Origin of the sequence: Acinetobacter sp. 243_ASPC (assembly GCF_001054715.1) — a bacterium.
GTDB lineage: Bacteria > Pseudomonadota > Gammaproteobacteria > Pseudomonadales > Moraxellaceae > Acinetobacter > Acinetobacter soli.
The window spans coordinates 1-53,529 of the sequence record NZ_JVOR01000111.1 but is presented as its reverse complement, the minus strand read 5'-3'; the positions used below and the strand labels follow the sequence as shown (position 1 = coordinate 53,529).

The 53,529-nt window shown below is 42.3% G+C and carries 53 protein-coding genes and 1 pseudogene; 32 read left to right on the top strand and 22 right to left on the bottom strand.

Annotated elements, in window-relative coordinates; translation table 11 throughout:
* Positions 1 to 106: 106 nt before the first annotated feature.
* Positions 107 to 1,528 (bottom strand): cysteine--tRNA ligase, encoded by a 1,422-nt coding sequence (cysS, locus tag ADA42_RS15405; RefSeq protein ID WP_048766082.1) that lies wholly within the window; start codon positions 1,526 to 1,528, stop codon positions 107 to 109.
* A 210-nt stretch (positions 1,529 to 1,738) separates the two neighbouring features.
* Here cysS and ADA42_RS15400 point away from each other — a divergent pair, with 210 nt between their 5' ends.
* The 10 genes from ADA42_RS15400 to ADA42_RS15355 all read left to right on the top strand — a co-directional run bounded on the left by ADA42_RS15400 (position 1,739) and on the right by ADA42_RS15355 (position 11,506).
* Positions 1,739 to 2,716, top strand: a complete 978-nt coding sequence (locus ADA42_RS15400) for a KpsF/GutQ family sugar-phosphate isomerase (RefSeq protein WP_048766080.1) — start codon at positions 1,739 to 1,741, stop codon at positions 2,714 to 2,716.
* 2 nt (positions 2,717 to 2,718) lie between these two features.
* Complete coding sequence (locus ADA42_RS15395) at positions 2,719 to 3,258, top strand: KdsC family phosphatase (protein ID WP_004938117.1); 540 nt, start codon at positions 2,719 to 2,721, stop codon at positions 3,256 to 3,258.
* 37 nt (positions 3,259 to 3,295) lie between these two features.
* On the top strand, positions 3,296 to 3,844 hold the full coding sequence (lptC, locus tag ADA42_RS15390; RefSeq protein WP_004947779.1) for an LPS export ABC transporter periplasmic protein LptC: 549 nt from the start codon (positions 3,296 to 3,298) through the stop codon (positions 3,842 to 3,844).
* A complete protein-coding gene (lptA, locus tag ADA42_RS15385; protein ID WP_048766078.1) occupies positions 3,828 to 4,376 on the top strand; it encodes a lipopolysaccharide transport periplasmic protein LptA in 549 nt (182 codons plus the stop codon). Before lptC ends, lptA begins: the two co-directional genes overlap by 17 nt.
* A complete protein-coding gene (lptB, locus tag ADA42_RS15380) occupies positions 4,376 to 5,122 on the top strand; it encodes an LPS export ABC transporter ATP-binding protein (protein WP_004938103.1) in 747 nt (248 codons plus the stop codon). The genes lptA and lptB overlap by 1 nt, the downstream gene beginning before the upstream one ends.
* Before the next feature lie 228 nt (positions 5,123 to 5,350).
* Entirely contained in the window at positions 5,351 to 6,877 is a 1,527-nt protein-coding gene (locus ADA42_RS15375) for a TolC family outer membrane protein (RefSeq protein WP_048766077.1), read from the top strand.
* Positions 6,874 to 9,018, top strand: a complete 2,145-nt coding sequence (locus ADA42_RS15370) for a type I secretion system permease/ATPase (RefSeq protein ID WP_025094711.1) — start codon at positions 6,874 to 6,876, stop codon at positions 9,016 to 9,018. Before ADA42_RS15375 ends, ADA42_RS15370 begins: the two co-directional genes overlap by 4 nt.
* Positions 9,015 to 10,205: an HlyD family efflux transporter periplasmic adaptor subunit gene (locus tag ADA42_RS15365; RefSeq protein WP_004938097.1), complete on the top strand. Its 1,191-nt coding sequence runs from the start codon at positions 9,015 to 9,017 to the stop codon at positions 10,203 to 10,205. The genes ADA42_RS15370 and ADA42_RS15365 overlap by 4 nt, the downstream gene beginning before the upstream one ends.
* Positions 10,206 to 10,302: 97 nt before the next feature.
* Positions 10,303 to 10,902 (top strand): IMPACT family protein, encoded by a 600-nt coding sequence (locus ADA42_RS15360; RefSeq protein ID WP_048766086.1) that lies wholly within the window; start codon positions 10,303 to 10,305, stop codon positions 10,900 to 10,902.
* Complete coding sequence (locus ADA42_RS15355; protein ID WP_048766075.1) at positions 10,892 to 11,506, top strand: acyltransferase; 615 nt, start codon at positions 10,892 to 10,894, stop codon at positions 11,504 to 11,506. Before ADA42_RS15360 ends, ADA42_RS15355 begins: the two co-directional genes overlap by 11 nt.
* Positions 11,507 to 11,556: 50 nt before the next feature.
* On the opposite strand, the gene ADA42_RS15350 is transcribed toward ADA42_RS15355, so the two are convergent.
* Complete coding sequence (locus ADA42_RS15350) at positions 11,557 to 12,564, bottom strand: hypothetical protein (RefSeq protein WP_004938084.1); 1,008 nt, start codon at positions 12,562 to 12,564, stop codon at positions 11,557 to 11,559.
* Positions 12,565 to 12,901: 337 nt separating this feature from the next.
* On the opposite strand from ADA42_RS15350, the gene ADA42_RS15345 reads away from it, so the two are divergent.
* Positions 12,902 to 13,744 carry a universal stress protein gene (locus ADA42_RS15345; protein WP_048766073.1) on the top strand — a complete coding sequence of 281 codons (843 nt, stop codon included), beginning with the start codon at positions 12,902 to 12,904 and terminating at the stop codon, positions 13,742 to 13,744.
* Positions 13,745 to 13,855: 111 nt separating this feature from the next.
* Here ADA42_RS15345 and ADA42_RS15340 read toward each other — a convergent pair whose 3' ends face one another.
* From ADA42_RS15340 to ADA42_RS15315, 6 genes are all read right to left on the bottom strand, one after another.
* Positions 13,856 to 14,524, bottom strand: a complete 669-nt coding sequence (locus ADA42_RS15340) for an O-methyltransferase (protein WP_048766072.1) — start codon at positions 14,522 to 14,524, stop codon at positions 13,856 to 13,858.
* A 140-nt stretch (positions 14,525 to 14,664) separates the two neighbouring features.
* Positions 14,665 to 15,387 carry a D-Ala-D-Ala carboxypeptidase family metallohydrolase gene (locus tag ADA42_RS15335; protein WP_025094707.1) on the bottom strand — a complete coding sequence of 241 codons (723 nt, stop codon included), beginning with the start codon at positions 15,385 to 15,387 and terminating at the stop codon, positions 14,665 to 14,667.
* Between the two features lie 128 nt (positions 15,388 to 15,515).
* Complete coding sequence (gene fdxA / locus ADA42_RS15330; protein WP_004938070.1) at positions 15,516 to 15,839, bottom strand: ferredoxin FdxA; 324 nt, start codon at positions 15,837 to 15,839, stop codon at positions 15,516 to 15,518.
* 298 nt (positions 15,840 to 16,137) lie between these two features.
* Positions 16,138 to 16,596, bottom strand: coding sequence for a BLUF domain-containing protein (locus ADA42_RS15325; RefSeq protein ID WP_004938066.1), 459 nt, complete (start codon positions 16,594 to 16,596; stop codon positions 16,138 to 16,140).
* Between the two features lie 189 nt (positions 16,597 to 16,785).
* Positions 16,786 to 19,380 carry a DNA mismatch repair protein MutS gene (mutS, locus tag ADA42_RS15320; protein ID WP_048766070.1) on the bottom strand — a complete coding sequence of 865 codons (2,595 nt, stop codon included), beginning with the start codon at positions 19,378 to 19,380 and terminating at the stop codon, positions 16,786 to 16,788.
* 414 nt (positions 19,381 to 19,794) lie between these two features.
* Positions 19,795 to 20,535 carry an NADPH-dependent oxidoreductase gene (locus tag ADA42_RS15315; protein ID WP_004938058.1) on the bottom strand — a complete coding sequence of 247 codons (741 nt, stop codon included), beginning with the start codon at positions 20,533 to 20,535 and terminating at the stop codon, positions 19,795 to 19,797.
* A 324-nt stretch (positions 20,536 to 20,859) separates the two neighbouring features.
* On the opposite strand from ADA42_RS15315, the gene ADA42_RS15310 reads away from it, so the two are divergent.
* On the top strand, positions 20,860 to 21,435 hold the full coding sequence (locus ADA42_RS15310; RefSeq protein ID WP_004947762.1) for a TetR/AcrR family transcriptional regulator: 576 nt from the start codon (positions 20,860 to 20,862) through the stop codon (positions 21,433 to 21,435).
* Positions 21,436 to 21,485: 50 nt separating this feature from the next.
* Positions 21,486 to 21,962, top strand: a complete 477-nt coding sequence (locus ADA42_RS15305; RefSeq protein ID WP_004947761.1) for a DUF1348 family protein — start codon at positions 21,486 to 21,488, stop codon at positions 21,960 to 21,962.
* Between the two features lie 53 nt (positions 21,963 to 22,015).
* Here ADA42_RS15305 and ADA42_RS15300 read toward each other — a convergent pair whose 3' ends face one another.
* A complete protein-coding gene (locus ADA42_RS15300) occupies positions 22,016 to 22,669 on the bottom strand; it encodes a cupin domain-containing protein (RefSeq protein ID WP_004947758.1) in 654 nt (217 codons plus the stop codon).
* A 376-nt stretch (positions 22,670 to 23,045) separates the two neighbouring features.
* Here ADA42_RS15300 and mdcA point away from each other — a divergent pair, with 376 nt between their 5' ends.
* Genes mdcA through madM form a run of 9 tightly spaced genes read left to right on the top strand, consistent with a single transcriptional unit; the run spans position 23,046 to position 30,366 of the window.
* Entirely contained in the window at positions 23,046 to 24,725 is a 1,680-nt protein-coding gene (gene mdcA / locus ADA42_RS15295) for a malonate decarboxylase subunit alpha (protein ID WP_004947755.1), read from the top strand.
* Positions 24,725 to 25,630, top strand: a complete 906-nt coding sequence (locus tag ADA42_RS15290) for a triphosphoribosyl-dephospho-CoA synthase (protein ID WP_025094701.1) — start codon at positions 24,725 to 24,727, stop codon at positions 25,628 to 25,630. Before mdcA ends, ADA42_RS15290 begins: the two co-directional genes overlap by 1 nt.
* The gene (locus ADA42_RS15285; RefSeq protein ID WP_004938041.1) at positions 25,618 to 25,917 is read left to right on the top strand and encodes a malonate decarboxylase subunit delta; all 300 of its coding nucleotides are present in this window, start codon (positions 25,618 to 25,620) and stop codon (positions 25,915 to 25,917) included. Before ADA42_RS15290 ends, ADA42_RS15285 begins: the two co-directional genes overlap by 13 nt.
* The gene (locus ADA42_RS15280; RefSeq protein WP_004947746.1) at positions 25,910 to 26,761 is read left to right on the top strand and encodes a biotin-independent malonate decarboxylase subunit beta; all 852 of its coding nucleotides are present in this window, start codon (positions 25,910 to 25,912) and stop codon (positions 26,759 to 26,761) included. Before ADA42_RS15285 ends, ADA42_RS15280 begins: the two co-directional genes overlap by 8 nt.
* Positions 26,758 to 27,585 (top strand): biotin-independent malonate decarboxylase subunit gamma, encoded by an 828-nt coding sequence (gene mdcE, locus ADA42_RS15275; RefSeq protein WP_004947743.1) that lies wholly within the window; start codon positions 26,758 to 26,760, stop codon positions 27,583 to 27,585. The genes ADA42_RS15280 and mdcE overlap by 4 nt, the downstream gene beginning before the upstream one ends.
* Positions 27,582 to 28,184, top strand: coding sequence for a malonate decarboxylase holo-ACP synthase (locus tag ADA42_RS15270; protein WP_004947740.1), 603 nt, complete (start codon positions 27,582 to 27,584; stop codon positions 28,182 to 28,184). Before mdcE ends, ADA42_RS15270 begins: the two co-directional genes overlap by 4 nt.
* A gap of 12 nt (positions 28,185 to 28,196) precedes the next feature.
* Positions 28,197 to 29,126: a malonate decarboxylase subunit epsilon gene (mdcH, locus tag ADA42_RS15265; RefSeq protein ID WP_048766066.1), complete on the top strand. Its 930-nt coding sequence runs from the start codon at positions 28,197 to 28,199 to the stop codon at positions 29,124 to 29,126.
* 45 nt (positions 29,127 to 29,171) lie between these two features.
* Positions 29,172 to 29,573 (top strand): malonate transporter subunit MadL, encoded by a 402-nt coding sequence (gene madL, locus ADA42_RS15260; protein ID WP_004947733.1) that lies wholly within the window; start codon positions 29,172 to 29,174, stop codon positions 29,571 to 29,573.
* Positions 29,574 to 29,604: 31 nt separating this feature from the next.
* Complete coding sequence (gene madM / locus ADA42_RS15255; protein ID WP_004947730.1) at positions 29,605 to 30,366, top strand: malonate transporter subunit MadM; 762 nt, start codon at positions 29,605 to 29,607, stop codon at positions 30,364 to 30,366.
* Positions 30,367 to 30,420: 54 nt separating this feature from the next.
* On the opposite strand, the gene ADA42_RS15250 is transcribed toward madM, so the two are convergent.
* Entirely contained in the window at positions 30,421 to 31,341 is a 921-nt protein-coding gene (locus tag ADA42_RS15250; protein WP_048766065.1) for a LysR family transcriptional regulator, read from the bottom strand.
* 315 nt (positions 31,342 to 31,656) lie between these two features.
* Between ADA42_RS15250 and ADA42_RS15245 the strand changes: the two genes are divergently transcribed.
* From ADA42_RS15245 to ADA42_RS15210, 8 genes and pseudogenes are all read left to right on the top strand, one after another.
* Complete coding sequence (locus ADA42_RS15245; RefSeq protein ID WP_048766063.1) at positions 31,657 to 32,211, top strand: lipocalin family protein; 555 nt, start codon at positions 31,657 to 31,659, stop codon at positions 32,209 to 32,211.
* A 130-nt stretch (positions 32,212 to 32,341) separates the two neighbouring features.
* Positions 32,342 to 33,331: an acyl-CoA desaturase gene (locus ADA42_RS15240; protein ID WP_048766062.1), complete on the top strand. Its 990-nt coding sequence runs from the start codon at positions 32,342 to 32,344 to the stop codon at positions 33,329 to 33,331.
* Complete coding sequence (locus ADA42_RS15235; RefSeq protein WP_048766060.1) at positions 33,328 to 34,590, top strand: NAD(P)/FAD-dependent oxidoreductase; 1,263 nt, start codon at positions 33,328 to 33,330, stop codon at positions 34,588 to 34,590. The genes ADA42_RS15240 and ADA42_RS15235 overlap by 4 nt, the downstream gene beginning before the upstream one ends.
* A gap of 18 nt (positions 34,591 to 34,608) precedes the next feature.
* On the top strand, positions 34,609 to 35,394 hold the full coding sequence (locus ADA42_RS15230) for a DUF1365 domain-containing protein (RefSeq protein ID WP_048766058.1): 786 nt from the start codon (positions 34,609 to 34,611) through the stop codon (positions 35,392 to 35,394).
* A gap of 3 nt (positions 35,395 to 35,397) precedes the next feature.
* A pseudogene (locus tag ADA42_RS15225) lies at positions 35,398 to 36,598 on the top strand (class I SAM-dependent methyltransferase).
* A gap of 29 nt (positions 36,599 to 36,627) precedes the next feature.
* Positions 36,628 to 37,407 carry a DUF1295 domain-containing protein gene (locus ADA42_RS15220; RefSeq protein ID WP_048766057.1) on the top strand — a complete coding sequence of 260 codons (780 nt, stop codon included), beginning with the start codon at positions 36,628 to 36,630 and terminating at the stop codon, positions 37,405 to 37,407.
* Between the two features lie 8 nt (positions 37,408 to 37,415).
* Positions 37,416 to 38,465 carry an SAM-dependent methyltransferase gene (locus ADA42_RS15215; protein WP_048766055.1) on the top strand — a complete coding sequence of 350 codons (1,050 nt, stop codon included), beginning with the start codon at positions 37,416 to 37,418 and terminating at the stop codon, positions 38,463 to 38,465.
* Between the two features lie 31 nt (positions 38,466 to 38,496).
* The gene (locus tag ADA42_RS15210; protein WP_048766054.1) at positions 38,497 to 39,822 is read left to right on the top strand and encodes a sensor histidine kinase; all 1,326 of its coding nucleotides are present in this window, start codon (positions 38,497 to 38,499) and stop codon (positions 39,820 to 39,822) included.
* Here the strand turns inward: ADA42_RS15210 and ADA42_RS15205 are convergent.
* The 4 genes from ADA42_RS15205 to ADA42_RS15190 all read right to left on the bottom strand — a co-directional run bounded on the left by ADA42_RS15205 (position 39,819) and on the right by ADA42_RS15190 (position 42,257).
* Positions 39,819 to 40,514 carry a response regulator transcription factor gene (locus tag ADA42_RS15205; RefSeq protein WP_025094687.1) on the bottom strand — a complete coding sequence of 232 codons (696 nt, stop codon included), beginning with the start codon at positions 40,512 to 40,514 and terminating at the stop codon, positions 39,819 to 39,821. The genes ADA42_RS15210 and ADA42_RS15205 overlap by 4 nt on opposite strands.
* A 17-nt stretch (positions 40,515 to 40,531) precedes the next feature.
* Complete coding sequence (locus ADA42_RS15200; RefSeq protein WP_004937992.1) at positions 40,532 to 41,035, bottom strand: chalcone isomerase family protein; 504 nt, start codon at positions 41,033 to 41,035, stop codon at positions 40,532 to 40,534.
* Positions 41,008 to 41,577 (bottom strand): nuclear transport factor 2 family protein, encoded by a 570-nt coding sequence (locus tag ADA42_RS15195; protein ID WP_048766084.1) that lies wholly within the window; start codon positions 41,575 to 41,577, stop codon positions 41,008 to 41,010. Before ADA42_RS15195 ends, ADA42_RS15200 begins: the two co-directional genes overlap by 28 nt.
* Before the next feature lie 131 nt (positions 41,578 to 41,708).
* The gene (locus ADA42_RS15190; protein ID WP_048766052.1) at positions 41,709 to 42,257 is read right to left on the bottom strand and encodes a GNAT family N-acetyltransferase; all 549 of its coding nucleotides are present in this window, start codon (positions 42,255 to 42,257) and stop codon (positions 41,709 to 41,711) included.
* A 263-nt stretch (positions 42,258 to 42,520) separates the two neighbouring features.
* Here ADA42_RS15190 and ADA42_RS15185 point away from each other — a divergent pair, with 263 nt between their 5' ends.
* Entirely contained in the window at positions 42,521 to 42,754 is a 234-nt protein-coding gene (locus ADA42_RS15185) for a hypothetical protein (protein WP_048766051.1), read from the top strand.
* A 37-nt stretch (positions 42,755 to 42,791) separates the two neighbouring features.
* Here the strand turns inward: ADA42_RS15185 and ADA42_RS15180 are convergent, their stop codons facing one another.
* The 5 genes from ADA42_RS15180 to putA form a co-directional block, all read right to left on the bottom strand.
* Positions 42,792 to 43,592, bottom strand: a complete 801-nt coding sequence (locus ADA42_RS15180) for an undecaprenyl-diphosphate phosphatase (RefSeq protein WP_004937982.1) — start codon at positions 43,590 to 43,592, stop codon at positions 42,792 to 42,794.
* Between the two features lie 282 nt (positions 43,593 to 43,874).
* Positions 43,875 to 44,093, bottom strand: a complete 219-nt coding sequence (locus tag ADA42_RS15175; protein WP_004937977.1) for a hypothetical protein — start codon at positions 44,091 to 44,093, stop codon at positions 43,875 to 43,877.
* A gap of 185 nt (positions 44,094 to 44,278) precedes the next feature.
* On the bottom strand, positions 44,279 to 44,506 hold the full coding sequence (locus ADA42_RS15170; protein ID WP_004937974.1) for a hypothetical protein: 228 nt from the start codon (positions 44,504 to 44,506) through the stop codon (positions 44,279 to 44,281).
* Between the two features lie 251 nt (positions 44,507 to 44,757).
* Positions 44,758 to 45,843, bottom strand: coding sequence for a tRNA (uridine(54)-C5)-methyltransferase TrmA (gene trmA, locus ADA42_RS15165; RefSeq protein WP_048766049.1), 1,086 nt, complete (start codon positions 45,841 to 45,843; stop codon positions 44,758 to 44,760).
* Between the two features lie 186 nt (positions 45,844 to 46,029).
* Complete coding sequence (gene putA, locus ADA42_RS15160) at positions 46,030 to 49,797, bottom strand: trifunctional transcriptional regulator/proline dehydrogenase/L-glutamate gamma-semialdehyde dehydrogenase (RefSeq protein ID WP_048766048.1); 3,768 nt, start codon at positions 49,795 to 49,797, stop codon at positions 46,030 to 46,032.
* Between the two features lie 121 nt (positions 49,798 to 49,918).
* Here putA and ADA42_RS15155 point away from each other — a divergent pair, with 121 nt between their 5' ends.
* The gene (locus ADA42_RS15155) at positions 49,919 to 50,419 is read left to right on the top strand and encodes an Lrp/AsnC ligand binding domain-containing protein (RefSeq protein WP_004937965.1); all 501 of its coding nucleotides are present in this window, start codon (positions 49,919 to 49,921) and stop codon (positions 50,417 to 50,419) included.
* A 29-nt stretch (positions 50,420 to 50,448) separates the two neighbouring features.
* On the opposite strand, the gene putP is transcribed toward ADA42_RS15155, so the two are convergent.
* The 3 genes from putP to ADA42_RS15140 form a co-directional block, all read right to left on the bottom strand.
* Positions 50,449 to 51,942, bottom strand: coding sequence for a sodium/proline symporter PutP (putP, locus tag ADA42_RS15150; protein ID WP_004947682.1), 1,494 nt, complete (start codon positions 51,940 to 51,942; stop codon positions 50,449 to 50,451).
* Between the two features lie 386 nt (positions 51,943 to 52,328).
* Positions 52,329 to 53,030, bottom strand: coding sequence for an SIR2 family NAD-dependent protein deacylase (locus tag ADA42_RS15145; protein ID WP_048766046.1), 702 nt, complete (start codon positions 53,028 to 53,030; stop codon positions 52,329 to 52,331).
* Between the two features lie 47 nt (positions 53,031 to 53,077).
* Positions 53,078 to 53,529 (bottom strand): MFS transporter (locus tag ADA42_RS15140; protein WP_048766044.1); only part of this gene is annotated, 452 nt, incomplete at its 5' end.

Genomic DNA, 53,529 nt, shown 5'->3' with positions numbered 1-53,529 from the left:
AACCTTGGCAAGGTTGTGCTCTACCAACTGAGCTATTCCCGCAATGTGTGGTGCATTATATACAGTTTGTCTTGACTGTCAATACATCAAAAGAGGAATTGCTGAATTAATCAGCACGTCGCCATACAGTTCCTTGGCGTGTATCTTCTAAAACGATTCCACTATCAAGTAGAGACTTACGAATTGCATCTGCACCAGCAAAATCTTTGGCTTTTTTTGCATCCGCTCGTTGTTGAATCAGTGTTTCAATTTCGCTATCGGAGAGTCCAGAATCTTCGTGTCCAATGGTAGATTTTAAGAAATCATCTACATGATGCTGTACCAATCCTAAAATATCGGTCAAAGCACGAAGCGTTGAGTAAAGTGTTTTTGCCAGATCAGATTGCTCTTCCTTGACCGCACGATTTAGCTCACGAATCAATTCAAACAATACGGCCATAGCTTCAGGCGTGTTGAAATCATCGCGCATAGCCGTATTGAAGCGCTCTAAATATGTTTGCTCTAAATAAGAGGTCTTGGTTTGACCAAACACTTGTTCATAAGCTTTAAATGCATGATAAAAACGACTTAATGCAGTTTTCGCCTCTTTGAGTGCGGTATCTGAAAAATTGACTGGGCTACGATAGTGTGATGACACAATAAAGTAGCGAATCACTTCAGGGTGAAACTTATCCATAACATCGCGAATGGTAAAGAAGTTACCCAAAGACTTAGACATCTTTTCGCCGTCAACATTGATAAAGCCAACATGCATCCAGTAATTGACATACTGCTCGCCGGTTGAAGCCTCACTTTGCGCAATCTCATTTTCATGGTGCGGAAATGTTAAGTCCGAGCCGCCGCCGTGAATATCGAAGTGATTGCCTAGGCAGCATGTCGACATTGCGGAACACTCGATATGCCAGCCTGGACGACCGTTGCCCCATGGTGAAGCCCAAGAAGGCTCATTTTCTTTGGCATGTTTCCAAAGTACAAAGTCAAAGGGATGTTTTTTCTCGACTTCCACATCGACGCGTTCACTAGCACCCGCTTGCATGTCTTCAAGCTTACGACCAGACAAACGTCCGTATTTTTCAAACTTGTTCACTTCAAAATATACGTCACCATTTGTTGCTGGATATGCCGTACCTTTATCGACCAAAGTACTGATCATGGCCTGCATTTGATCGATATATTCGGTCGCTTTTGGTGACTCATCCGGCTCGGCACAGCCCAGTTGCGCTGCATCTTGATTCATTGCGTCGATGAAACGGGCAGTTAATTCTTGAATTGATTCATTATTTTCATTCGCACGCTTGATGATTTTGTCATCAATATCGGTGATGTTGCGGATATAACGAACGTTCCAGCCCTGACTACGTAAAAAACGGATAATGTAGTCAAATGCAACCATTACTCGAGCATGCCCAATATGACAATAATCATAGACCGTCATACCACAGACATACATGTCAATCTGACCAGGTCTGCGCGGAACAAATTCAACTTTCTTACGTTGCTCTGAGTTGTATAAAACAAATGGTTGCATAAAGGTCTTCAAAACTCACCAAAAACAGTGTTACATCATAACGTAAGCAAGATTTTTAACAAAGTTTTATCACTCAAATTTCTAAGCTTGTGAAAACTTGTACATTTAAAAACGTGTCTTGATCAGAGCTATGTTAGAATAACGCAAATTTTTTGCGTCAAAGACTAAGCTGCAATTTGCACTTAAGTTGAAGTTATTCGAGCTATTTTTATGACCATGACCACCGATTTTAAAAAAATCGCATTCGAAACGATCGCTATTGAACAGCATGCACTTGATGTATTGGCCAAACAAATCGATACGCGATTCAATCAGGCCTGTGAAATTATCTTGCAGTGTAAAGGCCGTGTTGTAATTACGGGGATGGGAAAGTCGGGACATATTGGTCGTAAAATGGCAGCAACATTTGCCTCAACAGGAACGCCATCATTTTTTATGCATCCAGGTGAAGCGGGGCATGGTGATTTAGGAATGCTGGTACGTGGCGATGTGCTGATTGCGATTTCGAATTCAGGTAAAAGTGACGAAATCATGATGCTGATGCCACTTATTAAGCATCTTGAAGTGCCGTTGATTACCATGAGTCGTGATGATAAAGGACCAATGCCGCAAAATGCCGATGTTGCTTTGACTTTAGGCGAATCGGATGAGGCATGTCCGCTAGGTTTAGCACCGACCTCAAGCACTACGGCAACACTGGTACTTGGCGATGCGCTCGCTGTTGCATTACTTGAAGCGCGCGGTTTTACCGCAGATGATTTTGCACGTTCGCATCCGGCTGGTGCATTAGGCAAGCGTTTGCTGTTGCATGTAAAGCACTTAATGCACACTGCAGATGAGCTTCCAAAAGTGTCACCCAACACGCCAATGAATCAGGTGCTTTACGAAATTTCCAATAAGCGCTTGGGGCTCACAACCGTTGTAGATGAGCAGAATCGCTTAATGGGCATCTTTACTGACGGCGATTTGCGCCGTTTAATTGATAAACAACAAGGCTTTGATGTGAATTTGCCTGTTCAAGATGTGATGATTACACATCCGGCTACAATTTCACAAGAAGCAAGAGCAGTTGAAGCATTACAGCAGTTAAATGAACGAAAAATCAGTCAATTTGTGGTGGTCGATGATCAAAATAAAGTCATTGGGGTTATCAGCATGCATGACCTGATTCAAGCAGGGGTAAATTAAACATGGCGTCTTTTGCATTACTTGAGCAAGCACGACATATTCAAGCATTGGTGCTCGATGTAGATGGTATTTTAAGCGACGGTTTTGTTACGCTCACCAATACAGGCGATGAAATTAAATCCTTTGATATCCGTGATGGTCTGGGCATGAAATTAGTCCAGCAGGCAGGCTTAAAGGTGATCATTATTACTGGTCGTAAAAGTCATATTGTTGAAAAACGCATGTCTGATCTTGGTGTTGATCTGGTTTTTCAAGGACGTGAAGATAAGGGTGTTGCACTCAAAGAAGCATGTGCGCAGTTTGAATTGTTACCGGAAGATTGTTTATACATGGGTGACGACTGGCCTGATTTGTCGGCTTTTTCCATTGCAGGGATGTGTGTGACCGTGCCCAATGGTCACGTCGAGGTAAGACGTCGTGCGCATTTGGTTACTCAGGCGATGGGCGGGCGTGGTGCAGTACGTGAAGTTTGTGATATGTTACTGAATGCAAAAGGAGTTTACGAAGAACTTCTTGCAAAATATCTCAGTGTACCCCATTAATATTCTTATAGAGTGATACAGGTCAGACACACCGTTCATGGATACTAAAGCGCTTTATATTGCTGCTGTTGTCATCGCGTCTGTAAGTGGTGGCTATTACTATTACAGTGGCAAAGCAAAAAAACTGGATGTCGATTCGGCAAGAAATATGACTTATTCTGCGGAAGGTGTTTATCTCACTCAAACCGACGACCAGGGTCATCTGTACATTCGTGCCAAAGTGGATCGGTTAGAGCAGAACATGCAAAACCAGACCTCAAAACTTGAAAATCTGAATGCTTCGACCTACAAAAACGGTAGCGTCGACTCCACCTTTTTTTCAAAATATGCACACGGCTACAATGACAATGCAAAAGTGGTGCTGTCAGATCAGGTTGTCGCCACAAAGTTATCTGACCAAGGTAAAATTGAATTTAAAACCGATGAGTTAACCACTTATCCAGATACAAAACTGATTGAGACCTCACATCAAGTGAATGTTGACTCACCGCAATCGTCTTTTATCAGCAATGGATTAAAAGCAAATTTAAACACGGGTCAGTACGAGTTTTTTAATATTCGAGGAAAGTATGCGCCAAATTCTTAACTTTTTTTGCTCTTCAGCTTTCCTTAAAAAAGGTGTGTCTGTTGCCATATTGGGAATCTCTTGTAGTAGCGTATTTGCTTTACCATCAGATCGTAATCAGCCTATTTCATTGGTTGCAGATCGAGCTACTTATAACGAAAAAACAGGTGTCACGACCTATACGGGCAATGTGATGATTGAACAGGGCACTATGAAGCTACAGGCAGATTCGATTGTGGGTCAGCTAAATTCACAGCGTCAGCTACAAACTGTAAATGCAACAGGTCGCCCAGCAAAATTTCAACAGCAGATCAGTGCTCAAAAAGGAATTGCGCGTGGCGAAGCACAAAAGATTGTCTATAACGCTGAAACCGGCATTATTACTTTAACAGGTAATGCCTATCTGAATCAGGATGGTGCCAGTGTCCGTGGTAATACGCTTCGCTACAGCATGAACAAAGGTGATATCGAGGCCCAAGGTTCAGGCTCGAATCGTGTGCAGTTAGTGATTCCACCATCTGCCTCTAAAAGTTTCCCGGGGGCACGTGACTAATGGAGCAAGCTTTGGATAAACCACAAACTTTGTGTATCAAGCACCTTGCTAAGAATTACAGTAAACGCTGGGTGGTTAAGGATGTGTCCTTTACGATGGAAAGCGGACAAATTGTCGGTTTATTGGGGCCAAACGGTGCCGGTAAGACCACAAGTTTCTATATGGTGGTGGGCTTGGTTCGCATGGATAAAGGTGAAATCCATCTTGATGATCTTGACCTGTCAGATCTTGCAATGCATGAGCGCGCGCGTAAAGGGATTGGGTATTTGCCACAAGAAGCTTCAATTTTTAGAAAGCTGACCATTTCTGAAAATATTATGGCAATTTTGGAAACACGCAAAGATTTGAATAAACAACAGCGTCAGCAACGACTTCAAGAGCTGTTAAATGATTTTAAGATTACCCACATCAAAGATTCTTTGGGCATGAGTGTGTCGGGTGGTGAACGTCGCCGTGCCGAGATCGCGCGTGCCTTAGCAGCCGATCCAAAATTTATGCTCCTCGATGAACCGTTTGCAGGTGTTGATCCAATTTCTGTTGGAGACATCAAAGATATTATTCGTAACTTAAAAGATCGAGGCATTGGTGTGTTGATTACGGATCATAACGTACGTGAAACACTGGCTATTTGTGAACATGCATATATTGTTAGTGAGGGCGCGGTCATTGCCGAGGGTACACCACAAGAAATTCTAGAAAATGAGCAAGTACGTAAAGTTTACTTAGGTGATGACTTTACGGTTTAATTTTTGCGTATGAACTAGATTAATCGGTTTCATTCAATCCAGTAGAACTGAGTAATGACAGAATCGTTACACAGTGCTACTGGATTTTTTCATAATAAGAAAAAATGTATCTAAAACATGTGATTTATTTAGCATAATGCAATTTTTTGTGATAAAAATATGTGAAAATTTTACTGCCGTTTAACCATAAAAATATTTACTATGCATCGACCAATATCAATTTCTCATATGAGTGAAGCGGGGAAAAAGGTCACAACATTGAGAGTCTTACTGCTATGCAGTTCGATATCGATAGTGACCTCTTCGGTATTCGCAGCGCCTTCCGATACATCTGGTTTTCATTTAAAAGACAAGATCAGCGGGTTATTTAAATCTAAACCAAACGATGACTACAAGACAGTTCAAATACAAAAGTTTCAAACTGTAAAGTTAGATCCGATTATTGTGCAGGGATTGCCGCAAGTGACCTATGGCGCGGTCGCACCTGATGCAAACACCGGTCCGGTCGAGTCGAGGCTCAGTGAAATTAATTTGGTCGATGCAGTCCAGATTGCCGTAAAGCGAAATCCTTCAATTGGTCAGGCCATTTCAACGATGGCGGCGCAAAACTCAAATATTGATGTAGCAAAATCGCAGTATTATCCACAAATCAGTGGTGGTATTTCGACTGGTGGTAATCTGGCATCGTCTGAACAGCGCGGTCGTCAAATGTTTACGATTAGTGCTTCACAATTGCTTTATGACTTTGGTCAGGTTAAATCCAATGTGACCTCGCAAGAAGCACGTTTGCAGCTACAACAAGCCAATGTGTTAGTCAGTATTGATTCAATTGCAACCGAAACAGCTGCTACTATCGTCAATATTGAACGCTATAAAAAACTGGTAGCAATTGCAGAGCAGCAAGTAAAAGGTTTACAGCGCATCTTGGGAATTACCGAATTAAGAGCGCAAGCGGGGATCAGTAGTCAGGCAGATCCAGTTCAGGCACGCTCTTATGTTGAATCGGCTCAATCGGCGCTGATCGCGCAGCGTTCGTTATTGCGTCAAAATCAGCAACGACTGACTGTTTTACTTGGTTTTGACTCGATGGGAAAATCATGGACGATTCCAGAAAATCTAGTTGAAGTCTCTGATTTATATAAAGAACCTGATTTTAATGTGATTCCAAATATGTTGGCCGCGCAGGCCGAAGTGGAAGTGGCCAAGGCAGATAAAAAAAGAACAGATTTAAGCCGTTATCCTACGCTTTCTTTGGTCGGTTCGGTGAGTCAGGCAGTCAATGGCACCAATCCAAATAACAACAAAGATGACGGATTTTACAGTTCGGTTGCTTTAGAGGCCAACACTAAACTGTATCAGGGTGGCGCAATTTCAGCTCAAATTCGCTCTGCGGGCTTTGCCGAAGAAGCCGCAAAATCTAAAGTCAATTCAGTTTATTTAGATGTCATGGATAATGTCAAAATTACACGTGAAAATATCGAAAATAAGCAAGAGCAAATTAAAGTGTTACGCGCCCGTCAAATTACGTCGGTGAAAACACGAGAACTTTACCAAGAACAATACAAGCTCGGCACACGATCTGCGCTTGACCTATTAAATGCTGAACAAGCGATTCACTCGTCTGCCAACGAGCTTGAGAATGCACGTTACGACATTTATTCAAGTCTTGTTCAATATATTTCGACCACTGGAAAAACACGAGATGCCTACGGCCTCAATAATATTTCAATCCAGGGCTTTGAGGTGCAACCATGACAAAAACATTTCAATATCAACCATGGTTGCAGGCTGTCCTGACCATTGCACGTCATTATCGAATTGAATCTTCTGAAGAACGTATTCGGTTACAACTCGATTGGAATCAGAACCACAATCCTGAAGAAGTGTTGTCGTTGATGTGCAGACAAATGGGGTTGAGCTTACGTGTTGCCAAGTTTGATTTAGACTTGATCAATCCATGGCGTTTACCCGTGATTGCCGAGTTTAAAGATGGCCAGATTGGTGTAATTGATAAAGCGGATGCGCAGGGTAATGTGAGCATTCAGCTTAGTGGTGATCATGGTTTATCACAAAGTTTTGCAATAGAAAGCCTAAAAGGACTGGTCAAAAATATCTATATATTACGACCAGAAGCATCGATTGCCGATGCGCGTGTTGATGAATACATTAAACCTTATGAGGCGAGCTGGTTCTGGTCCATTGTACTCAAAGACTGGAAGCGCTATATCGACATTATGTTTGCATCCTTAATTGCAAATATTTTGGCGCTTGCAACGGTTGTATTTTCGATGCAGGTGTACGATCGCGTCGTGCCTTCCCAGTCGATCCCAACACTTTGGGTGCTGGCTGGCGGTGTGTTTATTGCTGCAATCTTTGAGTTTATTTTACGCGTCAGTCGTATCTACTTGTCGGATATTATTGGAAAGCGTGCAGATCTTAAAATTTCTGATCGTGTATTTGGTCATGCACTGCGTATTAAAAATAATGAACGCTCCAAATCGACAGGCACCTTTATTTCGCAAATTCGTGAATTAGAAGGTGTTCGAGAGCTAGTGACATCGACGACCATTACAGCGATTGCTGATTTACCATTTTTTATTCTGTTTTTGGTGATCATGTGGATCATTGGCGGTCATGTATTTTGGGTGGTTGTGGTTATTGTGCCGCTCATGATTTTGCCGGGTATTTTGGCACAAAAGCAGCTCGCTAAACTGGCTAAAGAAGGTATGCGAGAATCTGCGATTCGTAATGCTATTTTGGTTGAAGCCGTACAAGGCATTGAAGATATCAAACTGCTCCGTGCAGAATCGCGCTTTCAAAATCAGTGGAACCACATGAACGAACTGTCTGCAGATTACAGTATGCAGCAGCGTAAAATTGTAGGTGTGCTATCTGCTTGGACACAAAAGTTACAAGGGTTGACTTACGCCTTGGTGATTTTGGTAGGTTGTTTTGCCGTCATGGATGGTGATATGACCACAGGTGCGCTAGTTGCGTGTTCGATTCTATCTTCGCGTATGCTGGGGCCTATTTCGAATATTACAGGGGTTTTAGGTCGTTTACAGCAAGCCAAAGTAGCCAAAAGCAGCCTTGATGAACTCATGAAAAAATCCGTAGATCAGCCAGATCGTGCTCATTTGGTGCATAAGCCAGTGATTCATGGCGATTACGAGTTGAGCAACGTGGTGTTTCAGTATGATCCAGAAGACAATAAACCGAACCTTACGATTTCAAGACTAAAAATTAAGGCAGGTGAAAAAGTTGCCATTTTAGGCCGTAATGGCGCAGGTAAATCGACCTTGCTACAGCTTTTGTCTGGTATGCAATTTCCGGTCAATGGAAAAATTACGTTGGATGATCTTGAACTTTCAATGATTGATCCGGCAGATGTACGTCGTGATATGGGGCTTTTAAACCAAAATGCCAACTTGTTTTATGGCACGATACGTGAAAACTTAACGCTAGGTGCTCCTTTGGCCAACGATGAAGATATCATCAAGGCATTACGTGTAACAGGTGCTTTGGCCTTTGTAGAAGAGAAAAAAGAAGGTCTCGATCATCTTATCTTAGAGGGTGGAATTGGTTTTTCGGGTGGTCAGCGTCAGGCATTGTTACTTTCACGTTTGCTCATTCGTCAACCCAACATTTTACTACTCGACGAGCCAACGGCTGCCATTGATGATGTGTCAGAAAAACAACTCATCGATCATCTAAAAGTATGGTTGTCGCATCGTACATTGGTGGTGGCAACTCACCGTAGAGCAGTACTTGAACTTGTTGACCGAATTATTGTGATTAACGACGGCAAGATCGTGATGGATGGTCCACGTGATCAAATCTTAAATCAATCAACTCAGGCTAAAGCAGTTGCGCCAGCACAGGGGATTAAATCATGAGCGATCAACAACAAACAAAATCCCGCTCATTAAATGTTTCATATAAAGAGCCACCTTTACCTCGTGCCAGCTTTGTCATCTGGATTGTGGGTATTGCCTTACTGATTTTAATTGTCTGGGCGTGGTTGTTTAAGCTTGAAGAAGTATCAACGGGGACAGGAAAAGTTATTCCGTCATCGAAAGAGCAAGTCATTCAATCTCTAGACGGTGGTATCTTGACGAAGTTGGATGTCAAAGAAGGCGATATTGTTGAGAAAGGTCAGATACTTGCACTCCTAGATCCAACACGTTTTGAATCCAATGTTGGCGAGTCGCAATCACTTTTGGTTGCCGCTCAAGCCACTTCGGCACGTTTGCGTGCTGAGGTGAATGGAACACCGTTATCTTTTCCTGAGCAGGTGCTAAAGGAGCCAAAACTGGTACAAGAGGAAACTGCACTTTATAACTCGCGTCGTTCGAATTTAGAAGAAACGGTTTCGGGTTTGCAACAAGCCTTGCGTTTAGTTCAACAAGAACTGGTGATGACCGAGCCATTAGTGGCTAAAGGTGCAGCCAGTGAGGTTGAGGTGCTGCGTTTAAAGCGTGAAGCAAATGATTTACAAAATAAAATCAATGATGCGCGTAGCAGTTATTATGTAAAGGCACGTGAAGAGCTTTCAAAATCGAATACCGATGTTCAAACCCAGCAACAGGTGATTAAAGGGCGTACCGATACTTTATCTCGTACCGTATTTAAAGCACCGGTTCGCGGTGTAGTCAAAGAAATTTCAGTGACCACTTTGGGCGGTGTCATCCCTCAAAACGGTAAACTAATGACCATTGTACCATTGGATGAAAAATTATTGATTGAAGCGCGTATCTTACCGCGTGATATCGCTTTTATTCGTCCGGGGCAAGAAGCATTGGTTAAAATTACCGCTTATGACTATTCGATTTATGGTGGTATGCAAGGCAAGGTGACGTTTATTTCACCAGATACGATTCGTGATGAAGTCAAGCAGGATCAGTTTTACTATCGTGTTTATATTCGTACCGATTCCGATAAACTTTACAATAAATCTGGTAAGGCATTTGGAATTACGCCAGGTATGGTGGCCACGGTTGATATCAAAACCGGACAAAAAACCATTATGGACTACTTGTTAAAACCATTTAACAAAGCGAAAGAAGCGCTGCGAGAGCGTTAAGTAAAAAAGCCTCGACACTGATCGGGGCTTTTTTCTATCGAAATTATATCTAGAAATTGCGTATAATTTCGGTCTTGTACAGTGTGTGATGGGTAATATGGCGTTTACGATTAGCGAAGTTGTTTCATATGAAGAGGAAATAAAAAAAAGTCGCTTCCAGGCAATCGCTATTCCTGTAGAGACCGAGCATCAGATCAAAACATATTTGGATCAATATTACGATCACTCGACGGCACATCAATGCTGGGCATGGAAGATCGGTAATCAATTACGTTTTAATGATGACGGAGAACCTTCCGGTACAGCAGGTCGTCCGATTCTGGCGACAATTGAAGGAAATCAGCTGACGAATATTCTGGTAATCGTCAACCGTTGGTTTGGTGGCATCAAGCTCGGTACAGGTGGGCTGGTGCGTGCTTATGGTGGCTGTGCGGGGCAATGCCTGTCACGTGCAGAGAAAAAACCGATTATCCATAAAGAATCTATTCACTTTAGTTGCCATTTCAATGAATGGTCGATTCTTGAATATGAACTAAAACAACATCAAATCGTGTATACCAGCAACTTTACAGCTGAGGGTGTAATCGTAGAGGCTGATGTCGAAATTGATCAGATTGAGCCATTATCGCTCAAGATTAATCATGTCACTCGGGGGCGAGAAAAATTAAAGAGAATACAACCGCAAGATGAACAATGATCCTTTACTCAAATATCGAGAGCAGCACAAACATCGTTTGAATTACATGCCATGGCTGTACTGGACTTTAAAACCCAAACATCGGGAATGGGCAGATGAATGGCAACGTGACTATCAGGCTTATCTGATGGATATGGAAACGGTTGAAATTGGTCAAAACTGCTTTATATCGCCACTTGCACATATTTTTGCCGAGCCGGGCCGAAAAATTATCATCGGCGATAACAGTTTTATTGCAGCCGATTGTGTATTGCATGGTCCATTGCATATTGGATCTGAAGTTGCCATTAACCATCATTGCATATTAGATGGTGGACGAGTCGGCATTACCTTGGGTGATCAAGTGCGTCTTGCGGCGTATTGTCATTTATATGCCTTTGATCATGGTATGAGTTTTGATCAACCCATTTATCAACAGCCAGTAAGATCACAGGGCATTCGTATTGAAAAGGATGTCTGGCTTGGAGCGCATGTAGGGGTGAAAGATGGCGTGACAATTGGTGCGCATGCAGTTGTAGGTATGAACAGTATCGTGACTAAAAATATCGACTCGCAGCATGTTGTTGCAGGAAATCCTGCTCGATTTATTCGATTACGACAATAAAAAAGACCCTATGAACTAGGGCCTTTTTTTCTCATGTAAAATTTAAGTTATTAAACAGGAGAAAGAGTGCTGTTAATCAATTCGTCAAGTGCATTAAAGCCTTGTAAGCCTGTGCCTACAGATGCAACTGTACCTGAAACTAAATCTACTGCATCAGTTACAGTTTCAACTACTGCACCCAATACTGGTGTTGAAGCAGTAGAAGCAACCAATGGGTTAAGGTCGTCAGCAAGATCGGCAACAACACCCGCAACATCAACAACAACTGTGCCTAGTGTTTCCGCTGGTGCATTAAGAAGATCGCTGACCAATTGAACTGGATCAACGTCAGCAACATACTGGCCCACGTCACCAACGGTATCTACAACGTTGTCTACAGAATCTAGAACACCCGCAATTACACCGCCAAGTACAGGCACTTGAGTCACGTAGTTTGTAACAACGTCAGTGCTGTCAAGAACATCACCTACAGTTGTAGATACGTCAGTTACCAGATTACCCGCTACAGACGTTGTATCAGAAAGTAAATCGGTTACAGCACCCAGTAAATCACCTTCAACAAGGTTGCCATACAGATTTTCAGCAGTTGTAGAAACATTTTCTAAAGTTGAAGTCACAAGATTAGAAACAGATTCAACCACTTCACCGACTACAGGAATGTCTTGAGCCGCATCGACCAATGTTGTTGAAATTGAATCAAGTGTAGAAGCTGTGTCAGTCACTAAGTTAGTTACTAAACCAGTGGTGTCTGTGACAAGATCGCCAACAGTTTCAGCAAGATCGCCAGAAGTAATGTTTGCAGCGGTATTATGAAGTGTATCGAATAAATTATCAGTTGTAGATGTAACAAGGCCAGTGACTGAACCTACAACATCACCTAAAACAGGAACATGGTCTAAAACGTCAACCACAGGTGTAACGACTGAGTCGACCACAACATCAGTAATTGTTTCAGCTGCTGTTACAACAGCATCAACAATTTTGCCCACAGCTTGAGTCAGTCCTTGAAATACAGTTGTTAAAACACTGCTAAGTTTCCCGGTAAATAATGAAAACATGATAACCCTCTTTTTTATTTAGCATAAGAATAATTTGCATAACCTTTTTAATGAAAAAAGTGATAAATCTCAATAAATAAATTAAAAATGTCGGCTATTTTATGATTGTAAATTCTGCTTAAATTCTTATTTTTGATAGCTTTTCTATATTTTAGTTAAATTATGTGAATCTTATCACAAACATACCTTGATGGGCTTAAAGTAATATTAAAAGGATTATATATTCTAGACATCTAAAAAAATAACTGAAATAAATCCTATTCTGAAATAAATATGATAAGTTAAAAACATGTCAAAAAATCTCTAGGCACAAAGACCTTAAAGAAGAGAGGCAAGTATGAGTCGCGTAATCGCATGTATTGATTCTTCACCTTGCATCAATGCAATTGCAGAAGCAGCTGCGTGGGTAGCAAGAGAAACCAAACGGGAATTGGTGCTTTTACAAGTATTAGATTATTATCCTGCAAGCTACCATTTAGGTGAAATTAGTGGCGTCATTGGATTTGAAAGTAACGCGATGTTGCTTAAAGAGCTTGCAGAGCTTGAACAAAAACAAAGTGAATTAGCAATCGATTATAGTAATAACCTACTCAAACATATCTCGGAAATGATTCTAGATAAGTATGGGTTGGAAAGTACAAAGATTCAGGAGAAAGGTGATTTCCTAGAGCAAAGTTTTAGTGTGCTCAGAGAAACAGACTTTGTCGTGATTGGTAAAGTCGGTGAGCGTGCCGCTGAAAAAAATAAGCCTATAGGAAGTAATGTAGAGAATTTTATTCGTGGAGCGAACTGTACCGTAATGACGGTGGGTGAGAACTTTAAAATTCCGACTCGGTTTATCTTTGCCTACGAGTATTCACCAACATGCTTAAATATCATGCAACGAATCTCCCAAAGTGATTTACTCAAATCTTTACAATGCCATTTATTGTATGTAGGGGATCATCCCGAAGTACTCAAAGACCCCGAAGAGTACCTTCGAACAGCAGGTCTTGGTGTGGTAACCGTGTATCGTTATGGCGATGTGGCTGAAAATATTCTTGAGTATCAGCAAGAGCTTGGTATTCAGATGATTGTACTGGGTGCATTTAGTCACAGTAAATTACATCAGTTCTTTTTGGGAAGTATTGCCACTTCAATTTTCAGAAATGCAAGTGTGCCGTTGCTGGTTGCCAAATAATGTAACAATAGTTATCCGCAAATGTTGTGGATAACTATATGGAAAAACATAAATATTGTATTTAAGTGTTTGATTTGAATATTAAAAATATTCAAGTCTGTTTTTTGATCGCTATTTAACAATCGCGATTGCAAAACCATCATGTCCTTTCGAACCCACAGTTTGAAGCGCTGTAGACGACAAAAGTCGCGGATGATTCTGCATGAGTTCAAAAGTAGAGCGGATACCTTCGATACTTGGACGCTGGTTTTCGGCATCGATAAGTGAGCCAGCGCGAATCACATTGTCTAAAACAATGACTGTACCAGAATGCGACAAATTGAGGCTTAATTCTAAATATTCAGGATAACTTTGTTTATCTGCATCTATAAAAATAAAATCGAAAGGTTCGAAAGTGCTGGCGTCTATTGCCGCTAAAATTTCTGCTGCACGGCCCACCTTTAACTCAATTGGTACGGCTAGATTCGCCTGATCAATATTTTGCTGTGCCAGCGCAGCGTGATTATCTCGCCCTTCAATAGTCATGAGATAACCGTCTTCTGGAAGCACCCGTGCCAACCATAAAGTACTATACGCTGCAAATGTGCCAAGTTCCAAAACGCGTTTGCATTTATTCATCTGAATGAGCATTTGCAATAACATGCCTTGATTGGGAGCAACAGCCAAGTGATCTGGAAAACCCTGAGCTGAGGTATTGTTCAGGGCAAATTTAAGATTTGCATCTTCTGGAATTAATTTTGATTCAATATAGTGATCAATGTCGTTCCACTGCTGTTGCATTGCAAGTATACCTTTAGTCCTAAGAGAGGGAAGTGTATTTAAAAACCTGACAATTCTATGAGATTTGGCAAGGAAATCAAAAAATAAAATAAAAAAAGAGATCAAATCGATCTCTATTGGGTGCTACTCGTATCAATCAATTAAAAATTGCACATCGAACTGTTTCTGCTATGATCAGGCCCCCATGTACGATAGCCTTGCGTATCGATATGAATTTGTCCAGTACTGTACAAGCCTAGCCCCATATTCAAGCTTTGCCCGTGTTGTGACCAAAATTGACAGAGTTTAAATTTGGTATTTTCGATAAAAGCATAATCTTGCGGCTGAGGAATTTCCGGCCCAATTCTAAAATCAATTGCTGAATTGAATAGATGGCGAGAGGAATTTGCGCCACCTGCACACTGATTAAGTGGTAAATCGCGGTAAACCGATGTGACTTCAAAGTCTGTCAAAATTTTGGCAGCCACCAGATATTTCAAGACACGAAGTGTAGGAAGGGCGTTATTCCATAATTCACGATTAGGTACGGCATATTCTGAGCGACCGCATTTTTGCCAGTCACGTGCTGTACGGAGTAATTCGTAATTTGGCACAATATTGGCAACATCGTTGCGAGTTAAAAACGCCTGATAATCTTGAACTTGCGCACGATTTGTCGGGTTTTCGAGCCAGTATAAGTATGAACTTGGGGTTATTTTAGGACGAACAGGGCGTTCAATTGAAATTGTTTCTTGAGGAATGTGTATACGATGACCACGAGGAATGTCATGAATTGTCGCTTTTTTTTGAGAGGTTGTGGTACAACCAACCATCATGACCGGAATCAGGCTGAATGCAAACAAACCTTTCAAAACCTTAGACATAACAAAATCAACAACTTATTTTAAAGTCGCTATTTTAATCTAAAATGGTCTTAGAATTATGAAATTTTTGCAATCAAATGTTGATTTGAGGTATAAAAAAGGACCAGACAGTGCTGATCCTTAATTGATTACTTCTCTAGATATTGAAGCTTATCTGCTTTGCCATTCCATTCTTCGCGATCTGCAGGCTGATCACCAATTTGGGTAATGTTTGGCCATTTTTGTGCTAATTCTGCATTAAGTTCAATAAAGACTTCCTGACCTTCAGGTAATTCATCTTCAGAGAAAATAGCGTTTGCAGGACATTCTGGCTCGCAAAGCGCACAGTCGATACACTCATCTGGATTGATGACAAGAAAGTTTGGACCTTCATAGAAACAGTCAACTGGGCAGACTTCTACGCAATCTTGATATTTACATTTAATACAGTTTTCAGTGACAACAAAGGTCATGGCGACAGCTACCTAAAAATATGGTTTTCATTAAAACTTGCCTATTTTAGGCAAAAAACTAGCAATCGAACAATTCCTTTTATTGATATTTGTTATTTAAATCCGTGAAATGGATTTAAATAACTGATTTATAATCTTTTATTGCTTGTTTTGTTGCACACTTTTTATTAGCTGTACTCCTATTTATATTTGTAAAAACAAGTATTTAAATGATATCGATTCTTAATCAAGCTTTGTCGGTCAGTTGTTTATCCTGATTTGTTTTTTTAGCCTCAGTTTAGAGTTACCTATAGCAAACTTAATCTGAATAGCCATGCTGTGGATAATGCTGGATATCCTGATGAAGTTCTTCAGATAATAACTGAATGAAGGGTTCTGTGGTGTGGTGCGTTAAAAGGTAAGGATTAAACTCATCAATATGGTGCTGTTCAAAAAAGGCCTTCATTTTTTTATTAATCGGCGCAAATTTCATGCTCCAGCGTTGAAATAGTGAATGATCGATATATTTCGACGCTAAAATTTCACAGTTTTGATGACGTGGATCTTTGATAATTTTGGTATAGAAAATATCATGTACCGTCTTTTCTTCGCCTTCAAGGCACTGCACAAAATAACCATTACCATAATACAGCACACCCGTAATACCATTGCGTGAATTGTATTGAACAGCCTCAGTTAAAATTTCCATCAGGTCATTTTTGATTTGATGATGTTCACTATTGGTTTTGCTCACGTATAGTAGCTGAATTGCTGGCATAGTCTCACCTTAATGATTTTTAGAATTGTTGCCGCTTTTATAATTGATTGCCAAAATAACTATAACAGATTAAGACGTACTTGTATGGTTGTGAGCTTATACACTCACGTTTTTTAACATTTGTATAGGCTCATTTTACAAGCTGAGATAAAAAAGGGCATCCATAGCAGACACCCTGATTGGCTCACATTATAACGATGAGTGATCTAACTGTTCTTTCAAATGATAGAGAGCTTCTAAAGCCTGTCGAGGTGTTAAGCTATCCACATCGAGCTGCTGAAGATGTTCGAGCACAGGAGATGGTTTTTTAACCTCGATCATCTGTTCATCGGCCAGAGTATGTTCAACCGCAGCAAATAAATCAGTTTGAACTGCTGTTTGTGCGTGATCAAGCTGCTGTTTTTCTAAAATTTTAAGGCGCTTTTGTGCTTCTTTAATTACACTTGCAGGAATACCCGCCAGTTTTGCAACTTGTAGACCATGACTTTGACTCGCTGGGCCGTGTTGAACCTTATGCAGTAAAATCAGATTTCCATTAATTTCCTTTGCTGTTACATGATAGTTATCAATACCATGTTCATGGCCTAGCTCGGTGAGTTCAAAGTAATGCGTTGCAAATAAACATAAACATTTAATGCGTTTGGTTAGATCGAGCACACATGCCCAAGCCAAGGATAAGCCATCATAGGTACTGGTACCACGCCCAACTTCATCCATGAGTACCAAAGATTGATGGGTGGCATGATGCAAAATTTGCGAGGTTTCGGTCATTTCGACCATAAAAGTAGATTTACCTGTCGATAAGTCATCGGCTGAACCAATTCGGGTAAAAATACGATCAATTGGGCCAAGTTTTGCAGTCTGTGCTGGCACGAAACTACCACAGTAGGCCAGTAAACTAATCAACGCTGTCTGACGCATAAATGTGGATTTACCGCCCATATTGGGGCCAGTAATAATCGCCATGCGATGCTGCGTATCTAAAAAGGTATCGTTAGGGGTGTATGGACTCTTATTGAGTGCTTCCACCACCGGATGGCGACCAGCCGTAATTTTAATGCCGGTTTCTGGCCCAAAACTTGGGCGGTTCCAATTCAGTAAACGTGCCTGATGGGCAAAGTTGCTTAACACATCGATTTGCGCAATTGCGGCACTCATCATCTGTAAATTGGCAATGTTTTGACGCAGTGTTTCTAGGAGTTGTTCGAATAAAAGTTTTTCTCGTGCCAGCGCACGCGATTCACTCGATAGCACTTTATCTTCAAAACTTTTTAGCTCAGGCGTGATGTAGCGCTCTGCATTTTTTAAAGTCTGACGACGGATATAATGACTTGGCGCTTGCTCTGCTTGCGCTCGTGTCAATTCAATGTAGTAACCACTCACCCGATTGTAGCCAATTTTAAGGGTAGGTATACCGCTCAAGTCACGTTCTTTAATTTCAAGATCAATCAGGAATTGTCCAGCATGATCTCGAATTTGACGCAACTCATCGAGTTCTGTGTCGTAACCTTCTGCAATGACATTTCCATCACGCAACAAGACTGGCGGATTTTCTACAATCGCGGCATTAAGTAATTGATGCAGTGCTTTGAAATCACCTAACTGTTGGTCAAGATCATGCAACAATGCCGATTTTTGTTGTTGAAAAACTGGCTGTAAAGCATGTCTTAGAAAAGGAATTTGACCACAGGCTTGGCGTAACTGTACCAAATCGCGAGGGCGGGCACTGCCTAGCGCGACACGGCTAAGGACGCGTTCAATGTCTCCAATTTCTTTAAGCACCAGTCGAAGTGGTGTTTCATGATAGCCATGAAGCAGATGTTGAATGGCGTCGAGCCGTGCATCAAGAATAGCAGTATCACGAATGGGTTGCATGAGCGTGCGGCTGAGTAGACGTCCGCCCATTGCGGTTTGACAGTCATTGATAAGCTGAAAAAGTGATGTCCCATGTTCAAACAACGGATCGACAATTTCTAGGTTACGGCGAGTAATGGGATCTAGCGCAATAAAGTCGGTGCTTTGTTCGAGCTGGATCGAACGAATATGAGGCAACGCCGTTTTTTGTGTTTCTTTGGCATAATGAATCAGCGCTGCTGCTGATGCTTTTGCAAGTGGTAAATGATCGAGTCCAAATCCAGCGAGCGTGCCAACAGCGAGTTGATCGCACAGGGTTTTTTCGGCGTTATTTAAATTGAAATCAACATTTGGACGTTTGGTGATTGGGCATTCAATTTGCTTTTTAATTTGTTCAAGGATGTTTTGATCGACCAAATCCTCATCAACTACAATTTCACTTGGCATCAAGCGAGCAAGCTCAATGGCCAGTTGTTCAGCTTGAAACGCGTGTTCTTGTACCTTAAAAATCCCTGCACTTAAGTCCAGCAGAGCCAACCCGATCTTATTTTGATGAATGCAAACCGAGACCAGATTTGAAGATTGATAACTTCCGAGCAATGCGTCGTCGGTAATGGTTCCTGGTGTGATGATACGAACTACTTTTCGTTCAACCGGGCCTTTACCTGTGACTTCACCAACTTGTTCGCAGATTGCCACCGTTTGGCCAGCTTTAACCAACCGCGCCAAGTAGCCTTCAGCAGCATGGTAGGGCACACCCGCCATTGGAATCGGTTCGCCGTTGCTTTTTCCACGATGGGTCAGGGTAATGCCGAGCAGTTTTGCAGCTTTACGCGCATCTTCAAAAAAGAGTTCATAAAAGTCACCCATGCGATAAAACAACAGCGCATGTTGATGTTCCATCTTCACCTTAAAGTATTGTTGCATCATCGGTGTTAGTGTGGAGAGGTCAGGTGTTGAACTGTCTAATTTCAATTGTGTAAAGCCTTTTATTTCAGGTTTTTAAATCGGTTGAGGGATGCCATCATTAGGTTAAAGCCAAATACAGATAAAACCTTTGAGCCACGCGCATAAGATTTATCTTGATATCTTGTTTACTGGCCAAATTTTAGCAAATCTACAGCCAGCATCTTAACAAATTGAGAAGAATTAACAAAAAGGAATACCGGAATGAATGGTGAAATAAAGACCAAAAACATAAGAGTGCTATAAACCTATGCCTTTTTTTATTGAGAAAAGATTTCGATTCTATTTTTACTTTTTAAGCTTTTGGGGTGAATGAATTCAATTGTGTAAACGCCAGCCTGTCATATCACATCATGCTGGCAATTTAGTCGGGTTCGCTTATTTGTTAAATCCAAATCCTTGCTTGATCAAGTTAGGGAGTACATCGGGAAAATAAATGTGCTTGTAATAACCACTTACACTAGCGCTCCATGTATCACCATCGGTACGACCAGTATCTTTCCAATGCTCGACTATTTCTTGGTTGTACTTCGAGATTTTTTCTTCTAAACCATCTGTCTTATAGGTTTCGTCATGACGGAAGGTTTCTAATGGAAGACGTGGTTTGTGATGTGACGGAACATCTACATGACCAATCACTACACCCGCGACAGGATAGGTATATTTGGGTAGCTTTAACAGCTTGATCATGGCATCGGAATCACGACGAATCCCACCAATAGGCACAATTCCAAGGCCTTCCGAGCGTGCAGCAGCCATCACAGAGCCTAATGCAATTCCTACATCAGTCGCGCCAGCGACAACACTTTCTACGCTTTCATGTGCAATTTGCTGATCTCCGATTAATTCCAATCCGACATGACTCTTATACATATCTAGCACAAAGACCAGAAACACGGGTGCTTGGGCAATCCAAGGTTGCCCACCTGCGATCTTAGAGATTTCAGCACGTCTTGCTTCGTCGCGAATCACCACAATGGAAACTTGCTGTGAGTTGACTGATGTTGGTGCACGATAAGCCGTGCTAATGATCCGTTCTAGAGTTGCATCATCAATTGCCTCATCTGTAAAACTACGTTCACTCTTATGATCATTCAACAAATCAATCACGTTACTCATGAGATCTCCTGTATTTGGGAAATAATAGTCATCTAAAACTGACAATAATTTAAGCTCACAATATGTGAAATAAAGACATTTTGTAGCTTGGTATAGCCAGAACTTTACCATAGCGCAACATCGTGTATGTTTCAGTAGAGTTTCATATACGGGATTGAAACTTTGTACAAAAACAACTCACCATCTAACTCAGCGGTTTCAATTAGAGATACTTACAGATATAAATCATATAAATTTCAAAATCTTGATTAAATTTTTTTGATTTTTAAATTTATTTGAAAGAAAAAACTTGCTCCGGTAGAACGATTGTTCGACCATCATTTTATGAACACAAAAAACACCAATACTCGGGAGAAGATCCTAGAAACTGCCGAGCAGCTGATTTATCAAAAGGGTATTCATGCCACGGGAATGGACCTTTTGGTTAAAACCTCAGGCGTGGCAAGAAAAAGTATTTATCGTTATTTCGCGACCAAAGATGACGTAGCTGCGGCAGCCTTAAATGCGCGTGATGAACGCTGGATGCATTGGTTTCGAACCGAATGTGACAAAGGGGAAACTCCCACTGAGCGTGTTTTAAATATGTTTAGCACACTCAAAAACTGGTTTCAGTCTGAGGGTTTTCGTGGTTGTGCATTTATTAATGCTGCTGGAGAAACTGGTGATCCAGAAGACCCTGTGCGGCATATTGCAAAGCTGCATAAACAGAAACTTCTAGATTATATCTTTGAGCTCACTAGCCAAATGAATGTTGAGCAACCCATGGTCTTGGCCAAGCAGTTGCTTATCTTGATCGAAGGAGCAATTACCACCTCGCATGTGATGGGTGATATGAGTTCTGCAGATAGCGCAAAAGATGTCGCACAATTGTTGTTAAATCAGGCCAGTCAATCGGTCTAAAGCTTAAAACAGTGGATTATTTTTTATCTAAATTTTCTGGAGCATCTCCCGTGTCCCAAGAACAGAATCGACCACCACTGCCGCCTTTCATATGTGAAACGGCAATTGAAAAAGTGCGGCTTGCAGAAGATGGCTGGAATAGTCGAGATGCCGATAAAGTATCATTGGTATATACCCTAGACACTAAATGGCGTAATCGTGCAGAGTTTGCGACAAATCGAGAAGAGGCAAAAGCATTTCTTTCTCGTAAATGGAAAAAGGAACTTGAATATCGTTTGATCAAAGAACTATGGGCATTTACCGACAACCGTATTGCGGTTCGCTATGCGTATGAATGGCACGACGATTCTGGCAATTGGTTTCGTTCATATGGTAATGAAAATTGGGAATTTGAGGAAAACGGTCTGATGCATCGTCGTTTTGCTTGTATCAATGATATGCCAATTCAAGCGAGTGAACGTAAATTCCACTGGCCGCTCGGTCGCCGACCAGATGATCATCCGAGATTGTCAGATTTAGGGCTTTAAATATTTCTCGTTTGCCTCGGTTAATTTCTCCCAATTGATTAATCGAGGTTTTTTTATAGGTGTCCAGATTTAATATAAAGCTCAGCACCTGCGTCTGAAGCGATAAGTGTATGTGTTGCGTCGGCTGGAAATCGAATCCAAGTTCCTTCTGGATAATGATCATCATCATTCAGCAGTTCACCTTGAATCACCAAAATTTCTAGACCACTGACAGACTGTTGCTGGAGTACATCTTGTGCAGAAAGTTTTTCTAAATACGTATTTTCTGTCAAGGAACTGAAAAGTGGACAAATCGTGCGACCTTCAACGACGATCCAATTGTCGGGGTTGTTGGTATCAATCACCAGTTTTTCGGTTTCATTTTCGCCCATTTGCATCAGTTTGACAAAAATCAACGCACCTTCGTTGCTAGAAGGAATATGCTTTGAATTATGTGGGTTACGGATATACCAACCCTTTGGATAATGCTGTTCTCCATTTTCGGTAAATGTGCCAGATAGGATAAATAGCTCTTCACCCAATGGATGCGAATGTTCTGGAAATACCGTTTTTGGCGCATACTTAACTAAACTCGTCGCACGTGCTTTTTCATCACCAATTCGATCAAGCATCATACGTTCGACTTCACCATTTGGCGATGGAAGCCATGCGTAATCATCTGGTTTAATAATGACCTTTTTGGAAAAATCGGCATTAATCATTTTCATGAGACATTTTTCCCTTGTATATCTTTCTTAATCAACCATATCATGCAACATTTGTTTGAACTGTTATTGTAAAGATCAACAGAATAATAAGTTTACATCAATCGATTATTTGACGTTTATTCCTGTTCCATCAATCCATTGATAGTGTAAATGAAACTGCCAGTCAAGTTGATCGTCCTTTCGTAATTCAATCAAGCTCGAATAATCTGGCATATCATGAGCATTGACTTGATTACTCAATTACATTCTAAAGACTCAAAAAAGAGCGAAAAACATTAACTTTAGGTTAATGAATTTGCATTTTGCTTGATTGATTCAAGCGCAAAAAAAGCATTTTATAAGAACAGATCAAGACATGACCATTAAGGAAAATTACATGGAAGGTTCTGTTCAGCATAAAGAACGCCTATGGACAAAGCGTCGTCACAGTAAACAGCTCAAACTGGAAATGGCACAGCAATATACTGACGGTGTCGTGATTCCAACCCAAAATATCATTAAGGTACTTGAAACCTTGATCACACCGGGCGACCGAGTGGTGCTTGAAGGTAATAATCAAAAACAGGCCGATTTTTTATCTCGTTCACTTGCACAAACTAGTCCACAAGTGTTGCATGATTTACATATGATCATGCCAAGTGTGGGACGTCCAGAGCATCTGGATTTATTTGAAAAAGGCATAGCACGAAAGCTCGATTTTTCTTTTGCAGGTACACAAAGCCTTCGTATTAGTCAGTTACTTGAAGATGGTCTACTCGAGATCGGCGCCATTCACACCTACATCGAGCTTTATTCGCGTTTATTGGTCGATCTAATTCCCAATGTGGTGCTGTCGGCAGGCTTTATGGCGGATCGTCAGGGCAATATTTATACTGGACCGAGTACCGAAGATTCACCTGCATTAATTGAACCTGCTGCATTTAGTGATGGAATTGTGATTGTACAGGTCAATCAACTGGTCGATGATGTACAAGATTTACCGCGCGTGGATATTCCGGCCTCTTGGGTAGATTTTGTGGTGGTGGCTGATCAGCCTTTTTATATTGAACCGCTATTTACCCGTGATCCCAAACATATCAAACCCGTACATGTACTGATGGCGATGATGGCCATCCGCGGAATTTATGAAAAGCATCAGGTTCAGTCATTGAATCACGGTATTGGATTTAATACGGCTGCGATTGAACTGATTTTACCTACCTATGGCGAGTCTTTGGGCCTCAAAGGCAAGATTTGCCGAAACTGGACATTGAATCCACATCCAACTCTTATTCCAGCCATTGAAACTGGTTGGGTTGAAAGTGTGCACTGTTTCGGTACCGAATTGGGAATGGAAAAATATGTAGCTGCGCGTCCAGACGTATTTTTTACCGGTCGAGATGGCTCACTACGCTCTAACCGGATGATGTGCCAACTGGCAGGGCAGTATGCGGTTGATCTATTTATAGGGGCAACCTTACAAGTGGATGGTGATGGCCATTCATCGACCGTAACCAAAGGCCGTTTAGCAGGTTTTGGTGGTGCACCCAACATGGGTCATGATCCGCGAGGTCGTCGTCATGATACACCAGCATGGCTGGATATGCGCCAGCAAGGTCATTCGGATACCGATACCTACCTCACGCGAGGTAAAAAGCTGGTGGTTCAAATGGTCGAGACTTATCAAGAAGGTGGAAAACCTACATTTGTAAACACACTTGATGCCGTCGAGGTGGCCAAAAAAGCGGGTATGCCGCTGGCTCCTGTCATGATTTATGGTGATGACGTCACGCATCTATTAACCGAGGAAGGCATCGCCTACTTATATAAGGCACGTAGTCAGGAAGAGCGTCGTGCCATGATTGCAGCAGTTGCTGGCGTGACCGAAATTGGCTTACAGCAAGATCCCAAAAAGACCCAGCAACTTCGTGCAGAAGGACTGGTCGTATTTCCAGAAGATCTAGGGATTAAGCGTACCGATGCGACACGTGAATTGCTGGCCGCGAAGAATATTGCAGATTTGGTGACTTGGTCAGATGGTTTGTATCAGCCCCCAGCGAAATTTAGGAGCTGGTAATGAATGCCATATTACACAAAACACCCGCATTTACACGGGCAGAGCAAATTGCAAATCTAGCAGTACAAGCACTAATCGATGAAGTCAATCTGACACCTAAGCCGGCATTGGTGGATCGTCGCGGTAGTGGCGCTCATCACGATTTGACACTTCAACTCATGGAGCAGTCTGCAAATAGCCTTTACCCGATGTTTAAAGCCATGGCAGAAGCAGCCCAAGCGCATGGTCACGTTTCACAAGCACTTCGCGAAGAGATAGGGCAGCTTGGACGTGATGGCGAGCAGCATATGCTCAAGATAACAAATGGTGTAAATACGCACCGTGGTGCGATTTGGTCGATGGGCCTCATGGTCACCGCAGCCGCATTGGAGCTGTCGCAGCAGCATGCGCATGATGTAGAGCATCTTTGCCAGATTGCAGCACAGATTGCGTGCTTAACAGATCGTTTTGTGCCAGCTCAGGCTGTGTTGAGTCATGGTCAGAAGATCCAGAAAAAATTTGGCATTCAAGGTGCAAAACATCAGGCACAACAGGCATTTCCTGTGCTCACCACCTACGGATTGACCGAGCTGCATCGTAGTCGGGCACACCACATTGAAGAAAACAAAGCCCGGATTAATGCATTACTGGCCATGATGGCACACTTAGACGACACCTGTGTGATTCACCGTGCAGGACTGGATGGTTTGAGTTGTGTCCAAACCGGCGCGCTAAATATTTTGGCATTAGGTGGCTGTTCGAGCCAACAAGGATACCGTGCGCTGCTTGATTATGAACAAGCGCTGATGATGATTCGCGCATCGGCAGGAGGTGCCGCAGATTTACTGGCTTCGCTGTTGTTTCTCGATCAAGTCGAGCAGATCAACTGGAATGAAACGCAAGGATTACAAGCATGGAAATATTAAATTTTGAATTTTCAGCCAGCGAGGCGGCAGCGAAATCCGCATTGGTGGGGTGTGTCGGATCGGGAGATCTTGAAATCCTGATGGAACCGAGTTCGTCGAATGTCACTACCATTCAGGTGATCACCTCAGTCGATGGTAGTGAGCAGCGCTGGAAAAATTTATTTGAACGTATTTTTTCAGAGTCGAAGCAATGTGCAGTCAACATCGAAATCCATGACTTTGGTGCCACACCGGGCGTTGTCCGTTTAAGACTCGAGCAGGCTTTTGAAGAGGTGCAACATGGCTGATATCGATTATTTACTAAAAAAACAGAGTTTCATTGAGCTTGATGCTCGCCAGCGTGCCAAAAGCCTACTCGATGCAACATCTCAAAAAGAACTGCTCGATCCTTTTGCACGTGTCATGTCGCCGTGGTTAATCAAACAAAATATCGTGCCGCAAGCCGATGACGGCGTTGTAGTGATCAAGGGGACGCTTGAAGGTCGGCCAGCGGTGGTCATTTCAATTGAAGGTGTGTTTCAGGGAGGAAGTCTTGGTGAAGTTGGAGGCGCTAAAATTGCAGGCGCTTTAGAGCTTGCCGTCGAAGACAACCGCAATCACATTCCTACCGTCGCGATTTTATTGCTCGAAACGGGGGGGGTTCGGTTACAAGAAGCCAATCTTGGATTGGCAGCAATTGCAGAAATTCAGGCTGCAATCGTTGCGTTACGTCAGCATCAACCTGTCATCGGGGTGATTGCCGGAAGTGTTGGTTGCTTTGGTGGTATGTCAATTGCTGCAGGTTTATGCAGTTACCTGATCATGACACAAGAAGGGCGCCTGGGACTAAATGGTCCGCAAGTCATTGAGCAAGAAGCGGGTTTACAAGAGTATAACGCCAAAGATCGTCCATTTATTTGGAGTATCTGTGGGGGTGAACAGCGCTTTAAAACTGGTCTGATCGATGCCTATATCGATGACAACCGCGAGCAAATTAAGGCACAGATCATCGAATTTATTCAGCAAGGTTCACCACAACGACCTCGTTGCATGCAAGCAGAACACTACTTAGAAAAGCTTCAGCACCTAGATACCACGCAGCAGATCAGTCCGGCAGAAGTACAGGCATTGTATCAGGGAGAAAAAGCATGAATATGGATGTTAATGCAATCAAACAGGCTACTCGAGGGAAAGTATGGTTCGATCGACTGACCCAGAATTTTGAGCGAATCGAAAGCGGAATTGAATCGTTGCAGATTGCCGAAGGCAAGATCAATAACCAGATCGTTCGGGTATTTTGCATAACGGCAGACACTCAAAATCGTTTTCCACGCGCGCGTAATGGGGAGGTGGGACTACTTGAAGGTTGGGGGCTTGCCCATGCAGTAAACCAGCTGATCGAACAAGATCAAGATGCATCTAAAAAGCGCGGCATTCTTTGTTTGGTAGATGTACCGAGTCAGGCATATGGCAGACGCGAAGAAAGTTTAGGAATTCATCAGGCCTTGGCCGCAGCCGTAGACAGCTATGCACGTGCTCGTCTTGCAGGACATGCAGTAGTGAGCCTGCTAGTAGGTAAATCAATGTCTGGTGCTTTTTTGGCGCATGGTTATCAGGCCAATCGGATACTAGCGCTCAAAGATTCTGGCGTTATGGTACATGCTATGGGCAAAGAATCTGCTGCGCGCGTGACCTTGCGTACGGTTGAAGAACTTGAGCATCTGGCTCAGCGTATTCCACCCATGGCTTATGACATCGAAAGCTATGCTTCTTTAGGATTATTATCGGGTCTAATTGAGGTGGAATCGGCTGAAGATCCAACCCAACATGACTTAGCGTCTGTGACTCAGTCAATCGCAGGAGCTTTTGAGGATATTCCGCAGCAGGGGCGCTGTGATTTATCGCATCGCTTGCAAGCTCAAAATCGTCAAGCCTCTTTGCGTGTTCGTGAGTTAATGAAGGCGCAGTGGTCATGATGAATTCGATACAGCCACATGATTTACTCTGGGGTATGACACCGCAAATGCTGGGTCATAACGTACCTCAGTGGGTGATTGCGGCTGTATCACATGGCCATCCTGTAGTGGTTCGACGTGATGTGATGATCAATCAGATGATTCCCGTCGGAATTCGAGGAAAATCACGCGGTGAGCGCTTTGCTACACATTTGCATTACAATGCAATTACAAAATGTGTGCAACCGGAACAATTGGCACATGTTGATTTAAATCTATTTCCACATTTAAAAGATCGGCTTGAGCAAATAAATATCCTGATGCAGCAATCAGGTTGGGCTTGGGGATATACCGGGAGCGTCGGTTTTGAGCTGGCAACCGGATTGAAAACCGTTACGCCGCAAAGTGATATTGATCTGATTATCCGTACACCGGAAGCGATGTGCAAGAAACAAGCAACATGGTTACTAGAGCAGTTAGATCAATTGGCTTTGAAAATAGATGTGCAATTACAAACACCGCGGGGTGGCGTTGCCTTAAAGGAATGGGCAAGGACGACTGGCAAAGTACTGCTTAAGCAATCGAATGCTGCGGTATTGATTGAAAACCCTTGGCAGTAAGGAAGAATCGATATGAGCACAATTTGGGTATTTCCGGGACAAGGCGCGCAGCATCCGAATATGTTGCACGACCTGCCTCAGCATCATCTTGTGCAACATTATATTCAGCAAGCTTCTGATGTTTTAGATCAAGAGGTGCTGTTGCTTGATCAGCCAGATGCACTGAAATCGACCTATGCCGTACAAATTTGTTTATATATTGCCGGCGTGGTGAGTGCGGCACTTTTACAAGAACATGCGGGCCAGCCCCAATTTGTTGCTGGACTTTCAATTGGAGCTTGGGCCGCAGCCACGACCGCCAAGGTGATAACATTTGAAGATGGATTAAAACTGGTTGCGAAGCGCGGACAACTCATGCAGGAAGCATATCCTTCTGGATATGGTATGACGGCCATTTTGGGTGCAGATCAAGCGCGTGTCGAGATGTGGGTAAACGCCGTAAAATCAACACACGCTGAAGTTTATATTGCCAATATTAATACCGAAACCCAAATTGTAATTTCGGGTGAAATAAACGCCATGCAAGCAGTGGGTTCACTTGCACAGCAAAATGGCGCTGTATGTAAAAAAGTCGAAATCAGTGTGCCATCGCATTGTGAATTACTTACACAACAGGCACAGCAACTGGCGACGATAATGGAGGGAATTCGTACACAACAACCCAGCATTAAATATTTAAGTGGTACAAGCGCCAGAATATTGCCTACGGATCGGCAGATCGTAGACGATATCGTGTCTAATATGTGCCGGATGATTCGTTGGGACAATACCGTGCGCGCTGCATGGGAGCGAGGCGCCCGATTGCACATTGAAGCATTGCCAGGAAATGTCTTAACTGGCTTGGCAAAAAAAACGTTCAAAGAAGGAACCGTATTGTCCTTTCAGAATACACAGTTGGAAAGTCTGATGACGGCGATGCACATCCAGCAAGGATGCATTTGAAGTTATCAAAAAATGAAGAAACTCAATGGATAGAGGACGTTAAAAATGATTATTTATGGAACAGCGATTTTAGCGATTTGTCACTTACTCGGCGATTATCTGGGTAATACGCTTGGAATGTTACTTGGAGTAAAAGCCAATGTCGGTGGTGTAGCCATTTCAATGATTTTGCTTATTCTGACGAAAGAATTGTTGGCAAAAAAAGGCTATCTACCTCAAGTGACACAGTTTGGTGTGTTGTACTGGTCTGGTATGTATATTCCGATTGTTGTGGCGATGTCCGCGGGACAAAATGTGGTGGCTGCACTATCAGGCGGTGTGCTCGGGATTATTGTTTCAGTGGCTTCATTGGTCGGAACCGTATTGGTGATTCGCTATCTCAATCGTATTAGTGGCGACTATGAAACATATGAATGGACAATCGAAAGAGTCGAAAAAACAGCATAAAAAGAACTGAATAAAGAAAAGGAGTTTCAACATGGATACATTAATTGCAGTACTCACCAAGAATGCGCTAGTGACCGCCTTGGCGATCACAGGTTTGATGATGTTTGTCTCACATCTTTTATCTAAATATCTGACTAAAGGTAAATTACAAAGTTCAGCGATTGCAATTACTTTAGGGTTGGTGGTCGCATATTTTGCTGGCGTGTATACACATGGCACCAAAGGTATTTCTGATATTGCAATTTTTTCAGGATTTGCACTATTGGGTGGTGCCATGATTCGTGATCTTGCGATTGCTTCAACTGCGTTTGAAGTAGATGTAAAAGAAGTCAAAAAAGCCGGCAAGGTCGGTTTAATCGCACTGATGCTTGGATGCGTTGTACCTTTTGCAATTGGTGTAATTGTGGCATGGTGTTTAGGTTATAAAGATCCTGTTTCAATGACCACGATCGGTGCGGGTGCGATGACTTATATTGTCGGGCCAATTACGGGCACTGCAATAGGGGCAAGCTCTGATGTGATTGCGCTTTCAATTGCGATTGGCTTAATTAAATCGGTGTTTTTTATGGTGGGGACACCGTTACTGGCAAAATTCATGTATTTGAAAAGCCCACGTTCAGCAATGGTATTTGGTGGCTTGGCCGGAACAACCAGTGGTACAGCAGCAGGTTTGGCAGGTACAGATGTCAGATTGGTTCCATATGGCGCATTGGTCGCAACCTTTTATACAGGACTCGGATGCTTACTCGGTCCGTCAGTTTTTTTCCTGACAGTCAATGCAATTTTTGGTTGATGCACTTAAAAAGAAACTTCGGCAAGTGGTTTTTATTGACCAGTTGCCGACAATTTATGAATGTAAGTATTGTTTTGCAAACATGCGACATTCTGCAATTAAAGCCAGCAGATTTGGATCACGCTCCTTACTTTTTAAAAAAACCAAACCAATTTCTTGTTTAATCTGTTTTGCATCTTTTAATGGAATGAGTTTCACTGAGCTTTCGTGAATCGTCGAGATTCGACCAGGTAAAAGGGCGAGTCCAACGCCGGTACTGACCATACTAATCAGAGTAAAAATATCGCTCACTTCCAAAAACACTTTAGGGTCAATCCCTGCATTTTCGAAAACTTCATCGCTATCACTGCGTGTAGCAAATCCTTTTGACAAAGTTAAAAAGGTTTCATCTTTTAAGCTAGCCAAATCCACCTCATGCATATTGGCAAGCGCTGAGTTTTTATTGACGGCTAAGAAAATTTTATCCTCAAACATCGGTAAACTTTCAAAATCTGGATCGTCTGTGGTGGCGTTCAAGGCCACGATAATTGCATCGAGTTCAGTCGATTTCAGCTTTTTAACCAAATCTAGATTCGAACTTAAGAGCAATTGAATATCGAGTTCGCCTCGACGCAGCTTCAGACGACTAATCACATTTGGAATCGTATTTACGGTGAGCGAATATAACGAACCGAGATGCAAAACCTTCGCTGCAAAGCCAGCCGCTTCACGGGTTTTATTCACAGTCGTAATCATGTCTTGGACTAGTTTTTGTGCATTTTCTTGCAAGACATAAGCACTTTTGAGAGGAATTAGGCTTCGGCCTTCATGTTTAAACAAAGGACAACGTAGCGCACTTTCCAAAGAGTGTAATGCCTTATGCACACTGACATTGCTGATCTGCATTTCAATTGCAGTTTTTGTTAAATTTCCACAGCGCATAAACGCTAAAAAAATCTGAATCTTTTTAAGCGTTAGCTCATCATCAATATCCATAACGTATGCATATGTCCTTATAATTTATCCAAATACTCAAAACATGAGTATCTCTTTGTGAGTGTAGTACAAATGTGGATGCTTTGGCGAAGATAGTTTTTCATTAGCTCGAGCAGAAGTGTTTGTTTGGTGATTTATCTTTAAAATCTTAAAATTTAGATTTATCAGTTGTTTAAAATGCTTTAAGCTAGTTACAATACCTCATAAATGATGAAAATGTGATGCCACAAACATAAGTGATGTTGTACATTTCACGCTTTATTCACATACACATACAGTATTTTAAAAATATAGAAAAAACATAAGGTGAATTTCATGAAATCTTTGAGTAAAACATTAGCCATTTCAACTGTTGTATGTTCTAGCATTTTTGGCGCCATTGCAGCGCACGCTGAAACGCAAGCACCGAAAGCCGTAGAGCAGATCGATATCAATAAATATACCGGAAAATGGTATGAGATCGCGCATTTGCCAGTCTATTTCCAGCGCAAATGTGCCAGTGATACTTCTGCAACCTATGCACTCAATGCAGATAAGACTGTTGCAGTCATTAATAGCTGTCGCACCCAATCTGGCGAGATGATTCGTTCGGAAGGTGTTGCATATCCTCAAAATGCAGGTAACAGCAAACTTAAAGTAAGTTTCTTACCAAAAGGTCTACGCTGGATTCCTTTTACCAAAGGCGACTATTGGGTACTTCGGATTGATCCGGATTATCAAACGGTTTTAGTCGGTGGCCCATCACACAAATACTTATGGATTTTGTCACGTAACCCACAATTAGATACAACTACCTACCAATCTTATTTACAAACCGCGCGCGATTATGGCTATGATGTAACCAAGTTGGTCAAAACTCCACAAAAATAATGAGTCATGCATAGGTCAAGCCGAGTCACTGACTCGGTTCGACTCTTAAGAGAAATGCTTCACATAAACTTCATATCGCATCTCCTACAATGACACCATAGAGAGAAATGCTGCAGATCAGGAAGAATCAATGTCTAAATTTTTTCTACGATGGATCGATAGCTGGTCGACGACAGACAACACACAAGAAACAATCACGTCTAATTTAAGTCAACGTCATCAAACTCAATGGCTTAGAATTATTCCGTTTATTGTTTTGCATGTAGCATGTCTGGCGGCTTTCTGGGTCGGTGTGTCATGGTTTGCCATCTTGTTTATGGTGTTTTTCTATTTTATTCGTATGTTTGCCATTACGGCATTCTTTCACCGTTATTTGTCGCATAAAACCTTTCAAACCTCGCGTCTGGTTCAATTTCTGTTTGCTTTAATTGGGACCATGAGTGCACAGCGCGGGCCTCTTTGGTGGGCGGCGCACCATCGTTATCATCATCGTTTCACCGACACCGACCAAGATCCACATTCATCGACCAAAGGCTTTTGGTATAGCCATGTGGGCTGGTTTTTAAATGAAGAAAATTTTGGTACGCGTAAAAACATCATTAAAGATTGGCTCAAGTTTCCAGAACTCATCTGGCTAGATCGTTTTAGTTTACCTGTGGTGGTGTTTACTGTGATTGGTATCTATGCATTGGGTGAGGCACTGGCAGTCTATGCACCTCAACTTGGCACCAATGGCCTACAGCTCTTGGTCTGGGGCTTTGTGATTTCAACAGTACTGCTCACGCATGCGACCTTGTGTATCAACTCCATGGCACACCGCTATGGTTCACGTGATTTTAATACAGACGATGAAAGCCGCAATAATTTGTTCTTGTCGTTGATTACTCTAGGTGAAGGTTGGCATAACAATCATCACTATTATGCAGGAAGTACACGCCAAGGCTTCTTTTGGTGGCAAATAGATATTACCTATTACCTGCTTAAAATCATGTCTTGGATGGGGCTGGTGTGGGGCATTAAAGACGTCCCAGAGCGTGTTTATGCAGCGCGTCAACATGTCTCGTCTCGTGAATTTAAACAACTAAATATAGAAAAAATTGAGAGTGAAGAAGTTCGATGAAAATCGCCATTATTGGGTCTGGTATTTCCGGCATGTATGCCGCATGGAAGCTTTCAAAACATCACGACGTCACGATCTTCGAAAAAAATGCGTATTTTGGCGGTCATACCGATACTCATGACTTGTTTGTCGATGGCCGTCATGTGGCAGTTGATAGTGGATTTATCGTTTTTAATGCCCACAATTATCCATTGTTTTGTGCGATGCTGAACGAACTCGGCGTAAGTGCTCAAGACAGTGACATGAGCTTTTCAGTAAACAATCTGGTGAGTGGTTTACAATACAATCCTTCTAAAAAATGGTCGTTATTTACCCGGCCACAGAATTTTGCAAATTCGCGTTTTAGAAGCATGATCTCGGATTTACTTCGTTTTTATGAAGCCAACAAGGCGTTAAACATAGATGAAGTCGATTCTGAAATGACGATTGAGGCATATCTCGATCAGCATGGTTATTCAGACGCATTTCGTGAAGAGCATTTATATCCGATGTGCGGTGCGCTATGGTCGAGTCCGGTTGAGCAAGTCGGTGAGATTCCGTATAAATTCGTGGTCAGTTTTTTTCAGCATCATCGAATGCTACAGCTTAAAGACCGTCCACAATGGAAAACAGTGAAGGGTGGCTCTGCAACGTATATTCGAGCCATTCAATCGCAGTGCAACAATATTGCTTGGCAGCATACGACTGTACAGCAGGTAAAGCGTTTTGACGATCATGTCGAAATTCATACAGATGATCAGGTCTTGAATTTTGACTGGGTCATCTTTGCGGCGCATGCAGATGACTGTTTGCCGTTGCTGCATGACGCAACGCCGCTTGAGCAAGATATTCTGGGTAGTTTTAGTTATCAAGACAATACCATGGTGGTGCATCGAGACCTTTCGATTATGCCGAAATCGCGCAGTCAGTGGGCCAGTTGGCATGTCCATGTGACGCCTGAGCATTCAAAAGAATCAGGTGCCAAAGTGCACTATGGTTTTACTTACTGGATGAACAGTCTACAAAATTTGTCATGTTCATCTCAGATTTTTTCTACACTCAATCCGAACATGCCGATTAACCCGAAACAGGTTTTCGTGACACGGCATTATCGTCATCCGGTATTTGACCGACCTGCGATTGATGCACAGTTACGCTGGTCAGAAATTAGCGGGGTCAATCGAACGTCTTTTTGTGGTGCCTACTGGGGATGGGGCTTTCATGAAGATGGTGCCCGAAGTGCTCAGCGTGTTGTCGATCAAATTCAGGTGGATGCTTAATCGCACAAGGAGTTACAGATGCTCTGGACCTCACTTGCACGTGCGCCTGCAAAAATTCGCCACCGCCGTTATTCACCAAAATCACATGCTTTTGAATCTGAGCTGACCTATCTGTGGTTCAATCCAGATCAAATTGAACACGACGCTCAAACATGTAAATTATGGTCGGTACGGCGCTGGAATATTTTGAGCATAAAGCCTGATGATTTCTTGACGATGTATAGCGGTAGTATTCGAGAACGAGTCAAAAAAGCAATTTTGGAACATGCCAATTTCGTTGCTCGGGCCGACTGGGAAATTCGGGTATTGGCTTTACCCCGTTATTTCGGATTTCGCTTTAATTCGGTGGTGTTTTATTACGTTTTTAATCGTGATCAACAGCTTCAGTTTATTTTGAGTGAAATTACCAATACGCCTTGGAATGAGCGTCAAGTTTATGTGCATGATTGCCGCGAGCAAGACGCACAGATTCAGCATTTTAAGAGCTATCAGTTTAAGTTTGATAAGGCATTTCACGTGTCGCCGTTTATGCCTATGGCACTGGCATATCAGTGGAAATTCAGCCATTCAAATATACAAAACGTGATTCATATGCAGCTTTATGAACAGCAACAACTGATCTTCGATGCCACGATGAATTTCACCTTAGACCCCATCACGTTTCCTTCACAGCAATATCGATATGCTCTTCGTTATAGTGTGGAGCCTTTTAAAATGTTAGCTTCGATTTATTTACAAGCCTTCCAGTTGTGGCGCAAGAAAGTTCCATTTTATCGTCACCCAAAAAAGAATAAGGATATATAACCCATGATTAAGACATTTCTTTACGGTGAACAAGATACATTACCGCTGATTTTAAGAGGGCTTCTTAAAATACAGCACGGTCAGATTACTTTTCGCGGTGTGTGGAACGGAACTGTGGGTGAGCCCTCAGATCTTCATGCCACCATTGAGGTGCATAATCCGGCACTGATTGAACTGATATTTAAAAATGGCGTACTTGGTACCGCCGAAGGTTATATTCGCGGTGACTGGACCACCGACCACTTGGTCGAGCTCATTCAGATTTTATCGCGTAACCGACATGTACTCGATAAAATCAATCAAAACGTGGTGGCACAAGCAAGCCAAAGCTTATTAAAACTCTGGTACAAATCACGACAAAATTCAATCACGGGTAGTCGTAAAAATATTGCCGAGCATTATGATCTAAGCAACGACTTCTTTAAGCTATTTCTCGATGACTCGATGATGTACTCAAGTGCGGTATTTACCGATGAGCACATGACGCTTGAAACGGCATCTGATTTGAAAAAAGAGCAGATTTGCCAAAAACTCCAGCTTAAACCGCTCGATCATCTGGTCGAAATTGGAAGCGGTTGGGGGGGGCTTTGCAATTTACGCCGCTCAAAATTATGGTTGTAAAGTCACCACGATTACCATTTCACAAGCGCAATATGATGAAGCAGTGGCACGCGTTGAAGCGGCTGGTTTAAGCCATCGAGTTGATGTACAGCTTAAGGATTATCGTCTTCTTGAAGGCAAATTCGACAAACTGGTTTCAATTGAAATGATTGAGGCGGTGGGCGAGCAGTACCTGCCAACTTATTTTAACCAGTGCCGCAATCTTCTTAAACCGCATGGTCTGGCCCTGATTCAAGCAATTACCATTGAAGATGCACGCTATGAAAAAGCCATTAATACAGTCGATTTCATTAAGCGGTATATCTTCCCGGGCAGTTTTATTCCGTCTATCAGCGTCATGACTTTGGCAGCATCAACCCAAAAACTGCGTCTGAAACAGCTCGATGATATTGGTTTAAGCTATGCCCAAACCATTCATCATTGGCGAGCACGCTTTTTAGCAGCTAAAGCAGACGTACTTGCACTTGGTTTCGATGAAAGCTTCATTCGTATGTGGGATTTTTACCTCTGTTACTGCGAAGGGGGCTTCAGAGAAGGCGTTATTAGCGATGTGCATATGCTATTTGAAGCCAGTCCATATTGAGATCGATCTGGAAATGAAGGAGATCAGTGATGCTATGGAATCTGGTTATTCTAGATGTTGCGATCATGCTGATATGTTGGCTGGTTGCAACCTTCAATCGTCGCGTGGGAATTGTTGATGTCGCATGGAGTTTTTGTATTGCGATCAATATCCTACTTTCGGCTTGGTTGATTGATACCGCACCACTTGCTATTCGTTTATTTATTGGTGTGTTAAGCGGTGCATGGTTTTTACGCCTGTTTCAGCATTTGTTTCGGCGTTATCTTGCCGAGACTGAAGAAGACACACGCTATGCCAATATGCGCAGAGCCATGGGCAAGTTCCAGCATGTCGGCTTCTTACTTTTTTTCTTGTTTCAGGCAGGTCTAGTACTGCTATTTTTCGCTCCAATGTGGGTGTTGCTCAATCAGCCTGCTTCCGCCTGGTCAGGCTTTATGTTGCCCGCGATGTTGGTTGCCGCGCTTGTCATGCTGGTTGCTTTTGCCGGAGAAAGCATCGCAGATCAGCAGCTTTACCGTTTCAAGCAAGACAAGGCCAATCGTGGCAAAACAATGGATCAGGGTTTATGGCGATACTCTCGGCATCCCAACTACTTTTTTGAATGGTTGCATTGGTTTGCTTACCCGATTTTAGGCTTGGCAGTGGGTGTATACGTGCTGTGGATTTATCCGCTGCTGATGTGGTTATTTTTGTATTACATCACAGGTATTCCATTTAGTGAGCAACAAGCGTTAAAGAACCGTGGTCAAAATTATCGTGACTATCAGCAACGAACTTCAATGTTTATTCCTAGAAAACCAAAACAATAGGTCAATATATGGATTTTATCATTCAACAATCGCTCAAACTGGTCGAGAGTGGCCTTGTACCCGATCAGGCCATTCGTGCGGCTATTCGTGCGCTCAGTAAAAAACGTTTGATTCAGGAAGGTCGTTATGATCCTGAACAGGCTGCCCAGCGTTATATGGATGTGCTGAATACCCTCAAGCACAGTGAAATTGCCATTGAAACCGACAAAGCCAATGAGCAGCACTACGAACTACCGACCGAATTTTTTCAGGCCGCATTGGGCAAGTGCTTAAAATACAGCGCATGTTACTTCCCGACTGCCAAAACCACCCTAGACGAAGCCGAAGAGTTTGCTTTACAGATATACTGTGAACGCGCTCAGCTTAAGGATGGTCAGCAGATTTTAGAGCTGGGCTGTGGCTGGGGTTCTTTTACACTCTGGATGGCAGAGCGTTACCCAAATGCCTCAATCAAGGGCGTGTCTAATTCGGCCACACAACGTCAACACATCTTGGCTCAAGCGAAACAGCGTGGACTCAATAATATTGAAATCCTGACCTGTGATGTGAATGTACTTGAACTTGAAAAAGGGCAGTTTGATCGCGTGGTATCGGTCGAAATGTTTGAGCATGTGCGCAATTACCAGCGTTTATTTGAAAAAATTCAAACATGGCTGAAAGATGATGGCTTATTATGGTGTCATATTTTCTGTCATCGATTCTTGCATTATCCATTTGAAATTAAGAACGAATATGACTGGATGTCGAAATACTTCTTTACTGGTGGTCTGATGCCGTCGGTCTCGACATTCTTACATTTTCAGGATCATTTAGAGCTCAGCCAGCAGTGGCAGTGGTCAGGTGAGCACTATGAGCGTACTGCCAATGCATGGCTTGAAAACATGGATGCGCATGAAACTGAACTCAAACCGTTGTTTGAAAAAATTTATGCACAAGATGCAGATGCATGGTGGCAGCGCTGGCGCATATTCTTTATGGCCTGTGCCGAGCTGTTTGGATTTGACCAAGGTCAAGAGTGGGTCGTTGGGCATTACTTATTTAAAAAGAAGGCGGCCTAACCCACAAATTGGCTGTTATTGAGTTGTAAATATGTTGAAGTTCTACCGCAACGACCATTCCAATCATCCTGTGGCTGATGTGTTTAATCGATACTATTGGCTACAGATTGTTTTGATTGCAATGTCGATTGTGGTGGGCTTGGCATGCAGCGCATGGGTCATTAAAGGCTCTTTATTAAAAACTGCCCTTGAGCAGGAGATGGAGCATTACTGGATTCGCGTTCAGCGTAACCCGAATGCGAATTTACCCGATACCAAAAACTTGTATGGCTATCGATGGCTCACCAATAACCCACCGCCGCGTTTTAAATCTTATACCTTCAAGCCTGGTGTAAACCGGATGTTTATTGATGGTAAAGATCGTATGACAGTTTATGGTGAGAAAAATGGTCAGCATGTCTTGCTGGTTTTTGGTGAAAGCAACGTCAATAAATTGATCTGGCTGTTTGGTCTTGCACCACTCATGTTTAGCTTATCTGTTTTATACAGCTTTTTGTGGTGGTCAAACCGGCGGGCAAAGCGCTATTTTTCTCCTATTACACGATTGGCCAATGCGCTTGAACAAATCGATTGGGCGCATCAAACCGAGCAATCGCCATTTGCCCAAATCAGTACCAATGGCAATTTAGAAGCAGAATACCTTAAGCAGGCGCTAGAAAAGTACCATCAAGTTTTGACCGAATTTATCCGCCGAGAGCGCGAGTTTACAGGGGATGTAAGCCACGAGCTGCGCACACCGCTGACGATCTTAAAGGGCAATTTACAGTTATGCCAAGTTAAGTTTGGCCAAGACAAATCCTTGCTGCGTATGCACAATACCATTGAGGACATGCAGCTTTTGGTCGATACACTTTTGGCAATAGCGCGAAATACCACCAGTAATCTAAATACTGAACATCATTATTTGTCTAAAATCGTCGATGATCTGGTGATGGATCTGGCCGATATGAGTCAAGTCAAAGGCATTGATATTGAAATTCAGTACGAAGAAGCCGAGCAAAAGCGCTGGCTATATCCTTCCATGACCAAAATGGTGCTTAGTAATATCTTGCGTAACGCTTTAAATTATTCGCAAGGTACCCAAATCGATATAATCTTGCAAAAAAACAGCCTTATTATTGCCGATAATGGAATTGGATTGGATTTACCCAACGATGCCAAAGTGCAAGAGCTCAATGAATCTCAGTTGAAGCTCGATGTAAAAGGGCATGGAATTGGTTTACAACTGGTGCAAAAACTGTGTAAACAGCTCAACTGGCGCGTAGAGCTGTTCGACCGTCAATATTATCTTTTAACCCATCCAGAGTTAATGCTGCAAAATACTACAGGTTTGATTGTTGTGGTTTATCTTTGTTAAGAGGCGCTTTGTTCAATCGCAATCTTTAAACCCACTCCCGAAACGGTGTGTAATAGTTTTTGTTCAAAGGGTTTATCAATCATTTTTCTTAGATTATAAATATGACTTCTGAGTGCATCGCTCTCAGGCTCTTCTTCACCCCATAATTCCATAATCAGTTCTTGCTTGGTCACTACTTTAGGTGACTGACGCATTAATGTTTTGAGTAATTTAAACTGAATCGGTGGCAGTTCTATTGAATGACCGTTTCTTATGACGCGCTGAGTAGATGTGTCTAATACAAGATCGTGTATTTTGATTTGGCTATTGGATACCTCGCCAGAAGCACGCTTAATGAGGGCACGAATGCGGGCAACCAGTTCGTTGAAGTCAAATGGCTTGATCAAGTAGTCGTCTGCACCAGCAGAAAACCCCTGAAGTTTATCTTCAACAGTATCACGCGCTGTGAGCATGAGTACAGGTAAATCCAGTCCTTGATCATTTCGCACCCAGTCACAAAGCTGGTAGCCTGTACCGTCTGGTAAGTTCACGTCTAATAAAAGCAAATGAAAAGGCTGTGACTTTAAGAAGTTTTTGGCAGCGTCAAGGTTACGCGCATGGTCAACCACGTAACCATGCGCCTCTAAAAACTCACAAACCGTTGCAGCCAGCTCAAAATGGTCTTCGACCATGAGTATAAAATGATGGCTCATAAGATGAAGCGAATCCATTAATTGAGAAGTTGTTGTTTTAACTTAGCATTAAATGGCGCTGCACCAAACCAAATTTTAAAATAATCATTGGCATGCGGATCGGTAATTGAACCAAGCGGTTTATTGTTTAAAACCAGATCCAGTTTCTGATTTTGCATTTGATAGCCAATGCTATACAAATCTCCCGATTTTACTGGCCGATAGAGCGCGGTAATCTGGTTCAAAGGGGATTTACTGCTAAAGCCAGAAATATTTTTTTCCAGAAAATGTGTGGCCGCTTTTTTAAATGCCCATTCTGGAATATCACGGGTGTAGTAGAAGTCAAGCCGGATATCCTGCGTATTCCATGCCTTGGCACAATCTTGCGCATAGTAGCTGACTTTACCGACATTTTTGAGCGTCACCACAATTGGTGCTGTACTGCATTTTTTTAATTCGCTGGCCGATGCTGTTTGTGTCATCCATAATGATGACACGCCCAACACACTACCAATTACGATTTTTTGAATGGTAGTACCCATTTGTAAGCTCCTCCAAATACAGGTAATGAACGGAATAAGCCGTTAGCAGGGTCCCAGAAATCTTGCTGGAAAATAATCTGTTGTTGCGGATTCACTTTAATTTCGCTGATACCGTAGGAGTCCATAGTTTTGGTACTACCGAACATCTTGAAGTCATAGGCCATGTGCCAGTGAATATATGCGGAGTCTTCATGACGGGTCGCGCTGATGAGTTTTACGGTCACGTTGCTCACGCGTTTGTTCATGCCTTCAAAATGCTTCACCAATTCTTGCTTATTGGAAAACTGAGATAAAGTATCGTTGATGTAAAGCTGATCGGCATATAGATTACTGGCATTTTTCACAAATGACGGTGTACCGAGGGTATTAAAGGCACCCACAAATCGCTGGCCGATGTCCATAGCTTTTTGATCATCCATCACTACACCATTCACTTGCTCACGCGCTTTAGTGTAATCACTGGTATATGCTGGCATGCTTTTACAGGCACTCAGACTCAAAATCGTAATGGCCGAGACGGCAAGTGTCGTGATTCTTTTCATCATTGGGTTCACCCTTGATTTATCTTTATCAATCAAAGGTAGGTGAAAAGGTGTGAACTGGGCGTGAAATTTATACGTCAGATCGTGATCAAACGTATAGCTTGCGTTATTGAATATTAAGTTAAAAAACGTTAAACATCATCGTATGGTTCAACTGGCGTCTCTAGCGTGAGCTGATAAAACGAGGCATCGAGCCAGCGTCCAAATTTAAATCCCGCTTGGGTGATAGTGCCCGAATAACGAAATCCGAGTTTTTCATGCAATTTAATACTGGCTACATTGGTTGCATCAATACATCCGACCATCACGTGCACATCAGCGGCTTTCGCTCGTTCGATTAGCGCTTGCATCAGCACGGTGCTTAAGCCTTGGCCACGAAAATCTTTGTGAATATAAACGCTGTGTTCGACTGTATATTTATAAGCCGGAAATGCCCGAAATGTGCCAAAGCTTGCAAAGCCCATCAATTGACCTTGCGCATTGACTGCGCCGATGACAGGAAATTGATGTGTACGTTTGGTTTTAAACCATTGCACCATACTTTCTTGCGTGCGGGGTTTGTAGTCGTACAATGCAGTTGAATGCACAATCGCATCATTGAGAATATCCAGAATCTCAGTTGAATGTTGTTGTTCCGTACAATCCACAAGACGCAATGCTTCAACAGATGGCTTCGACATCAAAAATTATCCTTATTAACAGGCACGATAGCGCTTTATTGCAGAACAAATCGCGCTAGGAGAAAAAGCTGCAAAAGAGTAGCAGAAAATCAGCAAAATACCAAAATGAGATAAAGATGTAGTTATAAGGCGCAACAGGTTAAATCAACAAATCAAATAAACGGCTTTCATCGAATTGTTTTAAATTGTCATCACGCTATGAACCATTTTCAATTTAGTACAGAATACAAAAGAAAAGGAGTGAAAAAAATGGGTAAATCTGAATGAGAACAACAGTCAAATATGTAGTACTTAAAGGGGACGATTATCAGCTTGGAACCCCTTTACATGAAGAGCAGCTCGATGCGCCAGCAGATTTTTTTGACAAAATCCCTGATCAGTTAACATTAAATCAGCGCAATTTTCGTTTGAAGTATAAAGAGTTGAATCGCAAATATTCGCATTATGATGAAATTGAAGAGGCGCAGCACATTGTAGTGAAGCTGATCGCAATTTAAAAAAAAAGCTCAGAGCATACTCTGAGCTTTTTTATATTTAAAACATCACCAGCATGATGATGGCACCGAGTGCAATCCGGTACCAAGCAAATACGCGTAAAGTATGCTTCTCAACAAATCGAACCAGTGCTCTGACCACAAACAATGCAGAAATGAAAGCTGCAACAAATCCAAGCCCGATATTGAGCATATTGTCTGATGTTAAAATACTGGCATTACGCATGAGGTCATAGGTGGCTGCACCCAGCATGGTTGGCATGGCCAAGAAGAACGAAAATTCGGTCGCTGCTTTACGAGATAAACCTGAAAGCATACCACCAATAATCGTTGCACCTGAACGAGATGTGCCTGGAATCATGGCAATACACTGCACAAAACCCACAATGATAGCTTGCTTGAAAGTAATGCGTGTGGCTTCGGTAGTAGATGGCTTAAAGTCACGAGACTCAACCCAGAAAATAATGAGTCCACCTACAATCAGCGCCACCGCCACAACCATTGGGCTAAACAACACCGATTTAATAAAATCGACGGCCAATACGCCAATAATCACCGCGGGGAAAAAAGCAATCAGAACGCTAAACGTAAAATGTCGTGCTTCGGCATCACCGCTAAAAAAGCCTTTCACCAAATCGATAATTTTTTTTCTGTACAGCCAGCACACCGCGAGAATGGCACCTAACTGGATTACGACTTCAAATGCTCGACCGCTATCGGAATGAAAGTCAATTAAATGACCAAATAAGATTAAATGTCCTGTACTCGAAATCGGTAAAAATTCTGTTAATCCTTCGATAAAACCTAAAAATAACGCTTTAAAAGCTTCAAGATTTCCCATGAAATATTGTACTCATCTCTAAAATCGTTGAGTGGAAGATGTTTTTTAGAATAAAAACGTACCTTATCTTAAAGTAAACAATTCCTTGATCAATAAAAAAGATAAAATAATTTGAATTTGATAATGAGAATTGTTTGCGTTTATTGTTTTTTTGTTATATGATGATTTCCGAAGAGTTCGAGAAGGCTCTTCAATAATAAAACAATAATAATCATCACTACCAGAGGTAGTATTACAGCGTGATCCTCAAAACCCATAGCCAGTGCTATGGGTTTTTTTATTTTAATGTGGTTTAGATGCAGCTTGCATTTGCTGCTTCAGATACAAGTCGACATAATACTTCTCGACATAATCATCGGCATATTGATTTGCGACACAGCGTGTCTGTGTTTTTTCTACTTTTTTTACTGCTACTGTTGGATCTACTTGTTGCACAACCCACCATTCGCGATCAATTCTGCGTACAGAAAAAAGTTCTTTCTGGTATTTACGTTTAGCCATTAAAGATCCATAAACATGAACAAAGTGAGTGATTTCTACGTGACCCTGCTCATGAAGTCAAGTCGACTTTGATGAGCTTGTATATTTTAAAATCATTAAACAAACGCCTAGAAAACAAAAAAGCTGACATCTGTTTAGATATCAGCTTTTTTGGATCATGCAATCAATTTACACAGGTAAAATGGCTATTGCACCGGACGATGATTTATTTCATTCAACTCTTTACGGCTGTAACCGCGAGACACCAAAACCTTTTTAATTCCTTTGATGATATCTTCATCAGTTGCTTTTGCCAAAGCAGCAACGAGCTGCTCGTTTGTTTTGCAAGAACAATCGTTTTCAACACAAGCAATTTGGTTTTTATGCTCGTTATTGATCTCATCTGATGAGAACAGTTTATGCCAAAAACTCATAGAGCCTTCATAATCAACTTAACATAGCTCGAAATATAGCCAAATTAAATAAAAATACAAGATGACCAAAGTGATAAAAGCAACAATCAAACTCTAAATTTTCCGATGATAAATTTAAAATTTAACGAAATTATGACAAGGCTAGGGGCTTGATCTTTGATTTAATTTGATTTTTAACTATAAAAAATGATTAAAGAAGAATAGGTTACATCTATAACCTATTCATTATTCTTTACAATGCAATAAATTGTTTAAATTCTTTCGAGTAATACACCCGATTCAACATGATGGGTAAACGGGAATTGATCAAACAAAGCGAAGCGGCTAATTCGATGTGTTTGAGTCAGGGTTTTTAAGTTGTCGTATAAGGTATCTGGGTTACACGAGATATATAAAATACGCTCAAAACCTTGCAGAAGTTTAAGAGTCTCATCATCAATTCCGGCGCGTGGTGGATCGACAAAAACCGTATCAAATTGATAATCATCAAGCTCGATTTGCGCTTCTTGTAGGCGTCTGAAACTACGTTCACCGCGATAGGCTTCAGTAAACTCTTCGGCCGAAAGTCGAGCAATTTGGATGTTATTAATCTGGTTTTGTGCAATATTCCACTGCGCAGCATAAACAGAACTTTTTGCAAGCTCAGTGGCCAACACACGATTGAAATGTAATGAAAGCGGCAAGGTAAAATTACCGTTTCCGCAATAGAGTTCAAGCAAATCCTGATTTTCACCCTGAATGGTATCGCAGGCCCAAGTGAGCATCTTTTGACAAACAATGGCATTTGGCTGAGTAAAGCTGCTTTCGATTTGTTTGTATTTAAAAGTGCGGCCATGAACCTGTAATTGCTCTACCACATAGTCATCACCGATAATGACTTTCTGACCACGGCTACGTCCCATGATTTTGATATTGAGTCGATCTGCCAGTGCTTTGGCCGCAGCTTCCCAGTCAGCGTCTAGTTTACGATGATAAATCAGCGTAACCAGCATTTCACCACTCAGTGTCGCCAAAAAATCGACTTCAAAAATACGCTGTGATAGCACAGCATTCGCCTTAAGCTCTGCCAGTAAAACAGGCATGAGTGCATTAATGCTTTGATCAGCAATTGGAAACGTATCAACACGTACCACAGCTTTATTTTTGCCTTCGTCTGCGCGTTCAAACATGGCATAGAACAAATCATTTTCGGTATGCCAGATACGAAACTCGGCACGCATACGAAAATTTTGCTCTGGCGAGTCAAATACTTCCAATGTTGGCGCATTAAATTCCTGAAATTGGCGGGTGATTCGTTCAATTTTATCTTGAAGCTGTTGCTGATACGTTTGAGACATAAATATGAAAAATAACAAGAATCGTCAAAGCGCAAATAGTAGCAAAAAAAGCAACTATCAGGGAGAAAACTTATCATGGCTTTAAGCACAGCCATAATATTTTTAATGCGCTCAATGTAAAAAAGCACGCCATGTTTCTCACTTGGCGTGCTTTTAGTGAAAAGACCTTTATTTTGAAATAATCATCTATTCCGAAATGGTCATCAAGCTGGCATTACCTCCAGCAGCAGCCGTGTTAATACTGATTGCATGTTCAATCAATAGTCGCTCAAGTGGGATACGGACACTTGAATCTTGCATATGCGTAATGCCCACAATAGCTCCTTGACGTGCTGCAACTTGTGTTTGCAATTTTGCCAGTTGATCGGGAGTACCGTGATGCAAGACAGCATCGAAATCCCCATGCTCGATATGACCAATTTCAATAATTGCCTGACGAATCGCCCGAGGCAATTTTGAAGCATAACTTTGTATAAAACTGTGACCTTGCAAAATGGCCACTTCGCTTTGTACTGCAAAAATCGCGAGCATTTGATGCACGACATCGACATGATTCGTTGCAACCGTCAAAACACGCTTGCGCGGTAGCATCATGTAGCGGTTGGTTTCGCCAGTCGGGCCTTGCAGATCAAACGCTTGACCTACGCTAACTGTATCAATTGCAGGGAAGTTCGCTTCAGGTAAATGCTGTTTAGCCCAACTCAGCAGCTCATTAAACAGTTTTGGACGTTCAGCGCGAATATGATGGTCTGGCTGCACACCAAAAGGCACACTTAAGCTTTTTTCTGAACAGCTATTCATCAAGCGGTATACATAAAGCGGTCCACCGGCTTTAGGCCCAGTACCCGATAAGCCTTCTCCGCCAAAAGGTTGTACTCCCACCACAGCACCTACGATATTACGGTTGATGTATAGGTTGCCGACTTCTGCATGTTCCACCACGGTATTGATTGTTTCATCAATTCGAGTGTGAAGTCCCATGGTTAAACCATAGCCCTTGGCGTTGATCCGCTCAAGTAAAGCCTGAATTTCGCCATGCTTATAGGTAATAACGTGTAATACCGGACCAAATACTTCGCGTTCTAAATCATCGAGATTTGGAAGTTCAATTAGGGTTGGCAGTACGAACGTTCCGTTTTGTAGCACCAATTGGCTTTTGGCATCTTGATTTAAAGCAAGCTGATGAACCGGATAGCCTTTGCTGCGCATTTTTTGGATATGCTGATCGATGGTTTGTTTGGCTTCGCCATCAATCACAGGGCCAATATCCGTTTTCAAAATAAACGGATTACCCACCAAAAGTTGTTGCATCGCACCTTTGAGCATGTCAATTAACACTTTAGCGTTGTCTTCTTGCACACATAAAATACGAAGTGCAGAGCAGCGCTGGCCGGCGCTGTCAAATGCCGAGTTGACGACATCTAGCACCACCTGTTCGGTTAAGGCCGATGAATCGACAATCATCGCATTTTGACCGCCCGTTTCCGCAATCAGCGGAATAGGCTCGCCAGTCGGTGAAACGCGTTTGGCAACTGTCTTTTGCAAAATTTTCGCGACTTCAGTCGAACCGGTAAACATGATGCCCTGAACACGATCATCTGAACTAAGCTTAGCACCAACCGTTTCACCACGCCCTGGCAGTAGTTGCAGCACAGCACGTGGAACACCCGCTTCATGCAAGATGCGCACTGCTTCAGCAGCAATTAAAGGCGTTTGCTCGGCAGGTTTTGCAATGACACAGTTACCAGCCACCAAGGCAGCTGCAATCTGACCTGAAAAAATTGCTAAAGGGAAGTTCCAAGGGCTAATACAGAGCACTGTACCCAGTGGGCGAATCGTTGTAGATTCATTGATGCTCTCGATCTGGGTCGCGTAGTAACGTAGAAAATCGACGGCTTCACGTACCTCGGCAATCGCATTGGCATACGTTTTACCAGCTTCGCGACATAAAAGGATCATGAGCGCCTGCATGCGGTCTTCCATTAAGTCTGCTGCACGCTTTAATGCTACTGCGCGTTCACTTTTATGGGTGCCTGACCAACCGATTTGTGCTTGTATTGCTGCCTGTAAAGCAATCTCAACATGTGTTTCAGTTGCTTCTTGTACATAACCGACCAAATCTGCATGAACAGCAGGGTTTAAAATGGCCTGTGGTGTAACGTCAAACTCATGCGATGCATCTGCAAGCAAGGGCTGACTGTTCCACACCTGATGCTGCAATGCCTGTGCCGTTTCATTTAAGGCGATCAGGCTGCTGTCATCGGTAAGATCAAAGCCTTTCGAATTCTGACGTGCATCGCCATATAATGCATGTGGCAGTGCAATAGCAGGATGTTTGAGACCAATGCGTTGTTCACGCTTGGCAGTGGCATGAATTTCATCAAATGGTGATTGAATCAATGCTTCGATTTTTAGGCTTTGATCGGCAATACGGTTAACAAAAGAGGTATTGGCACCATTCTCGAGCAAGCGGCGTACCAAGTAGGCGAGTAAGGTTTCATGGTTACCCACTGGTGCATAAATACGACATGGAATACCGAGTTTATTGTCGCTACGCGAACCTACGACTTGCTCGTATAGCGGCTCTCCCATGCCATGTAAGCATTGGAACTCATACTGACCTGCATAATACTTGCTCGGGTCTGCCAGATGGTAAATGGTGGCTAATGACTGTGCATTGTGTGTTGCAAATTGCGGATAAATATACGCTGGTGCGTCCAGCAATTTTTTGGCACACGCAATATATGATAAATCGGTGTGAACCTTACGTGTAAATACAGGGTAGTCGCTCATCCCGTCGATTTGGGCTTTTTTGATTTCGCTGTCCCAATAAGCACCTTTTACCAAACGAATCATCAGACGTTTCTGGCTACGTTTGGCCAGATCAATCACGTAATCAACCACGTAGAAACAACGTTTTTGGTAAGCCTGAATGACAAACCCAATACCTTTCCAGCCTGCAAGTTCTGGCTCAAAGCACAATCGTTCTAAAAGTTCGAGTGAGATTTCAAGACGATCGGCTTCTTCTGCATCGATGTTGAGTCCAATGTCATAGCGTTTCGCCAGTTGTGCCAGTTCAAAGACTTTTCCATAAAGCTCATCATGTACACGTGCAATTTGAGCACGTTGATAACGAGGGTGCAGTGCAGATAACTTAATCGAAATTCCTGGACCATCATACACGCCCTTACCTTGAGCGGCTTTGCCGATCGCATGAATGGCTTGTGTGTAATCGTTAAAATAACGTGCAGCATCATGATCGGTGAGAGCAGCTTCGCCCAGCATGTCGTATGAATAGCGAAAGCCTTTGTGTTCAAGCGGTTTAGCATGATTCAGTGCTTCTTCAATGGTTTCACCAGTCACGAACTGTTCGCCCATCATGCGCATCGCCACGTCAACTGCTTTACGGATGACACCACGACCACTGCGAGCAATGATCGAGGTGAGCAAGCCCGATAAACTCCCTTGTTTAGGCGTTTCCATCAGCTTACCAGTCAGCATTAAGCCCCAAGCTGCTGCATTGACAAACATCAGGCTACTTTGGCCCACATGGTCTTTCCAGTTACCTTGATTGATTTTGTCACGAATCAGTAAGTCGCGTGTTGCTTTATCAGGAATACGTAAAAGTGCTTCTGCCAAGCACATGAGTGCAATTCCTTCTTGCGAGGACAGCGAAAATTCCTGCAATAAACCCTGCACAATGCCTGCCTTACCAGCAGAACTCTTACGCTCACGTAATGAGTTGGCCAGATTAAACGCAACTTCATGAATCTGATGATTCAATTCATCTGAAATTGTCGCGGCATTCAATAAGGTTTCGACGACTTCTGGTTCTGCACGGCGCCAAGCACTGTTAATTCGTTCTTCCAGCTCGGTTTTTTGTTTAAATTCCGTGATGTAACCAAAGTTAGGTTGTGCTTCATGCATTTTCGGGTTGCTGTCCATCATGTTCATGTCAAATTCCAATGACGATCTCTAAAGGATATTGTCTAAAGAGGTTTAGATAATTTATGATTACAGAATAATTACCGAATAACTCGCTATATTCTTGGCATTTTTTAGGGAAAAATTTTGTATGGATGGGGCAATTTCAACATTAGATCGGGTTGATCTGAAAATTCTCGATATTCTTCAAAAAGATGGTCGAATTTCAAACATAAAACTCGCAGAAGAAGTCAGTCTGTCACCCACTGCGGTCATGGCGCGTGTACAGAAACTAACCAAGGAGAATTATATTCTGGGCTATCAAGCCAAGCTCAATCCAGAAAAGCTCAATGCGAGTTTTTTAGTATTTGTGGAAGTATTACTCGATAAAACCACATCGAATGGACTCGACGAATTTATTGAGGCTGTATCGGAATATCCTGAAATTATTGAATGTCATATGACCAGCGGCGGTTTTGATTTCTTAATGAAAATTCGCAGTGCCAATATGGAAGAGTACCGAAAGTTTGCTGGGCAAACCCTGTGGCAATTGCCTGGAGTCAAGGAAACGCGAAGTTATCCGGTCATGCAAGTGGTCAAAGAAACCTCTCGAATTAAGCTAAATAAGCGCACTACAAAAAAAGGGGCATAACGCCCCTTTTTTTTAGATCAAATGATGCATTATTTCGAGCTATGGTAAAGACGATCGGCTTCTTCAAAACGATCCGTAACTTCACGTGTTGGTGGTTTGCCCATGAGGCTCACAACCACAATGGTAATTGCAGCCAAGACAAAACCAGGAATAATCTCGTAAATACCCGTTGACGCAAATAGGTTTTTCCAGCCAATCACCACTACTGCGCCTACAATCATACCTGCAACCGCAGCGTTTAAAGTCATGCGTTTCCAGAACAAAGAGAAAATAATTAACGGACCAAACGCGGCACCAAAGCCAGCCCAAGCGTACGCTACAAGGCCCAAAACCTTACTTTCTGGGTTGCTTGCCAACCAGATTGCAAATACAGAAATCGCCAGAACCATCAAGCGACCAACCCAGACCAATTCTTTTTGAGAGGCATTTTTGCGAAAGAATGGCTTATAAAAATCTTCAGTCAAGGTACTCGAGCAGACCAGAAGCTGACAGCTCAACGTACTCATCACAGCAGAAAGAATACCTGCCATCACAATACCGGCTACCCACGGATTAAACAAAATCTGTGCAAGCTCCATAAACACCAATTCAGAGTTTTTACTCACATTTCCGGCAAGCTCAGGATGACCTTGGAAGAAGGCAATACCAAAAAATCCTGCTCCGACAGCGCCACCTAAGCACAGAATCATCCAAGACATACCAATTTTACGTGCAGCTGGAATTGATTTGACCGAGTCTGCTGCCATAAAACGAACGAGGATATGCGGCTGCCCAAAATAGCCTAAGCCCCATGCCATTGCTGAAATCATGGCGATAAAACTTACACCAGAGAACATGTTCATGGCTTGTGGACGAGCTGTTTCAATGAGCTGCGTAAATTGCTGCTGACCGTCTCCAATCGCTAAATACGCAAAAATAGGCGTGAGCAATAAAGCAAATAGCATCATGGCAGCTTGAAACGTATCGGTCCAGCTAATGGCAAGGAAGCCACCAATACACACGTAACTGATCGTGGCAATCGCACTGATCCAGAGTGCCATGGTGTAATCCATACCAAAAATCGTTTCGAACAAGCGTGCGCCTGCAACCATGCCTGAAGCACAGTAAATCGAGAAGAAAATCAGAATGATCAGCGCAGAAGATACGCGAAGTAATTTTTTCGTATCATTGAATCGATTGGTAAAATAATCGGGGAGAGTGAGTGCGTTAAATTGCACCTCAGTATGCACGCGTAAACGGCCTGCGACAAACAACCAGTTTAACCATGCGCCGATAATCAGACCAATTGCGATCCATGCTTCGGAAAGACCCGATAAGTAAATCGCACCTGGTAAGCCCATGAGTAACCAACCACTCATGTCTGATGCACCAGCCGACAATGCTGTAACAAAACTTCCTAAGCTGCGTCCGCCCAGAATGTAGTCTGAAAAATTTGTTGTGGCTCTATACGCATAGAGACCAATACAGACCATTGCCACGATGTAAAATACAAACGTGATCACGGTTGGATTGATAGAATTCATGAATGGGACCTATCCTTATGTACTTTTACGTGTGTAATTCAACCAGTCCAAATAATAATTTGGTTGCCTAAAAATAAGGCTGAGATATAAACACGGATGCCAAAATAATAACTGTTAACTTTAAGTATACATTATGTAATTTTATGTAAAAATATCTTGTGTGTAGAGATTAATTAATAACCTATAAAATTCAATGTATTATTTATCAAAAATAAGAATAAAAAGCCATTTGATGGATTTAAATACAAAAAATGATGGTATTTAAATCGAAAGGATGAAAATCAAAGCAGTTTTGTAATTTTGTGTATCTTAAAAAGTGAGCAATTGTGTAAGCATTGAACAAATTGAAGGTGATGTGTGGATAAAAAGCACCCAAAATGGTCAAATTATTTACTTTTTAACGTCTCGGATAGTGTTTTTACACCCTCAGATGCTGTCATTTTGAGCAACTGATACTGCTTTGGAACGCGATGATAGTCGGCTTTCAGATCGATATAATACGCTTCACATGAGCCAGATATTTCGTGGATTAAACCTGCGACCGGATAAACGCTTAAGGTTGAACCAATCACGATAAATATATCGGCTTGACGAATTTGATGGATTGCATCTTGATAAGCAGGTACAGATTCACCAAACCAGACCACATGTGGCCGAAGTGGATAGCCGTCTTTACAGCGATCCCGATCTAGTTTTAATTCGTAGCCCCGAATAGGATATAGCTCTTGAGTGATTTGTGCATCTGGGCCACTGGTTTTGGCAAATCGAATATTGCCGTGCAAATGTAAAACACGGCTAGAGCCAGCACGCTCGTGCAGATCATCAATATTTTGAGTAATCACGTTCACATCAAATTGATGCTCTAGAGCGGCAATCGCCAGATGTGCCGAGTTAGGGGTCGCGTTTAAAATATTTTTACGCCGTTCATTATAGAAACGCTGTACAAGTTCAGGATCTTTTTGCCAAGCTTCTGGCGTTGCCACATCTTCAATTTTGTAATTTTCCCATAGTCCATCACTATCTCGAAATGTATGAATACCACTTTCGACGCTCATACCGGCACCAGAAAAAACCACTAATTTTTTCATGTTGTTCTCCTTGATATAAAAAATCCGCCCGAAGGCGGATTTGAAATTTATTTGTCGTGATGCAAATATTCTGGTTCTTTCGGTAATTTAAAACTACAGAAGAAACAGATGGCAAGCATCACCATCACATAAATGAAGAATTCGTTTTCAATACCTGCCTGTTTAAATTGCAGGGCAACCGCTGGCGCTGAACCACCAAAAATGGCATTTCCGACAGCATAAGAAAACCCAACGCCCAATGCCCGTACATGTGGTGGAAACATTTCTGCCTTAATTAAACCACTAATAGAAGTATATAGGCTCAGAATCATCATCAGAAAAACCAGTAAAGCCGTCACGATTACCGGTGAATCACTAAACTGACGCATTCCAATGACCATAACTGGATAAATAAATACAATGCTCAATCCACTAAAAAGCAGCATGGATGCACGACGACCAATCCGGTCAGAGAGTGCTCCAAACAGTGGTTGAGCAATCATATAAATAAACAGTGCAC

Bases quoted from the DNA above. Each gene is read 5' to 3' on its own strand.
- ADA42_RS15210 (WP_048766054.1), top strand. From the start codon at position 38,497: ATGTTGAAGTTCTACCGCAACGACCATTCCAATCATCCTGTGGCTGAT.
- ADA42_RS15170 (WP_004937974.1), bottom strand. From the start codon at position 44,506: ATGAGTTTTTGGCATAAACTGTTCTCATCAGATGAGATCAATAACGAG.
- ADA42_RS15190 (WP_048766052.1), bottom strand. From the start codon at position 42,257: ATGTCGAAGCCATCTGTTGAAGCATTGCGTCTTGTGGATTGTACGGAA.
- mdcE (WP_004947743.1), top strand. From the start codon at position 26,758: ATGAATATGGATGTTAATGCAATCAAACAGGCTACTCGAGGGAAAGTA.
- madM (WP_004947730.1), top strand. From the start codon at position 29,605: ATGGATACATTAATTGCAGTACTCACCAAGAATGCGCTAGTGACCGCC.
- ADA42_RS15245 (WP_048766063.1), top strand. From the start codon at position 31,657: ATGAAATCTTTGAGTAAAACATTAGCCATTTCAACTGTTGTATGTTCT.
- lptC (WP_004947779.1), top strand. From the start codon at position 3,296: ATGGATACTAAAGCGCTTTATATTGCTGCTGTTGTCATCGCGTCTGTA.
- ADA42_RS15300 (WP_004947758.1), bottom strand. From the start codon at position 22,669: ATGAAAATGATTAATGCCGATTTTTCCAAAAAGGTCATTATTAAACCA.
- ADA42_RS15365 (WP_004938097.1), top strand. From the start codon at position 9,015: ATGAGCGATCAACAACAAACAAAATCCCGCTCATTAAATGTTTCATAT.
- cysS (WP_048766082.1), bottom strand. From the start codon at position 1,528: ATGCAACCATTTGTTTTATACAACTCAGAGCAACGTAAGAAAGTTGAA.
- mutS (WP_048766070.1), bottom strand. From the start codon at position 19,380: ATGATGCAACAATACTTTAAGGTGAAGATGGAACATCAACATGCGCTG.
- ADA42_RS15395 (WP_004938117.1), top strand. From the start codon at position 2,719: ATGGCGTCTTTTGCATTACTTGAGCAAGCACGACATATTCAAGCATTG.
- ADA42_RS15400 (WP_048766080.1), top strand. From the start codon at position 1,739: ATGACCATGACCACCGATTTTAAAAAAATCGCATTCGAAACGATCGCT.
- ADA42_RS15230 (WP_048766058.1), top strand. From the start codon at position 34,609: ATGCTCTGGACCTCACTTGCACGTGCGCCTGCAAAAATTCGCCACCGC.
- ADA42_RS15205 (WP_025094687.1), bottom strand. From the start codon at position 40,514: ATGAGCCATCATTTTATACTCATGGTCGAAGACCATTTTGAGCTGGCT.
- ADA42_RS15360 (WP_048766086.1), top strand. From the start codon at position 10,303: ATGGCGTTTACGATTAGCGAAGTTGTTTCATATGAAGAGGAAATAAAA.
- mdcH (WP_048766066.1), top strand. From the start codon at position 28,197: ATGAGCACAATTTGGGTATTTCCGGGACAAGGCGCGCAGCATCCGAAT.
- ADA42_RS15290 (WP_025094701.1), top strand. From the start codon at position 24,725: ATGAATGCCATATTACACAAAACACCCGCATTTACACGGGCAGAGCAA.
- ADA42_RS15240 (WP_048766062.1), top strand. From the start codon at position 32,342: ATGTCTAAATTTTTTCTACGATGGATCGATAGCTGGTCGACGACAGAC.
- ADA42_RS15175 (WP_004937977.1), bottom strand. From the start codon at position 44,093: ATGGCTAAACGTAAATACCAGAAAGAACTTTTTTCTGTACGCAGAATT.
- ADA42_RS15155 (WP_004937965.1), top strand. From the start codon at position 49,919: ATGGATGGGGCAATTTCAACATTAGATCGGGTTGATCTGAAAATTCTC.
- ADA42_RS15250 (WP_048766065.1), bottom strand. From the start codon at position 31,341: ATGGATATTGATGATGAGCTAACGCTTAAAAAGATTCAGATTTTTTTA.
- ADA42_RS15350 (WP_004938084.1), bottom strand. From the start codon at position 12,564: ATGTTTTCATTATTTACCGGGAAACTTAGCAGTGTTTTAACAACTGTA.
- mdcA (WP_004947755.1), top strand. From the start codon at position 23,046: ATGGAAGGTTCTGTTCAGCATAAAGAACGCCTATGGACAAAGCGTCGT.
- lptB (WP_004938103.1), top strand. From the start codon at position 4,376: ATGGAGCAAGCTTTGGATAAACCACAAACTTTGTGTATCAAGCACCTT.
- ADA42_RS15310 (WP_004947762.1), top strand. From the start codon at position 20,860: ATGAACACAAAAAACACCAATACTCGGGAGAAGATCCTAGAAACTGCC.
- ADA42_RS15345 (WP_048766073.1), top strand. From the start codon at position 12,902: ATGAGTCGCGTAATCGCATGTATTGATTCTTCACCTTGCATCAATGCA.
- ADA42_RS15145 (WP_048766046.1), bottom strand. From the start codon at position 53,030: ATGAAAAAATTAGTGGTTTTTTCTGGTGCCGGTATGAGCGTCGAAAGT.
- ADA42_RS15180 (WP_004937982.1), bottom strand. From the start codon at position 43,592: ATGGGAAATCTTGAAGCTTTTAAAGCGTTATTTTTAGGTTTTATCGAA.
- ADA42_RS15325 (WP_004938066.1), bottom strand. From the start codon at position 16,596: ATGCCAGCAATTCAGCTACTATACGTGAGCAAAACCAATAGTGAACAT.
- ADA42_RS15185 (WP_048766051.1), top strand. From the start codon at position 42,521: ATGAGAACAACAGTCAAATATGTAGTACTTAAAGGGGACGATTATCAG.
- putP (WP_004947682.1), bottom strand. From the start codon at position 51,942: ATGAATTCTATCAATCCAACCGTGATCACGTTTGTATTTTACATCGTG.
- ADA42_RS15195 (WP_048766084.1), bottom strand. From the start codon at position 41,577: ATGAAAAGAATCACGACACTTGCCGTCTCGGCCATTACGATTTTGAGT.
- madL (WP_004947733.1), top strand. From the start codon at position 29,172: ATGATTATTTATGGAACAGCGATTTTAGCGATTTGTCACTTACTCGGC.
- ADA42_RS15200 (WP_004937992.1), bottom strand. From the start codon at position 41,035: ATGGGTACTACCATTCAAAAAATCGTAATTGGTAGTGTGTTGGGCGTG.
- ADA42_RS15280 (WP_004947746.1), top strand. From the start codon at position 25,910: ATGGCTGATATCGATTATTTACTAAAAAAACAGAGTTTCATTGAGCTT.
- lptA (WP_048766078.1), top strand. From the start codon at position 3,828: ATGCGCCAAATTCTTAACTTTTTTTGCTCTTCAGCTTTCCTTAAAAAA.
- ADA42_RS15270 (WP_004947740.1), top strand. From the start codon at position 27,582: ATGATGAATTCGATACAGCCACATGATTTACTCTGGGGTATGACACCG.
- fdxA (WP_004938070.1), bottom strand. From the start codon at position 15,839: ATGACCTTTGTTGTCACTGAAAACTGTATTAAATGTAAATATCAAGAT.
- ADA42_RS15370 (WP_025094711.1), top strand. From the start codon at position 6,874: ATGACAAAAACATTTCAATATCAACCATGGTTGCAGGCTGTCCTGACC.
- ADA42_RS15235 (WP_048766060.1), top strand. From the start codon at position 33,328: ATGAAAATCGCCATTATTGGGTCTGGTATTTCCGGCATGTATGCCGCA.
- ADA42_RS15340 (WP_048766072.1), bottom strand. From the start codon at position 14,524: ATGCAACAGCAGTGGAACGACATTGATCACTATATTGAATCAAAATTA.
- ADA42_RS15315 (WP_004938058.1), bottom strand. From the start codon at position 20,535: ATGAGTAACGTGATTGATTTGTTGAATGATCATAAGAGTGAACGTAGT.
- ADA42_RS15335 (WP_025094707.1), bottom strand. From the start codon at position 15,387: ATGTCTAAGGTTTTGAAAGGTTTGTTTGCATTCAGCCTGATTCCGGTC.
- ADA42_RS15285 (WP_004938041.1), top strand. From the start codon at position 25,618: ATGGAAATATTAAATTTTGAATTTTCAGCCAGCGAGGCGGCAGCGAAA.
- ADA42_RS15375 (WP_048766077.1), top strand. From the start codon at position 5,351: ATGAGTGAAGCGGGGAAAAAGGTCACAACATTGAGAGTCTTACTGCTA.
- ADA42_RS15220 (WP_048766057.1), top strand. From the start codon at position 36,628: ATGCTATGGAATCTGGTTATTCTAGATGTTGCGATCATGCTGATATGT.
- ADA42_RS15355 (WP_048766075.1), top strand. From the start codon at position 10,892: ATGAACAATGATCCTTTACTCAAATATCGAGAGCAGCACAAACATCGT.
- ADA42_RS15215 (WP_048766055.1), top strand. From the start codon at position 37,416: ATGGATTTTATCATTCAACAATCGCTCAAACTGGTCGAGAGTGGCCTT.
- putA (WP_048766048.1), bottom strand. From the start codon at position 49,797: ATGAACATGATGGACAGCAACCCGAAAATGCATGAAGCACAACCTAAC.
- trmA (WP_048766049.1), bottom strand. From the start codon at position 45,843: ATGTCTCAAACGTATCAGCAACAGCTTCAAGATAAAATTGAACGAATC.